Source organism: Pseudomonas oplopanacis, from assembly GCF_057128725.1.
The window spans coordinates 1-55911 of the sequence record NZ_JBSKHV010000021.1; the positions used below are offsets into that span (position 1 = coordinate 1).

Below are 55911 nucleotides of genomic sequence, written 5' to 3' on the forward strand. Positions count from 1 at the left end.
ACGAACATCATCAATCAAATCGGCGTTCTTGTTTCTGTGTTTCCCGGGATTCCGTGAAGAACCAAAAAAAAGCCCGCTGGGGAACGGGCCAGGTACTGCTTTCTAACGGATGGTTTGAGCCTACGGACGACGGTGTGAAAAGTTTGTGAAAAATAGCCCGCTACCACCACCGAGCATCTGCAGCCCGGTTTTCAACCGATAATCGGTACTGCAAAAATGAAAAACCCCGCTCAATGGCGGGGCTCGTCCGATTAACGGTTACTTCCTGGAGTGCGCCGCCACTCTCGGCAGAAATTTCGCCTTCGGTCCTCTGGGCACCGTGGATTTCACTTTACTGGTCTGGACCGGGTCTTCCCCGAAGCCCGCCACATACTCTGTCTGGCCGCATTTAACGCAATTGTTGATTGGAAATTCAGCCCCGTCGTCTTCGATATACGGATCAGCCATACCTCTTCCCCTCTCAAAAAGGGTCGACACCGGCAAAGCCCTTTGCCTGAAAAATATCGACCACCAAGGCTTTTGAGACTAGCCGGTCATTACCGGACTTGTAATTCAGATTTTTGCATGCCCGACGAATGGCCCGCATGCCGGCCGATAAAACACCGAGCGATCATGCAGATCGACTCACCTCAATTTGACCGCTGTCCCCGTCACAAACACCACCACCATCCCGCCCTTGCCGGCCGGCATGCTGATCTCGAAATCGAGCCCCACCACCGCGTCCGCCTGAAGCGCTCGTGCCCGCTCCTTGATCTCGTCAGTCGCCTGAATCCGCGCTTCCTTCAACGCCCGCTCCAACGTCTGAGAACGCCCACCGAAAAAATCCCGCATCCCGGCAAACATATCGCGGATAACGTTAACGCCCTGCACGGACTCGGCACTGACAATGTCCAGGTAGGCTGTGATCTGGCGGCCTTCGATGGCGTTGGTTGTGGTGGTGATCATGGATATTCCTTCCTGATAAAGTTTTGCCCCCTTCTCAATCGTCAGGGAGGATAAAAAAATCAACCCAGTTTGGCGGGGTCGCTGGCTTCGGCGTCGGGGACTGTTGTTGCGGTGACGAACTGTGACATGGCGCACGCCAACACCGCAGTGATGGAAATGACAGGGCGGCGGTAAACAGCGCGAAGGCTGGGCATGGTATCGATTCCTTTCGAGTGGTTCGGGCAGTCTAACAGGTGGGCGGCGAGGCGGTAGACCGGGCTTTTCGAGGGACTGAATGAGAAAAACCAGGCATTAAAGAAGCTTGATCAACACTGCAGTGATGGTCGAGACCGCACCAATCATCCCAATGGCTATCGCCACCGGATACCAAAAAATTTCACGGGTTATCTTGCCCGCCTCGGCACTCAGCTTGCTCGCTTCAGCATTCAGCTTGAGTTGTTCAGCAAGCAATTGGGTGATCTCTACGTGGACCTTTTCGAGTTCAGCTTGCTTCCTGGTCATTTCCTGCATAAACGCGTGAGTCCATTCCGACTCGTCCTACATAAACTTCAGAAATGACAGCGCCCCCTTCATGGCTCTAATGCGACGACACATAGAGCGATGGCGTAGACGGCGCAGGCAATGCATAAGTCGCCTTCATCCACTCAATCTCCGCCTGTGGCGTTCGGCCGAAGAAGCGTTTGAACTCGCGACTGAACTGGGAGGCGCTTTCGTAGCCCACATTGAACGCCGCAGCCGAAGCGGTCATCGCGTTGTGCAGCATCAGCAATCGCGCCTGATGCAAGCGCGTCGACTTCAAGTATTGCATCGGGGACGAGTCCGTCACGCTGCGAAAATGCAGGTGAAAGCTGGGCACGCTCATGCTTGCTTCTTGGGCAAGAGACTCCACATCCAGGTGCTCCTGGTAGCAACTGTGGATCTTGCGAATGGCCCGAGTGACCTTGCCAAAGTGCCCCTGGCGATTGAGCGCAGCGCGCATCGAGCCACCCTGCTCGCCCGTCAGGATGCGGTAGTAGATTTCCCGCATCAGCGACGGGCCGAGTATTGGCGCATCACCCGGTCGACTCATTGCTTCAAGGAAACGCAGCGTCGAGGTACGTAACAAGTCGTCCATGGGCGAAGCGTACATGCCCTTGGGTTGGGCATCATTGGGTCCTAGCGCTTCATCGACTTGCAGCAGCAACTCGCTGGCCATCTGGAAGTTCAGGCGCATGTAGACCGCCAGCATCGGCTCCGCTTCGCTGGCGTCGGTCTCCATGGTGAACGGAACGGGGACGGAGACCACAAGATAATGCTGGGCGTCGTAAAGGTAGACATCATCGCCCAGGTAGCCGCGCTTGCGCCCTTGGCACAGGATCACGATGCCGGGGTCGTACAAAACCGGAGTACGGGTCAGCGGGCGGTTGGAACGCAAAAAGCGCACATCCTCCAGCGCGCTCAAGTTGTAGCCCTCAAGCGGAGCGAGCTTTGCCATCAACTGCACCATGCGCGAGGTGCGTGTGTCGACCTGAGTCATTAATGCCCCCTGTGCTTGCCGATCAGCCGTCGGTTGAACGGGTCAACGCTTCCCATTGATCTATTTCACTGGCAGCGCTGGCAAGCTTGTCACGCACCAGGCTCAATGCATCGCTGCCCAACAACAAGTGTGCCGGCGGCGTCGGGCTGGCAATGACCTGCAACATTGCTTGCGCTGCTTTTCGCGGGTCGCCCAGCTGTTTGCCGCTCTTTTCTTCGCGAGCCTTACGTACCGGGTCGAAGCTGGCGTCATAGTCGGCAATGCTTCGCGGCGTGCGTTGCATCGAACGTCCTGCCCAGTCAGTGCGAAACGAACCGGGCGCCACCGCCGTGACGAAGATGTTGAAAGGGCGCAGCTCTTTGCTGAGTGTGTCCGAGATACCTTCGAGAGCAAACTTGCTGGCGCAATAGTAAGCGATACCCGGCATGGTGATGGTGCCGCCCATGGACGTGATGTTGAGGATGTGACCGGCCCGACGTTTGCGAAAATAAGGCAGGAACGCCTTGGTCACTGCTACCGCGCCGAAGACATTGACGTCGAACTGATGACGCATCTCATCCAGGGGCGACTCCTCGAGAATGCCCTCATGTCCGTAACCGGCATTGTTGACCAACACATCGACCGGGCCGTGGGTTGCTTCAACCTCCGCAATGACGCTGTCGATACGGTCAAAGTCCGTTACATCGAGGATGACCCCATGAACATTGTCCGGCGAGAGAGCCTCAAACGCTTGCAAGGCGCTTTCACTGCGAACGGTGCCAATGACGCGATGACCCGCTGCAAGCGCTTCTTGCGCCAGAGCGCTGCCGAAGCCGCTGCTGACCCCAGTGATGAATAGGGTTTTTCTGCTGATCATGGCGATCTCCGACAAGTAGATGTGGTGCCATGGTAGCTATCGCAACCCAGGCCACCTATGCCGATTTGTCTTCGAGCATTGCCTATTCGTATCAGGGTCAGGAGTCAGGTGGGCGCGGTTAGCCACTCAGAAGTTGTTTGTCGTGCACTTTCGATTGGTCGCCAGGTAGATCGAATTTAACGGTGAGGGAGAGATTCGATCTCTCGATATAACTTAGCCCAAAATAGATCTGTCCGTTTTATGCAAAGGGCACTAATCGTCACAGACATTATTTAACAGGACTCAGCAACGCGCGTTGCTCTTCAGTCAAAGAATCGATACTGATCACCGCAAGAGGTTTGGTGCCCGCCTTGGCGATTGGTTTACCCATATCAGCTGAGATTGACTCTGGAAGTTTGTACATTGCCCCGGTTGCCGGGTCGACGATAAGCATTCCAATCAAGCCCCCGATCAAGATATTTCCCCAATACCAGCCGCTAATATCCGAATCCAAGGTCGCCATCTTGTCGGAATACCCATCCTTCTTGAATAGCAAAGTATAGGTCTGCCCGGAAAAATACCCTTTGCTTGACTTCAGCGTTACTGTGCTGGGCGCGGTCCCCGAATGGACAATCTGGCCAGACTTGTTTTTGATCTCAAAAGAAGCGCCCTCTGGCGCACTTGAGACTGCCACCGGATACTCAGTCTCGCCGACGATGCTAGCGCAGCCCTGCAGACTCAATATCGCTATGTACACAGCCACTATTTTTACAATTCGCGTTTTCATTGCTCGACCTCGTATATTCTAACGTCATTACGGCGGCCTCTATTGGCCTATGCAAACTGTATAGAACGCGTCAAAACGTGTCCGAACCGCCCGGATGTTTTCATGGGTTTTCAGGCGTTTTCAGGGGGGTTCATCTTTTTTCAGGGTTATGTGTTCTGCGCAGACTCAAGAGTCAAAAAAGGCCAAGTCGGATACTGCAATGTGTCCGCTGATAGTTCGCACTACGGGGAATCTTAAGTACCGAAAATCAATACATCAAACCGAAAAACTCGAACGTCCTGGATTTTTTGTCAGAGCCTCAACAACCTGGATACTGAGTCACGCCTTCCAATAGAAGGAAAGTCTTTTCATTAATTACAATGGAAACAATTACGAATGCGACCCTGCTGAGTCGGTAACGATTCAAAGCTATAACATCTGGTTTAAGAAAGTAGACCAGTTTGTGCGTCGCTTATACCGTCTTTTGAAAAGCACGCCTTGTAATGGTCAGGCAGGCACCGTTCATACACCATCATGCCCCCAACCCCATGGACAATCCCGAAACAGGTCCCGCTGGCCAAAACCAGACCCCAGAAACCACAAAACCCCTGATTTCTCTCGAAATCAGGGGTTCTGGTTACATCGAATTTGGCGGTGAAGGAGAGATTCGAACTCTCGATACAATTTCTTGTATACACACTTTCCAGGCGTGCTCCTTAAGCCACTCGGACACTTCACCGTATCTCGTCAAACAAGTTCTGTCTGTCGAGGCGCGCTAATGTAGTCGAAACCTTTTCCGATGGCAAACTTTTTTTGCAGAATTTTCATGCGCTTAGCGTTTTAGTCGTTCCGCCGGATTTGGGGTCATGGCAAACCTGCCAATCTCCGGCTTCGCGCCCGCTTCTATATAGAAGGGAATGCGCCGCGGATGTGGCGGGCTACGCTTGCCCGGCGGGGAAAGGGTGACTGACGGGTCAGTCACGGCGCTTTACCTGGCCTGCTGCGGTGGGTAACGTCTGCCCCAACTTTCATACAAGGAATAGCGTCATGAGTGAGTTGATTTCCTACCATCTCGAAGACGGTATCGCGACCCTGACCTTGAGCAATGGCAAGGTCAATGCCATCTCGCCCGACGTGATTGCCGCGTTTAACGCTGCGCTGGATCAGGCAGTGACTGATCGTGCGGTGGTGATCATTACCGGTACGCCGGGAATTCTGTCGGGTGGTTATGACTTGAAGGTGATGACGTCCGGGCCGAAAGAAGCCGTGGCGTTGGTCACTGCCGGTTCGACGCTGGCCCGTCGCCTGCTGTCGCACCCGTTCCCGGTGATCGTCGCGTGCCCTGGGCATGCCGTGGCCAAGGGTGCGTTCCTGCTGTTGTCGGCCGATTACCGCATCGGGGTTGATGGTCCGTTCAGCATTGGCTTGAACGAAGTGCAGATCGGTATGACCATGCACCACGCCGGTATCGAAATCGCCCGTGATCGCCTGAGCAAGGCTGCACTGCATCGCTCGGTGATCAATGGCGAGATGTTTAACCCGCAGAGCGCTGTGGACGCAGGTTTCCTCGACGTGGTGGTCTCGGCCGAAGAGCTGGCAGGTGCCGCGCTGGCAGCAGCTCGTCAGCTGAAGAAGATCAACATGACCGCGCACAAGAACACCAAGTTGAAAGTACGCAAGGCGCTGCTGGAGACGCTGGACAACGCAATCATCCTCGATCAGCAACACTTGGGTTAAGCCCAGACGCGTTGCACCGAAAAGCCCGACCGTCGTGTCGGGCTTTTTCTTACCTGTGATGTTGAAAAGTCTGTAACCGCTCTAGAACGCGTCTGACCCACAAGTCGGAAACATGCGCACAAACATCGCCTATCTCCCTCCTCTATAGCGGCAATTGCCGAAAACAGTGCACATCCGTACACTGCGCCACCTTTTGTCCCGGTGGGGCCTGTAAATGCTGTTTGTGTTTCGTATGTTCTTGATGGGCCTGCACTTTATTCTGGCCGGTGTGCTGGGGGTGATTCTGGGCCTGTGTCGCCCGTTCAACCCGGACAACAGCCGTTTGTGCGCACGTCTGTATGCGTGGCCGGCAATGTGTATTTTGCGTTTACGGGTGAAGGCCGATGTCGGTCCGTTGATGGACAAACCTGACAGCTGCGTGATCATCGCCAATCACCAATCCAACTACGACCTGTTTGTATTCGGCAACGTGGTGCCCCGCCGTACCGTGTGCATCGGCAAAAAGAGCCTGAAGTGGGTGCCGCTGTTTGGGCAGTTGTTCTGGCTGGCGGGCAACGTCTTGATCGACCGCGGCAATGCGCACAAGGCGCGCCAGTCGATGCTGACCACTACGCACACCTTGCAGCATGAAGACACGTCGATCTGGGTCTTCCCGGAAGGCACGCGCAACCTGGGTGAAGAGTTGCTGCCGTTCAAGAAAGGCGCGTTCCAGATGGCGATCGCTGCCGGCGTGCCGATCGTGCCGGTGTGTGTCAGCAGTTACGTCAAACACATGCGTTTGAACCGCTGGCGCAGTGGGAAAATTCTGATTCGTTCGTTGCCGGCGATTCCTACAGCGGGTTTGAGCCTGGACGACATGCCCCTGCTGATGGCCCAGTGCCGCGAACAGATGCGCGAATGCATCGCTTCGATGGATCGGCAACTGCAAGCCGCGTAAAAAGAAACCCGCCTGGTGCGGGTTTTCTTTTGCCTTCGAACTTTTGCCTTCGAACTCTGCAGAGTTCGCTCACTCTGAAGCATCAGACAAGGCTAAGCTGAAGAATGCCTGCCACTGCCACCTGCTAATAAGAAGTGAACCTGAATCATGGGTAGAGTTGTTGCTGCTGCGGTTTACAGCGCCGGTAAGAAAGTCACCAATATCACCCTCGACGAAGGCGCAGCCTGGGCCGCAAAACCCGACCACTTTGTGTGGATCGGCCTCGAAGAGCCGGACGCCCAAGAACTGGCCAACCTGCAACGCCAGTTCAACCTGCACGAACTGGCCATCGAAGATGCCCTGGAAAAGCACAGCCGGCCGAAGCTCGAAACCTTTGGCGACGCATTGTTTATCGTCACGTACTCACCGATTCGTAACGAGGGCAAACTCGAGTTCATCGAGACACATATCTTTGCCGGCAACGGCTACATCATCACTGCACGCAATGGCCATTCAGCTTCCTACGCCTATGTACGGCAACGCTGTGAGGCACGCCCGTTGTTGCTTGAACACGGAGAGGACTTCGTTCTCTATGCCATCCTCGACTTCGTGATCGAAAACTACCAGCCCGTGGGTGAAGCAATCCACGCCGAAATCGATGAGCTGGAGCGCAACGTGTTGTGCAGTGCGCTGAACGAACATGACATCCAGAAACTGCACGGCCTGCGCCGGGACGTATTGCGCTTGCGTCGTTATGCGGCGCCGATGGTCGAGATCGGTGAGGAACTGCAGAAGCTGAGCTTCCCGTTCATCGACAAGAACATGCGCCCGTACTTCCGGGATGTGCAGATCCACGTGACGCGGCAGATGGAAGACCTGACGACCCTGGCCGACATTGCCAGCCAGACGATTGAGGTGGGGGTGTTGTTGGAGGCTTCACGTCAGAGCGTGGTGCAGCGCAAGTTTGCGGCGTGGGCGGCGATTTTGGCGTTTCCGACGGCGGTGGCCGGGATTTACGGGATGAACTTCCAGAACATGCCGGAGCTGGCGTGGCACTACGGGTACTTCGGGGTGTTGGGGTTTATTGCGCTGGGATGCACGGGGTTGTGGGCGAGTTTCAAGAAATCCGGATGGTTGTAACGGCTTGCTTACCTGTAGCGAGGGAGCTTGTGTGGCGAGGGGGCTTGCCCCCGTTGGGGTGCGAAGCGCCCCCAGCACTTATTCAGACAAACCGCGTTGCCTGAATGGCGACTGCTGCGCAGCCGAGCGGGAGCAAGCTCCCTCGCCACAGAAAGCTCCTCACCGCAGAAATTGTGAACCTCAGACCGTTTCTGGCTTGTGCGCCACAAACCGCATCATCCACTCCGCAACCGTAGCGCCATGATGCTCATGCTCAAGGCTGGCCACGCCTTTCGAGTAGATCTGCTCACCCAGCGCTTCCTGACGAATTTCCAGCAGCGCCCGCGAATAGTCGTGAATGAATTCCGGATGCCCCTGGAAGCACAGCACCTGGTCGTTGATGTGGTAAGCGGCGAACGGGCAGAAATCGCTGGAGGCGATGACCGTGGCGTTTTCCGGTAGCGAGGTCACCTGATCCTGGTGGCTGATCAACAACGTCAACTCTTCCCTGACCGGGCTCATCCACGGCGCCTTGGCCGCGAGTTTGTAACTGTGGGTGCCGACGCCCCAGCCTTGGGTGGCGCGTTCGCTTTTGCCGCCCAGCAACAACGCCAGCAACTGATGGCCGAAACACACGCCCAAGAGTTTGTCGCCGCGTTCGTAGCGGGTCAGCAGGTATTTCCTGAGGGTTTCGATCCACGGGTCGGTGCCGAAGGAATCGGCCTTGCTGCCGGTGACCAGATAAGCGTCGAAGGTCAGGTCATCGCTTGGGTATTCGCCCTGCATCACGTTATAGACCGTGAACTCGGCAGCGATGGGTTGCTGCGAAAACAGACGCTGGAACATCTGCCCGTAACCCTGATATTGATCGACCAGTTCCGGACGCAGGATGTCGGTTTCCAGAATGCAGATGCGTAACGACATAAAAAATACCTGACACGTGATGGGAATAATGCACACCCCAGAGCCTGCCTCGAAACACCGTTCCAAGGCAAGCCCTGCGAGGCGTCACCGGTCCCTTAAAACGTCTCCCCTTTGGCGGCTTTTTCCAGCAACAACGCTGGCGGATTGAAGCGTTCGCCATACTGCGCGGCCAGGTATTGGGCGCGGGCAACGAAGTCTTGTACGCCGTACTGATTGATGAATTGCAGCGCACCGCCGGTCCAGGCCGCGAAACCGATGCCGAAGATCGAACCGACGTTGGCGTCCGCCGTCGACATCAGCACGCCCTCCTCCACACAGCGCACGGTTTCGATGGCTTGCACGAACAGCAGGCGATCACGCACATCCTTTGGCGAAATCTGCCCGTCAGGCTTCTCGAAACGACTTTTCAGCTCCGGCCACAGATGTTTCTGGCCTGCGGCCGGGTAGTCGTAGAAACCGCCGCCTGCCGCTTTACCGGGCCGTTTGTATTCGTTGAGCAGCAAGTCGATCACGGCAAATGCCGGATGCTCTGTCAGCGGTTTCCCTTCGGCTTGCAGGTCTTTGGCCGTTTGCTGACGGATATGGCTCATGAGGCTGAGGGAAACTTCGTCAGAAATCGCCAGCGGCCCGATGGGCATGCCAGCCTTGCGCGCTTCGGTTTCGATCATCGGCGCGCTGACGCCTTCGCCGAGCATGGCGATGCCTTCGTTGGTGAAGGTGCCAAACACCCGCGAGGTAAAGAAGCCGCGACTGTCGTTGACCACGATCGGGGTTTTCTTGATTTGCAGGACGAAATCAAAGCCTCGAGCCAGGGTTTCGTCGCTGGTATTGGCGCCTTTGATGATTTCCACCAATGGCATTTTTTCCACGGGACTGAAGAAGTGCAGGCCGATGAATTTGCTCTGATCCGGCACCGCAGTTGCGAGGCCGCTGATCGGCAGAGTCGAGGTGTTGGAAGCGATCACCGCGTCCGGCCCGACGACTGTTTGCGCGGCCGACGAGACCTTGGCTTTGAGCTCACGGTCTTCGAATACCGCCTCGATAATCAGATCGCAACCGGCCAGGTCCGCATCGCTTTCGGTGGTACGGATCCGCGCCAGAATCGCCTCACGTTGCTGCGCAATCATCTGGCCGCGCGCAACTTTCTTGTCCAGCAATGCTGCCGAATGGGCCTTGCCCTTCTCCGCTGCCGCCAGAGTAATGTCCTTGAGCACCACCTCGATGCCAGCCGATGCGCTGACAAACGCGATGCCCGCGCCCATCATCCCGGCGCCGAGCACCCCGACTTTTTGCGTCACGTAAGGCGCAAAACCTTGCGGCCGCGAACCGCCGGCATTGATCTCGTTGAGTTGGAACCAGAACGTACCAATCAGGTTTTTCGAGACCTGGCCGGTGGTCAATTCAGTGAAGTAGCGGGTTTCGATCAGGTGCGCAGTGTCGAAATCCACTTGGGCGCCTTCAACCGCCGCGCAGAGGATTTTCTCCGGCGCGGGCATGCAGCCCTGGGTTTTGCTGCGCAGGATCGACGGCGCGATGGCGAGCATCTGCGCGACTTTCGGGCTGGACGGGGTGCCGCCGGGGATCTGATATCCCTTCACGTCCCAGCGCTGAACGGCGACAGGATTGGCGATGATCCAGGCACGTGCCTTGGCCAGCAGCTCATCGCCGTTGCCCGCCACTTCGTCAATCAACCCGGCCTGCAACGCCTGTTGTGGCCGAACTTTTTTGCCCTCCAGCAGGTAGGGCAAGGCTTTCTCGATGCCCAGCATCCGCACCATGCGCACCACCCCGCCGCCGCCCGGCAGCAAGCCAAGCGTGACTTCCGGCAGGCCGAGTTGCACCGACGGATTGTCCAGCGCCACGCGGTGATGGCACGCCAGGCAGATTTCCCAACCGCCGCCCAATGCGGCACCGTTGATCGCGGCCACCACCGGTCTGCCGAGGGTTTCCAGCGTGCGTAATTGACCCTTGAGGGTCAGCACCATGTCGTAGAACGCTTTGGCTTCGGGCTTGCCGACCTTGATCAGTTCATTGAGGTCGCCGCCGGCGAAGAACGTCTTCTTCGCCGAGGTGATGATGACCCCGGCAATGCTGTCTTTTTCAGCGACCAATCGGGCGACGCAGGCGGCCATGGCTTCGCGGTAGACCGCGTTCATGGTGTTGGCGCTCTGGCCTGGCATGTCGATGGTCAGGACGACGATCTGGTCCTGACCCTTTTCGTAACGAATGGCTTCAGTCATGAACATGTTTCCTTGGAAGTCGGGGGCTCAGAGGCGTTCGATGATGGTGGCAATGCCCATGCCGCCGCCGACACACAGCGTCGCGAGGCCATAGCGCAGGCGCCGGGTTTCCAGCTCATCGAGCAGCGTGCCGAGAATCGCGCAGCCGGTGGCGCCCAGCGGATGGCCCATGGCAATGGAGCCGCCGTTGACGTTGACCTTGTCCGGATCGATGGCCATGTCCTTGATGAATTTGAGCACCACCGAGGCGAACGCTTCGTTGACTTCGAACAGGTCAATGTCTTCCACCCGCAGGCCGGCCTTTGCCAGCGCTTTACGGGTGGCCGGCGCCGGGCCGGTGAGCATGATGGTCGGATCGGTGCTGGTGACCGCCGTGGCGACGATCCGCGCCCGAGGCTGCAAGCCCAGCGCCCGGCCCTTGGCTTCGGAACCGATCAGCATCAGCGCCGCACCATCGACGATCCCGGAGCTGTTGCCCGGCGTGTGCACGTGATTGATCCGCTCGACATGGCTGTAGACGCGCAACGCCGTGGCGTCGAAGCCCATTTGCCCCATCATCTCGAAACTCGGCTTGAGCTTGCCCAGGCCTTCGAGGGTGGAGTCGGCGCGAATGAACTCATCGTGATCGAGCAGGATGATGCCGTTCTGATCCTGCACTGGCACCAGCGACTTGTTGAACGAACCGTTCGCCCGTGCCCGCGCCGCTTTCTGTTGCGAGTGCAGCGCGTAGGCATCGACGTCCTGGCGACTGAACCCTTCGAGGGTGGCAATCAGGTCTGCGCCCACGCCTTGCGGCGTGAAATGGCTGTGCAGATTGGTTTCCGGGTCCAGCGCCCAGGCCCCGCCGTCGCTGCCCATCGGCACGCGGGACATCGACTCGACCCCGCCGACCACCACCAAATCCTCGAAACCAGAGCGCACCTTCATCGCGCCGAGGTTCACCGCCTCAAGGCCCGACGCGCAGAAGCGGTTGATCTGCACGCCCGAGACGCTGACGTCCCAATCCGCCACCTGAGTTGCGGTTTTGGCGATATCGGAGCCTTGATCACCAATCGGCGTCACGCAGCCGAGTACCACGTCATCGACCTGGCTGGTATCGAGCGACGTGCGCTGTTGCAGCGCCGTGAGCAAGCCGGCCACCAGATTGACCGGTTTGACGCTGTGCAAGGCGCCATCGGCCTTGCCTTTGCCACGGGGCGTGCGTAACGCGTCGAAAATCAAAGCTTGGGTCATGACGTCCTCGAACCTGGGCGGTGAGTAAATACTGAGTGCTCACTCTTATGCCGGGCCGCCGCGGATTCAATGACCGCAGTGCTCACTGACATTGACGGACACGCTCAGACGGACGGTAGTGAGCTACCGGATTAACCGTTTCAGGAGCCGGAAGTGTCTAGCAATAGGGCGCCCAAGAAGCTGGCAATAGGCCTCATGCCGTTTTAATAGTTTTTTTAGGTAGTTCCATACGAAATGGATCTAAACCGCGAGTGACGCGGGCTCTAAGGTGAAGTGTACGAAGTTGTCGTCGGGTTTTGCCGAGGCGCTCGTCCTACAGGAAGTGCAACGCTCTGCCGTCATGGAGATATGCAGGCAGGCATCAGGAAATAACAAAAAAGGCGGTCAAGCCATGTTCAAACATTCGAAAGTACGTCAAGCCGGGCTCATTCTTTTCGCCACCACGCTGTTGTTGATTTTGCCGAATCTGACCAAGGTGATTGGCTAGTCGGCAGAAAATACGGCGTCAGGTATTTATATCGTCATTCCAAAAATGTGACTGGCCCGCTACCCGGGCCAGCGAGGGTGTGCCAACCTTTACGGCACTTCCACGACATGGACGGCGATCTATTGAAAACGCTCATTCTGTTCGGGGCCTTGCTGCTCAGCACGCCTCTGTTTGCCGCACAGCTGAACCTCGAGCTAGGCGCGACCACTCGCACCTGGCAGACCGAAGAACTGCTCAAGCACCCGCAAGTCCAGACCCTTCATGTTGCCGACGACGTTTCCTACAAACAGGACATGAGCTATCAAGCGGTGCCGCTGGCGGCGCTGTTGACCGGTATCAAGCCCGACGACCATTTGCAAGCCGTGGCGCTGGACGGATTTGCCGCCGAGTTGGCCGCGGCTCCGTTGCTCAACACCCAAGGTGCGCGGGCGTGGCTGGCGATTGAGGACCCGGCGAAACCGTGGCCGGCGTTGTCGGAAGGCAAGCCGAGTGCCGGGCCGTTTTATCTGGTCTGGACGGATCCGCAAGCTGGCAATATCAGCCCGGAGCAGTGGCCGTTTCAGGTGTCCAGCATCAAGCGCCTGGCACCGGTGGCAGCGCGCTTCCCTGCCCTGCTGCCTGATCCGGCGTTGAAGGCGAACGATCCGGTGAATCAGGGATTTGCGTTGTTCCAGAAGAACTGCCTGGCGTGCCATCGATTGAATGGTGCCGGGGACGCGCAGTTCGGGCCGGATTTGAATATTCCGTATAGCCCGACCGAGTATTTCGGGGCGGAGTTCTTGAAGCGCTATATCCGTGATCCGCAGAGTTTGAGGCAGTGGCCGCAGGCGAAGATGCCGGGGTTTACGGCGCAGGTGTTGCCGGATGGTGATCTGGAAATGCTGGTGGGGTATTTGAAGCACATGGCCGGACGCAAACTGTCTCCAGCCAAGTAAGCGCACACCTGTGGCGAGGGAGCTTGCTCCCGCTGGGCTGCGCAGCAGCCCTAAAACCCGGAAACTCGATCAGATTGGCATACCGCGCTGCCTTGGTTGAGGGCCGCTACGCGCCCCAGCGGGAGCAAGCTCCCTCGCCACAAAAGCGTGCTTCCACAGGGGATTTGTGAAATCCCGGATTACTGTTGTTGAACGGAGATAACCGGCATCGGTGTCGGTGACACAAACACCTTCGCATGCATCTGCTCACACCCGCCGCCCCGGCGCATTCCGCGTACCGGGCAGGCATCCAGGTAATCCAGGCCCACCGCCAGTTTCAAATGCCGCTCGGGCCGGGCCAATTCGTTGGTCACGTCAAAGCTGTACCACGCATCATCCAGCCACGCTTCCGCCCAGGCGTGACTGGCCAGGTGTTCGCTGTTCTCGCTGTACAGATAACCGGACACATACCGGGACGGAATGCCCAGGCTTCGCGCGCAGGCGAGAAACGCATGGGTGTGGTCCTGACAGACGCCGGAACGTCCGGCAAAGGCCTGGGCCGCGCTGGTGTCGACTTCGGTCGAGCCCGGCGTGTAGGTCATGTGCTGGTTCAGGCCATGCATCAAGTCGATCAGCGCGGTGCGATCCCGACGGGTCTTGCATTCCTTTTGCGCGAACGCTCGCAAGGCTTCGTCGGCTTCGGTCAGCCGGGTGAAACGCAGGAACGGCAGCGCCGACTGGCTCTCATGCTCGGCTTCGCGCAGTTCATCGATATCCACCTGACCACGGGCGCCGATGATGATCGCCTCGTGCGGCTCGTCCATGGTCAGCACATGCAGGATGTTGCCGAACGGGTCGAGTTGCGCGCGCACCGGGCGCGGCAGGTCGAGCTGCCAGCTGAGCACGTGCTGGCGCTCGCTGTCATGGGGTGTCAGTCGCAGGTACTGGATGCTCGCCCGCACCTGATCTTCATAGTGATAGGTGGTTTCGTGGCTTATGGAAAGTCTCATGCAGCCTCCAGGTATGAACTGTGAATGGCGTTGCCCAACTGGCGCACCAGCGGGATGAATTCGGTCAGCCAGGCGTGCAGGCCTTCGTCGAGAATTTCGTTGATGCCGGTGTAGCGCAGGCGTGCGTCGATCTCGGCGGCCAGGCGTTGCGCGGGACGGCCGTTTGCTCCCGGCAGGCTGGCGAGGATCTGGTCGATTTCTTCGGTGCAGGCACGCAGCGAACGCGGTACATCGGCCCGCAGCAACAGCAACTCCGCCACATGCCGGGCACCGGGTGCGTCGCGATAGATCTCGGTGTACGCCTCGAACGACGACAGCGCTCGCAGCAAGGCGCTCCACTGGTAATAGGCGTGCGCCGTGCCGTCACTGACCGCTTCGGCTTGATCACCGGCCATTTCGTAGCGCGCATCGAGCAGGCGCAGCGTGTTGTCCGCCCTTTCGATAAACGTCCCCAGACGAATGAAGCGGAACGCATCGTTTCGCATGATGGTGCCGTAGGACGCGCCCCGGAACAGGTGGGAACGTTCCTTGATCCACTCGCAAAAACGGCTCATGCCGTAGCGACTCAAGCCCTGTTCGGCGATCCCGCGAATTTCCAGCCAGGTGGCGTTGATGTTTTCCCACATGTCGGCGGTGATTCGCCCACGCACCGCATGGGCACTGGCTCGCGCCGAACCGAGGCAGCTGTAGATGCTCGCCGGGTTGGCCGCATCGAGGGCGAAGAAATGCAGCAGCCGTTCGGCATGCAACTCGCCGTGGCGCTCCAGGTAATCGTCCAGGGTGCCGGTGATCAGCAGCGGCATGGCGAGTTCGTGCAGCCCGTCGCCGCGACCATCCTGCGGCATCAGCGACAGCGAATAACTGATGTCGAGCATCCGTGCGAGGTTTTCCGCCCGCTCCAGGTAACGCGACATCCAATACAAATCCGAGGCAGTTCTACTTAACATGGCAGGCTTCCTTCAATCCTCGACCACCCAGGTGTCCTTGGTTCCGCCACCCTGGGAGGAATTCACCACCAGAGAGCCTTCACGCAAAGCAACACGGGTCAATCCGCCGGGCACGACCCGGGTTTCGCGGCCAGACAATACAAACGGACGCAGGTCGATGTGGCGTGGCGCGATGCCGTTTTCGACAAAAGTCGGACAGGTCGACAGAGACAACGTCGGTTGCGCGATATACGCGTGCGGCTTGGCTTTGATCCGTGCACGGAACGACTCGATTTCCGCCGCCGTCGCCGCCGGTCCCACCAGCATTCCGTAACCGCCGGAGCCCTGGGTTTCCTTGACCACCAGATCCGGAAGATTGGCCAATACGTGGGACAGTTCGGAGGGATTGCGGCACTGGAACGTCGGCACGTTCTTCAGGATCGGTTCTTCGTCGAGGTAGAAACGGATCATGTCGGTGACAAACGGGTACACCGACTTGTCGTCCGCCACACCGGTGCCGATGGCATTCGCCAACACGACGTTGCCGGAACGGTACGACGACAACAGCCCCGGAACGCCCAGCATCGAGTCCGGATTGAATGCCAGCGGGTCGAGGAACGCGTCGTCCAGGCGACGGTAGATCACGTCGACGGCTTTCGGCCCGTCCGTGGTGCGCATGAACACCTTGTCATCGCGCACGAACAGATCCGCCCCCTCCACCAGTTCAACGCCCATCTCCCGAGCCAGAAAGGCATGCTCGAAAAACGCGCTGTTGAAACGACCCGGCGTCAGCACCACCACGCTCGGGTTATCGATCGGGCTGGAGCTTTTCAGGGTATCCAGAAGCAGATTCGGATAGTGATCGATTGGCGCAATGCGTTGCGCCGCGAACAGTTCGGGGAACAGGCGCATCATCATCTTGCGGTCTTCGAGCATGTAGCTCACGCCGCTCGGTGTACGCAGGTTGTCTTCGAGCACGTAGTACGTGCCGTCACCGTCGCGCACCAGATCGACGCCAGAGATGTGCGAATAGATGTCCCGGTGCAGATCCAGCCCTTGCATCGCCAACTGGTATTGCTCGTTGGCCAGCACTTGCTCGGCCGGGATGATGCCGGCCTTGATGATGCGCTGCTCGTGATAGAGGTCGGCAAGGAACATGTTCAGTGCCTTGACCCGCTGAATGCAGCCGCGCTCGACGACCCGCCATTCGCTGGCAGGAATACTTCGCGGAATGGTGTCGAAGGGAATCAGGCGCTCTGTCCCCTGCTCGTCCCCGTAGAGCGTGAAGGTTATCCCGGCGCGATGAAATAACAGATCGGCCTCGCGTCGCCGTTGTGCCAAAAGCTCGTCAGGCGTTTCGGCCAGCCAACGGGCAAACTCCCGATAATGCGGACGGACCTGGCCGCCGGCATCGTACATTTCATCAAAATAGGTGCGGATCATGCCGTACTCCTTGTCACCCGGACACCTAGGCTTCGCAAGGCCCGTGCCAGCGGCAGAAACGCTTTGATATCAATCGGTTGGATAATCGCCCCGTTTACATCGCACCATTCCTGTGCAGCAAACGCCCCAACCTGACAGCCCCCGCTTCATTGCAAGGCGACGTTGTCGCCTATCACCAGCATAGTCAGAGTTGATTTCACTGCCCGGCCGCCGGTGCGGATAATCCGCGCATTCGCTGGAAAAACAGCCCGAACTTCCCTTTAGCCGCCTGCTCAGGCGGTTTTTTTTGCCCCGGATTCTTGTTTCAGGGTTTTGCCGGACGTGTTTTACGTCCCCCGCAAACTAAAACGGCCAACCCGAAGGCCAGCCGTTAGTGCGTGTCACTGTTCATAGGATTATGCGAGTAGCCCTCGTACCTCCTGCTTGACGCCCCATCCTTCGATGATGCCGCCCAGAGGCTCGACCACCGCCTCGAAGCCTTGCTCGAAATCGCCGATGTCATCGTAGGTGGCGTACATGACTTTGCTCAGTTCGAGCGCCCATGCACCGTCGTCGCGCACACTGATTTGCGCATTCAGGGATTCACCACGGTAATGACCTGCTGCTCTGCGGGCCCGCTCCTCGTCGGGAAAAATGGCGTAGAACTCGATGGGGTGGAATCTTGAAAAGTCGAAACCGCCTTCTTTCATGCGGCGCAGCACCGAGCTGCTGATGTCTTCTTGATAGGCTGTGCTCATGAAACGTCCCCCTCATAGTGATGGATAGACTTTCCGTATTCCCGGGCACGCGCAGCCGAGTGGTGCGCGCGATGCGGCAACCTCGTTGCCGGTGGGAAGCAAGCATGTAGCTGACAAGACCAGACCTTAGCGATCCATTCGCTGATCTCGATTGCAGAGTAGCCTCAAGAGAGAGCCGCTGCCAAGGCCTGGATGAGAATCAGACAGGAGAGGTTCAGATTGGCGTGATGCCGAGGATTTGTATGCTGTTCTGCGTCTTGAGACTTTTGACGCTCGCATCGGGGGTTCGCCCTTCCAGATCGTTCAGATCCAGTTCGGCGGCGACAGGCAGGAGTCGGGCCTTGATGAGTTTGGCGGCGTGCTCGTTGTCCGGGCACTCGTCGCACTCAAAGACTTCATCGATTGTTTCACCGTGATCATCCACGAAAGTGATTTTCCACTTTTGCATCAGTGCCTCCTCGATAAAGCCCATGGATGGGCTTACATGCATCTGGACTTTTGCGCTGACTGATCGTTCAAACGAATAACGCGTACTGACAGGAAAAACATGACCCCATGTGGGAGCGGGCTTGCTCGCTCCCACATGGGGGTATGGGTACATCCTTTAGTCGTTGCTTGGCTTGTTCACCGCTTGCAGCACGTATTGCGGCAAGGCGAAGGCGCCGATGTGAATTTCTGGATTGTAGTAGCGGGTGATGATGCCGCTGCCGGCGAAACGCTGTTGCAGGGTTTCACGGGACAATTTGCGATAAGCGGTATTGGTCGCGCCCCAGGCAAACGTCATCGAGCCGCCGATGTAGGTCGGCACGGCCGCCTGATAGAAGTGCCAGTCCGGGAACAGGCTGCGCAGACGCCCGGCGGTGGTTTTGACTTCTTCGATCTGCATGAACGGGGTGCCGTTCTGCGTTACCAGGATGCCGCCTTCGTTCAGGCAGCGACGGCAGGCCTGGTAGAAGTTTTCCGAGAACAGCACTTCACCCGGACCGATCGGGTCGGTGGAGTCGGAAATGATCACGTCGAACTTTTCAGTGGTGGTGGCGACGAAACGCATGCCGTCGTCGATCACCAGGTTCAGGCGAGGGTCCTCGAATGCACCTTTGGAGTGGTTCGGCAGGAACTCCTTGCACATGTCGACCACGGTGCCGTCGATCTCGACCATGGTGATGTGTTCGATGCTGCGGTGCTTGGACACTTCACGCAGCATGCCGCCGTCGCCGCCACCGATGATCAGCACGCGCTTGGCGCTGCCGTGCGCCAGGATCGGCACGTGGGTGAGCATTTCGTGGTAGATGAATTCGTCGGCTTCGGTGGTCTGGATCACGCCGTCCAGCGCCATCACCCGGCCCATGCGCGGGTTTTCGAAAATCACCAGGTGCTGGTGTTCGGTGCGCACTTCGTGCAGCAGTTTTTCCATGCGAAAACGCTGGCCGTAACCTTCGTAGAGGGTTTCCAGGTATTCGCTGGTAGGGGTATTGCTCATGGGAAGTGCTCCGATGAATGCGGGTGGCAACGGACGGTTACCCGCCCATGATGGCCAATCGAGCAGCTCGATTAACCAAGAAAGGCGCGCATTCTACGTCGCGGAAGATGACAGGTCGAACCTCACTTGATGAGTCGACACATTCACCTGTGGGAGCGAGCCTGCTCGCGAAAGCGGAACTACATCCAACATCCATGCGACAGGCAAACCGCTTTCGCGAGCAGGCTCGCTCCCACAGGCGGAAATGGGGTCGGCTTTGAGAGTGTGCTCAGGCCCGGACGTTACCCCGTGGCCCGGCGATGGCCCAGATGATCAGGCCCAACACTGGCAGGAACGCGATCAACAGCACCCAGAGGATTTTCATCCCGGTGGTGGCGCCACTTTTAAACACGTTGATGATGGCCCAGATATCCAGCACGAAAATGATCAAGGCGACCAGGCTGTTGAACGTAGAACCCATGGTGACGCTCCCTAAGAGTGATATGCACCCTTAGGATAGCCGGGCCTCGCGAGGGTTCCGCTTTTTAAACGTGAATTGCAACCTTCAGCGCTTCCAGCGACGGCGCAGCAGTGATGCCGACTTCGGCGCACAGCTCCAGCACGCGCGGCACATCGTTGCCGTAGACCAGCACCACTTGCAGCTCGTCATCGAGCAACTGGCTGAAGTTCATCAACGTGTAACCACCGTTTTCCTTGTTCATGCTGCCCATTTGCACCTGAATGCGATTGAGTGCGGTCAGGGCTTCGGTCTTGGCCAGTTGCTTGGGTTTGATGTTGAAATCAACGCCTGGGCCGAACGAGGCGACGATCTGGGCGAACAGGTCCATGTAGGTGTCGGCCTGGAACAGCACCGTCTCCGGCAAACTGCCAACCACCACCCATTCACCCAACGGGATCGGGAACGTGTCGTCGTAGTTGATATCCGGGTTGGCCGCCAGGAAAGCCTGAGGATCGGCGTAAGCCTGAGCCGCTTCGTCAGCAACCTTGAGGATTTCGTCATCGCTCATGCACCCGGAGCTGATTTTGCTGATGAGTTCGACGAGTGCGGCTTTCATGAGGTGGATCCTGTAGCGAATGAATTTTGAGGGCGCGAAGGATAGCGCATTGATTGCGTTTGGCCCATTCGCGAGCAGGCTCGCTCCCACTTTGGAATGCATCCTCCTGTGGGAGCGAGCCTGCTCGCGAAGACATACTGTCAGCCAATCAGTTTCTCAAGCTGGGCGATGGTGTCGGTGGCGCCGAGAGTTTTCGCGGCATCGAGGGCCGACACGCCGTTGGCGTCCTTGGCTTTCGGATCGGCACCTTTGCTGATCAGGTAGTCGACGATTTCGACGCGGTTGAACATCGCCGCCATCATCAGCGCGGTACGGCCATCAAACGACGAGCCCTCCACTTGCGCCCCGCCCTCGACCAAGGACTTGACCACCGCCAGGTCGCCCTTGAATGCGGCACCGGCAATCGGGCTTTGGCCGTTGTCGTTGCGGATTTCCGGATCGGCCTTGTGTTCGAGCAGGACTTTCACAGTGTCCACGTGGCCGTGGTAGGCGGCCAGCATCAGCAAGGTGTCGCCCTTGTGGTTACGCAGGTTGGGCGGCAGGCCTTTGGTCAGCAACGCAGCCATCATGGCCGCATCGCCCTCGCGCGCCTTGTTGAATACCTGTTCGGCAAATTCAGCGGCTTCTTCGGGGGTCATCTGGCGGCTTTGGTCTGACATCGGGGGCTCCCTGTTCGGTTATTCGCAAAGCCGACAGTTTCCCGAGCAGCCCCTGCGCTGTCACTTGTTTTTTCTCAAGGGCGGCCATAGGCACATTCAATAGCGGTATTTGCCGCCATGAATATCCGCCAGCACCTGCTCGGTAACCTGCACGTAAGTCTGGGTGCCGGGCAGCCAGGCGTAGATCGGGTCATCGCCGGTTTTGCCGGGGTCGAAGGCTTCGTCCTTGAGCCGGGTCTTCTGGTATTTGAAGGTCCCGGTGGTCTCCATTTTTACTTTCACCCGCAGGAACAGCGGCACCGCATAGGCCGGCATTTGCTGGCGAGCGAAATCCAGCAGTTCGCTGAAGTCCAGGGTGGCCAGGGACTCGGCCGGGGTAATCGCCGCCATGCCGGCACGCCCGTTGGTGTTGTGGACTTCCACGCCATACGCCACGGCTTCCGCGATGTGTGGGTGTTGCAGAAGAATATTTTCGACTTCCGTGGTCGAGACATTCTCGCCCTTCCAGCGGTAGGTGTCGCCCAAGCGGTCGACGAATTGCGCATGGCCGAAACCGATGTTGCGCAGCAGGTCGCCGGTATTGAAGTACCGATCGCCCTTCTTGAACACGTCATGCAGCACGACTTTTTCGGTCTTTTGCGGATCGGTGTAGCCGTCCAGCGGCGCCTTGTCGTCGATTCTCGCCAGTAACAAACCCTGTGCGCCCTTGGCCACTTTGTTCATGAAACCCTTGGCGTTGCGAATCGGCTGGCCACTGTCGTGGTCGTAGGCCACCAATTCCCAGGCCATCAGCGAGAAGCCGATGGTGTGGTCAAAATTGAGAATGTTGGTGAAGCCGATGTTGCCGTCGCTGGCCGCATACAGTTCACAGATATGCTCGACACCGAAGCGGGACTTGAAGGCATCCCACGCGCCGGGCCGTAAACCGTTGCCGATCATCTTCGTCACGCCGTGCTGGTTGTCCTCGGCGCTAGTGGGTTGATCCACCAGATAGCGGCACAACTCGCCGACGTAACCGAGGGTGGTCGCGTGGTATTTGCGCACGTCATTCCAGAACTGGCTGGCGCTGAACTTGCGGCGGATGGCAAAGCCCGAAGCACCGTTGATGGCCGAGCCCCAACACACGCAGAGCCCGGTGGCGTGGTACAGCGGCAAGGTGCAATAGACGATGTCGTGCGGCTGCATGTCCAGGGCGATCAGGCCGAAACTGGCGGAGCTGCGCATCCAGCGCCCGTGCTTGAAGACGCCGGCCTTGGGCAATCCGGTGGTGCCCGAGGTGTAGATATAGAAACAAGGATCGTCGAAGAAAACCTGCTGGCTGCTGGCTGGATTGTCGTCGACCGCGTCGACACTGGCCGTCATCAGGTTGACGAAGCCCTCGGGCGCAATACCGGGATGGTTGTAGGTGTCTTGATCGGCGACGAACCAGGTTCGCGCCGGCGCGATCGACACCCGTTCGCGGACCTGGGAAAACGCCGGGACCAACTCACCGCCGACAATGATCGCCACCGGCGCCACCAGGTTCAGGCTGTGCGCGAGGGTATCGCGGGTCTGCGAGGTGTTGAGCAACGCGCTGATGGCGCCGACCTTGGCCACTGCCAGAATCGTCACCAGCAGTTCCGGGCGGTTCTCGATGAAGACCGCGACCACGTCACCTTTGCCGATGCCTTGGCTAATCAGATGATGGGCAATGCGATTCGCCCACTGGTTGACCTGCATGTAGGTCAGCGTCACGTCGCCCTGCAATAACGCGGGGCCATCGGGATTACGCAACGTCGCCTGTTCGAAACACCAGCCCAGGCCACACGGTTGGGTCGGATCCTTGACATTGGCGACTTTCAGGCCCTTCACCACACGGGGAATGGCTCTGGCGATCGTCGGCAGTTTGCGGAGCATCATGCCCCAGGTAATCGTGTCGTTCGGCCTGCGTTTCATCTGTGCTCCCGCTGATTTTTTTATTGTCGGGCGGCGTTCCATGAGCTCGAAAATACGTCAGCGGTTCTTGGGCTGTACACGCGGATTTTGCAATGTTTTGTATCCGCAGCCCCTACAAACGAACGGTGAACCTCGTCGTGCGGATTGGTTCCGTCGAGGCAACAACAATCTTTCAAAATGCAGGATGCACGATGGCCATTCATGCAGATTGCACGAAAGCAAAAATCCGGTTAAAAATTAACTTACTGATTTATAAGGATTTTCTTAATTTCAAATACTGGCACAATCGCTGCAACTACCTCTCCATGCTTGCCAATCACGTGCAAACGGAGCTGATAGACATGAGCCTGATCCAAGAAAAATTTACCTCCCTGTTCTCCAACTTCGAAGTCACCACCCAGGCGCGTCCTGATGGCGGGATTCTGCTGACCCTGCGTAGCACTGAAGGCCGAGTGTTTAAACGTTCGCTCTCCTACCAACAATTGCACGCTGGTGACCAACTGACCTGGGCCATCAGTGCGATTCGCCGTGACCTTGCCGAACAAGCGAGTGAACTGCCGCAGATCTCCATGCTGCAAAGCCAGCAACGGTTTGCCTTGCCGACTTATCACACCGCGTAGATCAATCTGACGGCAACACAAAACACTGTGGGAGCGAGCCTGCTCGCGAAGAGGGCGTATCAGTCGAGATTGATATTGACTGATACGCCGCTTTCGCGAGCAGGCTCGCTCCCACAGGTTATGTGTGTGTTTCTTAAAAGGTGGAGGGGTTGATTCGCTCGAAGCTGTCGACGGTCAGATGGCTTGCCAGCTCCCCGCCCTCTCGCGCCAACCCGCAGGTCGCCATGCCGGCCGTGCGCGCAGCGTCCAGTTCTTCAACGATGTCGGATAGAAACAGAATCTGTGCAGGCTCAAGCCCGATGGCCTGAGTGATGCGTTGGTAAGACTGCGCTTCCCGCTTGGGCCCCGACGTGGTGTCGAAATAGCCGCTGAACAGTGGCGACAAATCCCCCGCATCCGAACAGCCGAAGATCAGTTTTTGCGCCTGGATCGAGCCCGAGGAATACACAAACAGTTGATAGCCCTCCTGATGCCAGCGCTTGAGCGCTTCAACCGCATCCGGGTAAACATGGCCCTTCAACTGCCCCGCCTGATAACCCTGCTCCCAGACCATGCCTTGCAACGCCTTGAGCGGCGTGGCTTTGCGGTCTTCGGCGATCCAGTCCAGGAGAATCGCAATCACCCGCTCAACGTCGGCATCCAGCTCGGCGCTGTCGCGGCGCACGGCGGCCAGTTGCTCCGCCACATCGGCGCGCGCGGCGTGCTGACGGACAAACTCGGGCAGGTGTTTTGCGGCGTAGGGAAACAGCACGTCGAACACAAAACTCACCGCGCTGGTGGTGCCTTCGATGTCGGTGAGAATCGCTTTGATCGGCATCGGTTCAGTCCTCAAGACGCGGGAAGCGGCTGGCGATGTCTTCGCCGGTGAAGTTGGCTACCCAGCCTTCAGGGTTGTTGAACAGGCGGATCGCGACGAAATGCGGATGCTCGCCCATGTCAAACCAGTGCGGCGTGCCGGCCGGCACCGAGATCAGGTCGTTCTTTTCGCACAGCACCGCGTAGACGTAATCGTCGATGTGCAGGGTAAACAGGCCACGACCCGCCACGAAAAAACGCACTTCGTCTTCGCCATGACGGTGTTCATCGAGGAACTTGGCGCGCAGTTCGGCTTTTTGCGGGTGATCGCTGTTCAGGCTGATGACGTCGACGGTGATGTAACCGCGCTCGGTCATCAGTTTGTCGATCTGCTCCTGATACGCGGCGATCACTTCTTCCTGACTGGCGCCCGGCTGGATCTTCGCGGCCGCTTGCCAGCGGTCGAAACGCACGCCCTGCTCGGCCAGGGTCGAGGCGATGTCTTCGAAATGGGTCAGCACCTTGTTCGGCAGGTCAGGACTTGAGACGTGGTAAACGGACAGGCTGCTCATCAGGGCAACTCCTTAACGGTTCATGCTTTAACGTTCGAGAGCGAGCGCATCTTCAACTCGCACTCGAACAAAAATTCAAAGGCCTCGATCTGCCGCAGCGCATCGCTCATGCGCGCGCCCCAGGTGTAGAGGCCATGGCCGCGAATCAGGTAGCCGACGCAATCGGGATGGGCGTCCAGCCAAGGCTGCACCTTGGCGGCGAGGCGCGCAATATCCTGATCGTTGTCGAAAATCGGCACGCGCACCCGGGACTCGTGGGTCGACACGCCGCTGAAGGCTTTTTGCAGTTCGTAGTCTTCGAACTCGATGAAAGCTTCCGGGGTCAGGCGCGACAGCACCGTGGCGTTCACCGAATGGGTGTGCAGCACCGCGCCGATGTCCGCGCGCCAGCTATAGAGCTGAGTGTGCAGCAGGGTTTCGGCGGACGGCTTTTTGCCCGGCTCCAAGCTGTTGCCCGACAAATCGGTGGCGAGCACATCGTCGAGCCCCAACTGACCTTTGTGCTTGCCGGACACCGTTAGCAGCGCTTCGCTCGGCGACAGGCGCGTCGAATAGTTGCTGCTGGTGGCCGGTGACCAGCCGCGGCCATACAGAAAACGCCCGGCGTCGATGATTTCCTGGGCGAGGTGTTCACGGGTAAGGCTCATGGCCTGTCCTCTTGCAGTCGTGTGGCAATGATAACGGCAGCCGCCAGGGCTGCGAGGCTTGCGATACTAAAGGTCAACGGCGCGCCGAGGGCATTCCAGCTGTAGCCGGAATACAACGCGCCCAATGCGCCGCCGGTGCCGGCCAGCGCGGCATACAGCGCCTGGCCCTGCCCTTGCTGGCGTGCGCCGAAACTACGTTGCACGAACTGGATGGCAGCCGCGTGAAAGCTGCCGAACGTCGCCGCGTGCAGCACCTGGGCGAACAGCAACACCCAGAGAAATTCGGCAAACGAACCGAGCAGCACCCAGCGCAACGCGGCCAGCAGGAAACTGGCCAGCAGCACCCGGCGCACCGAGAAGCGCGCGAGGATTTTGCTCATGGCCAAAAACATCAGCACTTCAGCAACCACGCCGACCGCCCAGAGCATACCGATCACGCCACGGCTGTAGCCCAACCGCTCAAGGTGCAAGGTCAAAAACGTGTAATACGGGCCATGGCTCATTTGCATCAGCGCAACACAGCCATAAAACGCCAATACGCCCGGGCTGCGCAATTGCTTGAGAAACCCGTCCGCCGCTTCACGGAGGCCCTGAACCGGTTGCGCGTTTGGCACCCACAGGCTGCTGACGACGATCCCGGCCATGATCAACACCAACGCCACCGGATAGATGTCGAGGCTGAGCCATTCGAACAATCGGCCCAGCAACACCACGGTGATGATGAAACCGATGGAGCCCCAGAGACGAATCTGGCTGTAGCGCGAGGTCTGGCCTTTCAGATGCGCCAGGGTAATGACTTCGAACTGCGGCAATACCGCGTGCCAGAAGAACGCATGCAACGCCATGACCATCGCCAGCCAGGCGTAGGTCTTGCTGACGAAAATCAGCGAGAACGTCAGCAGCGTACACACCGCGCCGAAACGCACGATGGCCAGGCGCCGGCCGGTGTAATCACCCAGCCAGCCCCAGATGTTCGGCGCGACGCAGCGCATCAGCATGGGAATTGCCACCAGCTCGCCGATGCGCGCACTGGAAAATCCCAAGTGATCGAAGTACAGCGCCAGAAACGGCGCTGTCGAACCGAGCAAGGCGAAATAGAACAGATAGAAACTGGAGAGCCGCCAGTACGGGAGCGCCGCCACGCTCGTCAGACCGCAGCGGCGTTAAGGTCAGCCATTAAAGCTGACCCAGCACCGGGGTGCTGACGCGCACATCGGCGTTCTGCCCACGGTGACGCAACAGGTGATCCATCAACACGATGGCCATCATCGCTTCAGCGATGGGCGTCGCGCGGATGCCGACGCACGGATCGTGACGGCCCTTGGTGACGACTTCCACCGGGTTGCCATGAATGTCGATGGAACGGCCCGGCGTGGTGATGCTGGACGTTGGCTTCAACGCCAGGTGCGCGACGATCGGCTGACCGGACGAAATGCCGCCGAGAATGCCGCCGGCATTGTTGCTGAGGAAACCTTCCGGGGTCATTTCATCGCGGTGTTCGGTGCCGCGCTGGGCAACGCTGGCGAAACCGGCGCCGATTTCCACGCCTTTCACCGCGTTGATGCTCATCAGCGCATGGGCCAGTTCGGCATCGAGGCGGTCGAAAATCGGCTCGCCGAGGCCAGGCATCACGCCTTCAGCCACCACGGTGATTTTCGCGCCGACCGAATCCTGGTCGCGACGCAACTGGTCCATATAGGCTTCCAGCTCCGGGACCTTGTCCGGGTCAGGGCTGAAGAAGGCGTTCTCTTCCACCGAATCCCAGGTCTTGAACGGGATTTCGATCGGGCCGAGCTGGCTCATGTAGCCGCGAATGACAATGCCTTGGGTTGCCAGGTATTTCTTGGCAATCGCGCCGGCCGCAACGCGCATCGCGGTTTCCCGCGCCGAGCTGCGACCGCCACCACGGTAATCGCGCTCACCGTATTTATGGTGGTAGGTGTAGTCAGCGTGGGCCGGGCGGAACAGATCCTTGATCGCCGAGTAGTCCTTGGACTTCTGGTCGGTGTTGCGGATCAGCAGGCCAATGGAGCAGCCGGTGGTGCGACCTTCGAATACGCCGGAGAGGATTTCGACTTCGTCGGCTTCCTGGCGTTGCGTGGTGTGACGGCTGGTGCCGGGCTTGCGGCGGTCCAGGTCACGCTGCAAATCCTCCAGAGAAATCTCCAGCCCCGGCGGGCAGCCGTCGACAATGGCGACCAACGCCGGACCATGGCTTTCGCCCGCGGTGGTGACAGTGAACAGCTTGCCGTAGGTATTGCCGGACATGCAGGACGCTCCGTGAAATAGAACCTGAATACGTAATGCGCGCCAGTATACGCAGGCTACCCAAGTAGTTCATCCTCGAACCTTATGGGTGCCTGCGAGTCCAACCGGCACCTTTGTGAATGATGGCGTGATGATGCTGCGAGTTTTAGCCTTGAGCCTGACCTTGTTTACCGGCTACGTGCAGGCCACCGTCCTGCAACGACCTATTACGCTGGATACCGGCACCGGGGAGCTTTTCGGCTCGCTGTTGCTGCCCAAATCCGACAATCCTGTACCGGTCGTCCTGATCATTTCCGGCTCCGGCCCGACGGATCGCGACGGCAATAACACCGACGGCGGACGCAACGACAGCCTCAAACGGCTGGCCTGGGTGCTGGCCAAACACAACATCGCCAGTGTGCGTTACGACAAACGCGGTGTGGCCGCGAGCCTTGCCGCCACGCCAGACGAACGCAACCTGTCGGTAGAGGCCTATGTGGCCGATGCCGAAGCCTGGGGCAAAAAGCTGAAAAGTGATCCGCGTTTCGGCCCGCTGATTCTGCTCGGCCACAGCGAAGGCGCCTTGATCGCCACCCTGGCGGCGCCGAGTGTGGACGCCGCAGCGGTCATCTCGCTGTCCGGCAGCGCTCGCCCGGTCGATCAGGTGTTGCGTCAACAATTGAGCAATCAACTGCCACCCGCGCTGATGCTGCGCAGCAATGAGCTGCTCGACAGCCTCAAGGCCGGTCACACCGACGATAACGTACCGCCTCAGCTTCAGACGATTTTCCGCCCGAGTGTGCAGCCGTACCTGATTTCCTTGTTCCGTCAGGACCCGGCGGCAGCGTTCGCCAAGTTGAAGATGCCGGCGCTGATCATTCAGGGCAGCAATGACATTCAGGTCGGTGTCGGTGATGCCAGACTGCTGAAGGCCGCCAAACCGGACGCCGAGCTGGCGCTGATCGAAGGCATGAACCACGTCATGCGCATTGTGCCCAACGACGTCAAACGGCAATTGGCCTCTTATAAAGACCCGCAATTGCCACTGGCGGCCGAGCTTGGCACACGCATCCTCGGGTTTATTGACGGACTTCGCCCCAGTTAAGCGCTGTTGACCCTCCAGTCCTGTCAAAAACGGCCGATAAGCCTTTGTCGCCAGCGCAATGGCTGGCGGCAGGGCTTGGACAGGATCTCGCCGTTATGACTGATACCCAGACTTCACCCGACACCACCGCTGAAAAAGACGCACCGCCAGCGGTTGAGCTGCCGTGGGCGGACGTCCACGTCGAGCACCACAAGATGCTCCGTCTGGCGCCGCTGAAAACCGACCGCAACACCGGCGGGCGCCCGCTGCGTTTTGTCGAATTCGGTTATGCCGAACGCAACAGCAAGGAGCAGAGCCTGATGCGCATGAGCATCACCCTGCCCGGCCAGCGCGTGCGCAAAGAACAGAATCACCTCGACGTGTGGGTCGATCACACCACCAAGCGTGTGCATTTCGGCCCTGACAGCGGCCTGCAGATTGAACCGATGAACCGTGGCATCGGCCGCTTCATGGCTGCTCAAGGGATTACCTGGGCGAAGAAGCGCTGGTCCGGCTACACCGTCGACGGCACGGATCTGAACAATAAAGACGCGCTGAACGAAGACACCCGCCTGCGCCGCGATCACTTCCTCAAGGCCCATGGTTTTGAGGTGGTGTATGCCGATGCCCAGCATTTGAAGGGCAGCGTCAAAGACGTGCAGGTCGGTGACCTGTCGGGCGAGTGGAACACTGAAAAGCTGCAACTGGTGGAAATTCTCGAAGCCGCGCAGATGCTTCAGCAGGCCGAACAGAACCTGGCCGAGCAGGAAGTGAAGCTGAAGAAGCACGAGGAAAAAGTCAGCAAGTACAAGCGTGAAGACGCCGGGTTGCGCTTTACGATTACGTGCCTGGTGGCATTTGCGGTGTTTCAGGCGGGGTTATTGATCTGGATTGCTACGCACCGCTGATGGCTTTTTGTGGCGAGGGGGCAAGCCCCCTCGCCACAAAAGCGGATTCAGTCAGACGCGAGAAGCGAACAGTGCCTGATGATCACGGCACTGCTGCGCCGTCAACATGAACACCCCATGCCCGCCACGCTCGAAATCGAGCCAGGCAAAATCGACTTCCGGGTACAGCGCGTCGACGTGAACCTGGCTGTTGCCCACCTCGACAATCAGCAAGCCCTTCTCGGTCAGATGATCCGCGGCTTCAGCCAGCATGCGGCGCACCAGGTTCAAACCGTCATCGCCACAGGCCAGGCCCAGCTCCGGCTCGTGCTGATACTCGTCCGGCATGTCGGCGAAATCTTCCGCATCGACGTAGGGCGGGTTCGACACGATCAGGTCGAAACGTTGACCCGGCAAACCATCAAAGCCATCGCCCTGAACGGTGTACACGCGCTCATCGACACCGTGACGTTCGATGTTCTGATTGGCCACTTCCAGCGCTTCGAACGACAGATCCGCCAACACCACTTCGGCGTTCTGGAACTCGTAGGCGCAGGCGATACCGATGCAACCGGAACCGGTGCACAGGTCCAGAATGCGCGCCGGCTCGCTACCCAGCCATGGCGTGAAGCGGTTTTCGATCAGCTCGCCAATCGGTGAACGCGGGATCAGCACGCGCTCGTCGACGATGAAGGACATGCCGCAAAACCACGCTTCGCCCAACAGGTAAGCGGTCGGAATGCGTTCTTCGATGCGGCGCTTGAGCAAGCGCTGCAGATTGACCAGCTCATCATCTTCCAGCGCGCAGTCGAGGTAGCTGTCGGCGATTTCCCACGGCAAGTGCAAGGCACCCAACACCAATTGACGGGCTTCGTCCCAGGCGTTGTCGGTTCCATGGCCGAAAAACAGATCCTCCCCATGGAAGCGGCTGACGGCCCAACGGATGTGGTCACGCAGGGTACGAAGGCGGGAAGTGATCACGGCGGCAAACTCCAGAAAAAACGACTGGCGATTCTAACAGCCAAAACGCGCCACGACGACGCAGGAAAAACACCGGACCGAATGTAGGATCGATCCCTTTTTGCCGTTGGCTATTGAACAAAACCCGCAACTTGACAAGGCTGCGAGCCAGTAATGACGGCGCCTACGATAGTAGCGATTCACAGAACCGCTCAGCCAGAGGACAATGTCGCAAAAGCCCCACTCCAAGGAGCCCCAGAATGTCCGTTCCAAAAACGATGTTTCAACTCAGCGGCCGCGGTTACGCAGCAGCCAATCTGAGCCACGCGACCCTTGTCATCATCGATGCCCAGAAGGAATACCTCAGCGGTCCGCTGGCCCTGAGCGGCATGGACGCTGCCGTCGCGAACATCAAGCAATTGCTGGCGGCTGCCCGCGCGGCCGGCCGCCCCATCGTGCATGTACGCCACCTCGGTACGGTCGGCGGGTTGTTCGACCCACAAGGCGAGCGCGGTGAGTTCATCCCCGGCCTTGAGCCGCAGGCCGACGAAACCATCCTCGGCAAGTTGCTGCCGAGCGCGTTCCACGGCACCGAACTGGCAAAACGCCTGGAAGACCTCGGCGCCCTTGACCTGATCGTCTGCGGTTTCATGAGCCACTCCAGCGTCAGCACCACGGTGCGTGCCGCCAAGAACCTGGGTTTCCGTTGCACGCTGGTGGAAGACGCCTGCGCCACGCGCGACTTGCCTTACAAGGGCGGCGTACTGAGTGCCGAGCACGTTCAGCAGACCGAAATGGCGATCATGGCGGACAATTTCGCCACCCTCGCGCTCACTCACGATCTGATTTGATCGGCCCGTGATGAGCGGCCAATAGCGCCGCTCATCTGCAAAAGCCTCTCGTTTGCCGCAATTGTCTTAGCCTCAGGAACATCCCGGTCAACTCCCGGTCGAAGGGCCGATACCCATTGAGGAAGGTCGGAATGAAGTTATCCGATGGTTTTGACGCTCGCCGCTTGCGGCCCAAAGGCCAACGCAACTGGCGTTTTCGTATTGGCGCGGCGTTTGCCGCGTTGCTGGCAACGTGCGGTGTATTGCTCGCCATGGCCGCTGCCGCCAGCCTGCTTGGCCACGCACCCGCGCTGGGCGAACTGAACACCAGCCGTACCGGTGCGGCAGTGGTCCTGGCGGTTGGCCTGTTCGTGCTGTACCTCGGTGTGTGGCTGTGGCGTCGCTGCCGGCGCCGTTCGCGTCAGTCGCGGGAGCTGAACATGTCCCCGCACCTGATGAAAAAACACGATTGAACCGAGGCCTGGCATTTGCCGGGCCTCAATTGTTATGGATAGCGCCTCGACTTGGGTAAACTGGCCGACCTTCGCGGAGGCTGACATGCAAGACGACGATTTTTCCCTGTTCAAAAGTGCGATCCAAGGCGTCAAGCCGATCAAGCACGATCGCGCCGAAACCGGCAAACCCAAGGCCGACCGCGCGCAAATCGCCAAGCTGCGTCAAGCCGCAACCATTCGTACCGATGCCACCACCGTGGATGGGCTGTCCGATCAGTTTGTCATCGACGTCGGCCCGGAAGACGAGTTGATGTGGGCCCGTGACGGTGTCCAGGAAAGCCAGATGCGCAAGCTCAAGATTGGGCAGATTCCGTTCGAGGGCAGCCTCGACCTGCACGGCATGAGCGTGGAAAAGGCCCGGGAAACCCTTTGGGCTTTTCTGGCCGAAGCGACCAAATTCGAAATTCGCTGCGTGCGCGTCACCCACGGTAAAGCCGTGCGTCTGGACGGCAAGCGGCCGATGATCAAGAGTCACGTCAACACGTGGTTGCGCCAGCATTCACAGGTGCTCGGCTTCACCTCGTGCCAGGCCAGACATGGCGGCGCCGGAGCGGTTTATGTGATGCTCAAACGCACCATGATGGAAGGTCGCGACGAGTAAAGCTGTCGCGTCATGCTTGCAGCGCCGTGTTTGCCACCGTACCCTTGCCCTTTGCGAAAATCCCCACAGGTAGTTTCATGTCCCTGGAACAGAATTACACCGCGATTCTCGGCCAACTGGGCGAGGACGTCTCCCGCGAGGGCCTGCTCGACACGCCAAAACGTGCCGCCAAAGCCATGCAGTACCTCTGCCGCGGTTATGAACAGACGCTCGAAGAGGTCACCAACGGTGCCTTGTTCAGCTCCGACAACAGCGAAATGGTGCTGGTCAAGGACATCGAGCTGTACTCGTTGTGCGAACACCACCTGCTGCCGTTCATCGGCAAGGCACACGTCGCTTACATCCCGAGCGGCAAAGTGTTGGGCCTGTCGAAAGTGGCGCGCATCGTCGACATGTACGCTCGCCGCCTGCAGATCCAGGAAAACCTCAGCCGCCAGATCGCCGATGCGGTCCAGCAAGTCACCGGCGCCCTGGGCGTTGCAGTGGTGATCGAGGCCAAGCACATGTGCATGATGATGCGCGGTGTGGAGAAACAGAATTCGTCGATGATCACGTCGGTGATGCTCGGTGAGTTCCGCGAAAACGCGGCCACCCGCAGCGAGTTTCTCAGCTTGATCAAGTAACGTGCGGCACGAAGAAAACCGGCATTCATCGCCGGTTTTTTTTCGTCTGCAAAAAATCAGGTAAGCTGCGCGCCCTTCTTCATTCGCACCGTGAGGCTTTCAACGTGTTCGTAAAAGCGCTTCGTGTCGGCCTTGGCCAACTGATCATCTTCATCGACTTCATCACCCGTCCGGGCAAGAAGCAGCGCCCTGCCGAGGCTCAGGCCAAGGTCAACTCCGCTGCCAAGGACCTGACCCTGTATCAATTCCACGCCTGCCCGTTCTGCGTGAAAACCCGCCGCTCCCTGCGCCGCCTGAACGTGCCAGTGGCCCTGCGCGATGCGAAGAACAACGAACAGGATCGCCAGACCCTGCTGGAGCAAGGCGGCAAGATCAAAGTGCCGTGCCTGCGCATTGAAGAGAACGGTCAGACCACCTGGATGTATGAGTCCAAGGTGATTATTGATTATCTGGATAAGCGGTTTGCTGCTGCTTGATGGTTTTGTAGTGAGCTTGCTCGCGATGAGGCCACCACAAACCCCCAGTCCAAATAAACCGGCCCTTGCGCCGGTTTATTTGTTTCTGCCCTCCCTAAAGGCATCTTCAGCCGCCCACTTTTAGTGGCTGGTCTGGCCCCTTCGCGAGCAGGCTCGCTCCCACAGGTGACCGGGTTCTTTCAGGGGAATGCGCTCGAATGTGGGAGCGAGCCTGCTCGCGAAGGCGTCCGGACAGGCGATATATCCCTATCGCCAAACTTTTCGTAAACAAAATCAAAAACATTATTTGCTTTCTTTGTATACAAAAGCATAATCCACTTCGTGCGAGTTCCTGACCAGACGGTCAACAAATTCGCAAGTGCCTCAAAGGATCGCTGCCACCCTCATGGGTCCGGTCCTGGAAATAACAATAAAACTCTTGAGGAGTACTCGCTGTGGAAAGCCGCAAATCCGAAGCATCGACGCTGGAACTCTCGCCGCCGTTACGCAATGGCCTGCTTGAGCGCATCTTTAAACTCACCTTGCATGGCACCACGGTGAAGACCGAGCTGATTGCCGGTCTGACTACCTTCATCACCATGGCTTACATCATCTTCGTCAACCCCAACATCATGGCCGACGCCGGGATCGATCACGGCGCCGCGTTTGTGGCGACCTGCATCGCGGCGGCGCTGGGTTGCCTGTTGATGGGCCTGTACGCCAACTGGCCGGTCGGCCTGGCGCCGGGCATGGGCCTGAACGCTTTCTTCACCTACACCGTGGTCGGCACCATGGGCTACAACTGGGAAACCGCCCTCGGCGCGGTGTTTGTTTCCGGTGTGTTGTTCATGATCCTGACCTTTTCGCGGATTCGCGAATGGCTGCTCAACAGCATTCCAGTCAGCCTGCGCTTCGCCATGGGCGCTGGCGTCGGTTTGTTCCTGGGATTGATCGGTCTGAAAACCGCGGGCATCGTCGTCGATAGCCCGGCGACCCTGATCAAGCTCGGCTCCCTGCGCGAACCCGGCCCGCTGCTCGCCGCCATCTGCTTCCTGATGATCGCCATCCTCAGCTACCACAAAGTGTTTGGCGCGATCCTTATCAGCATCATCACCGTGACCCTGGCCGGTTGGGGTCTGGGCCTGGTGCACTACGAGGGCATCATGTCGGCCCCGCCGAGCCTGGCCCCGACCTGGATGGCGATGAACCTGGCCGGCGTGTTCAACGTCAGCATGATCAGCGTGGTCCTGGCATTCCTCTTCGTGCACATGTTCGATACCGCCGGCACCCTGATGGGCGTGGCTCAGCGCGCCAACCTGGTCGGCGCGGACGGGCGTATCGAAAACCTCTCCCGCGCCATGAAAGCCGACAGTGCTTCCAGCGTCTTTGGTGCGATCGTGGGTGTTCCGCCGGTCACCAGTTACGTTGAAAGTGCTGCGGGTGTTGCCGCGGGTGGTCGGACAGGTCTTACCGCCGTGACCGTCGGTGTGCTATTTATTGCGGCGATGTTCTTCGCACCACTGGCCGGGATGATCCCCGCCTATGCCACCGCCGGCGCGCTGATTTATGTGGCGATGTTGATGATGGGCGGCATGAAGCACATCGAATGGGACGAAGCGACCGACAGCATTCCGGCCATCGTTACCGCGATCATGATGCCGCTGACCTTCTCGGTCGCCGACGGCATTGCGCTGGGCTTCATCACCTACGTGGCGTTGAAGGCCGGTACCGGTAAGTACAAGGAAATCTCCGTCAGCTTGTGGGTGCTCTGCGCGATCTTCATCGCCAAGTTCATTTTCCTGTAAGCCGCCGACGTTTCAAAAACAGTGTTTCAAAACAGCCTCACCCCGCCGGGTGGGGCTTTTGCACATTAGGAGGAAAGTGATGAGTCTGGAAACCTGGCTGCTGTTCAGCGGCGCTGCGCTGGTGGTGATCTTGATCCCGGGGCCTCTGTCATTGCTGATGATCAGCAACAGTCTGAATTACGGTTTGCGCCGCTCTTACCCGGCGTTTCTCGGTGGGGTGATTGCTTCGATCTGCTTGCTCAGCGCTTCCGCACTGGGTCTTGGCGCCTTGCTGCTGGCGTCGGAACAGCTGTTCAGCGCGCTGAAAATCGTAGGGGCGCTGTACCTGTTTTACCTCGCCTGGCAGAGCTGGCAACAATCGCGTCAGCCATCGGTGGGCGCCGAAGTACCTCAAGCGGCGCCGGTGCCACGCTTTCGTGCGCTGTTCGGCCGCGCGTTCGTGCTGGGTGCGAGCAATCCGAAAGACATTCTGTTTTTCGCCGCTTTCCTGCCGCAGTTTTTGAGCGCGGAACAACCGTTCCTGCCGCAGTTGCTGGTGATGATTGCAACCTGGACCGTGCTCGACCTGCTGTGCAAGTTGGCTTATGGGCTGGGTGCGCATGGTGCGGCGCGGTATCTGCGCAGTGGCAAGGGACAGAGCTGGTTTAACCGGGTCAGTGCGGGGTTGTTTGGGGGTGCAGGCGCTGCATCCCTTCTAAGCCGATAAAAGCAAAAGCTTCGCGAGCAGGCTCGCTCCCACATTAGTTTTGTGTTGATCACACATCCCCTGTGGGAGCGAGCTTGCTCGCGATGGCATCAGCCCAGACAACCCATTTCTCAAGGACGAAAAAAAGCCCGCAGTGTGAGCGGGCGAAAGACCAAAGAAGCTATATGCGCAGTCGCTTCCAGGTTGAGGCAGCTGCTTGGGGGATCAGCTGCCGCGGTACGTGGAATAGCTGTAGGGCGAAATCAGCAGCGGCACATGGTAGTGATCCTGTTCCGCAGAGATGCCGAATCGCAGCACCACTACATCGAGAAACGCCGGCTCCGGCAGCTGAACGCCACGGGCGCGGTAGTAATCGCCCGCATGAAACTGAACCTGATAGACCCCGGTGCGGTAGTCATCGCCTTGCAGCAGCGGAGCATCGACACGCCCATCGCTGTTGGTTGTCGCGCTGGCGACCAATTCCAGCTGAGAACCTTCAACACGGTATAGCTCGACCTTGATCGAGCTGCCCGGGCAACCGTGTGCAGCGTCCAAAACGTGTGTAGTCAAACGTCCCATTGATTCTGCGCGCCTGCCTGCGTAGAGCAGTCAGACCTCGCGCCTCCCGAAGTCAGTTGAAAAGGAGACCGCACCGATTCGGAGCACGAATCACTGCGGCGAGCGATTGATTAAGACACTTTTCAAAAAAATTGTACACAATAAAAACGACATTTTTCCCGCCATGCCCGCCAGTCGGGAATTTGCAGCGAATTTATAACCACGCCATACGATCAGCGGACCTTCTATCCTAGAGCTGACCAGTCAGGCAGGTTTCTTGCAATACCAGCTATTCATGACAGTTCGCGAAAAATGCAGAAATTCAGGCTTACAAATTGAATATAAAGTTGTATACAATCAGCCCATCGCTGTGACGCCAGCCTGACTTTCATCGCCAAGGCGCCACACAACCTGTCAACACGAATAAGAAGGAAGACTGCAGTGAGCGCTGACTACCCACGCGACCTGATCGGTTACGGCAGTAACCCTCCTCACCCACACTGGCCGGGCAATGCCCGCATCGCCCTGTCTTTCGTACTCAATTACGAAGAAGGCGGCGAGCGCAACATCCTGCACGGCGATAAAGAATCTGAAGCCTTCCTTTCCGAGATGGTGTCGGCGCAGCCGCTGCAAGGCGCGCGCAACATGAGCATGGAATCCCTTTACGAGTATGGCAGCCGTGCCGGCGTCTGGCGGATTCTGAAACTGTTCAAGGAATTCGACATTCCTCTGACCATCTTCGCCGTTGCCATGGCCGCTCAGCGCCACCCGGACGTGATCCGCGCGATGGTCGATGCCGGCCACGAGATCTGCAGCCACGGTTACCGCTGGATCGACTATCAATACATGGACGAAGCGCAGGAACGCGAGCACATGCTCGAAGCGATCCGCGTGCTCACCGAAATCACCGGCGAACGCCCACTCGGCTGGTACACCGGCCGCACTGGCCCGAACACCCGTCGCCTGGTGATGGAAGAAGGCGGTTTCCTCTACGACTGCGACACCTACGACGACGACCTGCCCTACTGGGAACCGAACAACCCGACCGGTAAGCCGCACTTGGTGATCCCGTACACCCTGGACACCAACGACATGCGCTTCACCCAGGTCCAGGGTTTCAACAAGGGCGACGACTTTTTTGAATACCTCAAGGACGCCTTCGACGTTCTGTACGCTGAAGGCGCCGATGCACCGAAGATGCTGTCGATCGGCCTGCACTGCCGCCTGATCGGCCGTCCGGCGCGTCTGGCTTCGCTCAAGCGCTTTATCGAATACGCTAAAAGTCATGAACAGGTGTGGTTCAGCCGTCGTGTCGACATCGCTCGCCACTGGCACGAAACCCACCCGTACCAAGGGGCTGCCCAATGAGCACCTTTCAAACGCTGAAGCCATCGAGCCTGAGCCGCGACGCATTCGTCGCCGCATTCGCCGACATCTACGAACATTCGCCATGGGTGGCCGAAAAGGCCTTCGACCTGGGCCAGGACGCTTCGATCGACGAGATCGAAACCCTGCACCAGCGCATGAGCGACATCCTGTTGAGCGCTGATCACGCAAGCCAGTTGGCTTTGATCAACGCTCACCCGGACCTGGCCGGCAAAGCCGCCGTCCAGGGCCAGCTTACCGCAGCCAGCACTGAAGAACAGTCTGGCGCGGGTATTCACCAATGCACGGCCGAAGAGTTCCAGCGCTTCACCGAGCTGAACGACGCCTACAAAGCCAAGTTCAAGTTTCCCTTCATCATGGCGGTAAAAGGCAGCAACCGGCATCAGATCCTCGCGGCGTTCGAAACGCGTATTCACAACTCGGTCGACACCGAATTCAAATGCGCGCTGGCAGAGATCAACAAGATTGCGTTGTTCCGTTTACTGACCCTATAGCGAGCTTTGCCCGAGCGACATTGAACGCATACATACATCGCCCAGGGCACTGCAAGCATCCCAAGCCAACTTATTAAAGGCAGACAAGAAGAATGAAAGCTTACGCCGTACCTTTCGAGAAGTTCGTCAACCTGGCCGATGCCCGCTTGGGCACCAAAATCATCTCGGTCACCGATGACTGGTTCGCTGATGCCAACCGCCTGTTCCAGCCGACCCCGGCTGTGTGGAAAGAAGGCGTGTTCGATGACAACGGCAAGTGGATGGACGGCTGGGAGTCGCGCCGCAAGCGCTTCGAAGGCTACGACAGCGCGGTGATCCGCCTCGGTGTACCGGGCTCGATCAAAGGCGTCGACATCGACACTTCATTCTTCACCGGCAACTTCCCGCCGTCGGCCTCCCTGGAAGCCTGTTTCCTGGCTGAAGGCGAGCCGACTGAAAACACCCAGTGGGTTGAAGTGCTGTCGGCCGTCGAGCTGCAAGGCAACAGCCACCACTTCCACGAAATCAACAACGATCAGGCGTTCAGTCACCTGCGCTTCAACATCTACCCGGATGGCGGCGTGGCCCGTCTGCGTGTGTACGGCGTGCCGCACCGCGACTGGTCCGCTGTGGGCGACAACGAGCAAATCGACCTGGCCGCAGCCCTCAACGGTGGCCGCGCCCTCGCCTGCTCCGACGAACACTTCGGTCGCATGAGCAACATCCTCAACCCGGGCCGTGGCATCAACATGGGCGACGGCTGGGAAACTGCACGTCGTCGTACCCCGGGCAATGACTGGGTGATCGTCGCGTTGGGCCATGCCGGTGAAGTCGAGAAAGTCATCGTCGACACCCTGCACTTCAAGGGCAACTACCCGGACACCTGCTCGATCCAGGGCGCATTCGTGAAAGGTGGCACCGACAGCCAGATCGAAACCCAATCGTTGTTCTGGCGCGAATTGCTGCCGGCGCAGAAACTGGAAATGCACGCCGAACACACCTTCGCCGAGCAGATCAAGGCACTGGGCCCGATCACCCACATCCGCCTGAACGTGTTCCCGGACGGTGGTGTGAGCCGCCTGCGCGTTCTCGGCAAGGTCGCTAAATAAGCGGTGAGGCCATTCGCGAGCAGGCTCGCTCCCACAGGGGACTGCATTCCAAATGTGGGAGCGAGCCTGCTCGCGAAAGCAATAGAACCAACAACACAGAATTCGGATAAGAACAGCATGCGCACACTGACGATTGAACCGCTGACCAAAGAAGCCTTCGCCCCTTTCGGTGACGTGATCGAAACCGACGGCAGCGATCACTTCATGATCAACAACGGTTCGACCATGCGCTTTCATAAACTGGCGACGGTGGAAACCGCCAAGCCAGAAGACAACGCGATCATCAGCATCTTCCGCGCCGACGCGCAGGACATGCCGCTGACCGTCAGCATGCTGGAGCGTCACCCGCTGGGCAGCCAGGCGTTTATTCCGCTGCTCGGCAACCCTTTTCTGATCGTGGTCGCGCCACTTGGCGATGAACCTGTATCAGGCTTGGTCCGCGCCTTCGTCACCAACGGCAGGCAGGGCATTAATTACCATCGCGGCGTTTGGCACCATCCGGTGCTGACGATCGAAAAGCGGGATGACTTCCTGGTGGTTGATCGCAGTGGCACAGGCAATAACTGCGATGAGCATTTTTTCAAAGAGGATGAGCGTTTGATCCTCGCCCCCCACCAATAAGAGAAGGTCTGATCACTCGACAACAGAGTGACAGGCGAGAGGTAAAGACTGTGGAAGCACATCTGTTCGAATGGCTGAACCTGAGCGTACGCTGGGTTCACATGATTACTGGCGTGGCCTGGATCGGTGCGTCGTTCTATTTCGTCTGGCTGGAAAACAACCTCAATCGGGTCAACCCGAAAAGTGGTCTGGCGGGCGATCTGTGGGCGATCCACGGCGGCGGTATCTATCACCTGGAAAAATACAAACTGGCTCCACCGACCATGCCGGACAACCTGCACTGGTTCAAATGGGAAGCCTACTTCACCTGGATGTCGGGGATCGCGCTGCTGTGCGTGGTGTTCTACTCCAACCCGACGCTCTACCTTCTGGCACCGGGCAGCAGCCTGAGCGGCCCTGAAGGTGTCATGTTGGGCATCGGCTCGCTGTTCGTCGGCTGGTTCGTCTACTCCTTCCTCTGCGACTCGGCCCTGGGCAAACGTCCTGCCCTGCTCGGTTTCATCCTGTTCGTGCTGATCATTGGCGCCGCTTACGGCTTCAGCAAAGTGTTCAGCGGTCGTGGTGCGTACCTGCACGTCGGCGCGATCATCGGCACCATCATGGTCGGCAACGTGTTCCGCATCATCATGCCGGCGCAACGCGCACTGGTTGCGGCGATCGCCGAGAACCGCACGCCGGACCCGGCATTGCCAGCCAAAGGCTTGCTGCGTTCGCGTCACAACAACTACTTCACCTTGCCGGTGCTGTTCATCATGATCAGCAACCACTTCCCAAGCACTTACGGCAGCCAATACAACTGGCTGATCCTGGCCGGGATCGCGGTGCTGGCGGTGTTGGTGCGTCACTACTTCAACACCCGTCATGACAGCCACAAGTTCGCCTGGACGCTGCCAGTGGCCGCCGTCGGCATGATCAGCCTGGCTTACGTCACCGGCCCTGCGCCGATGACCAGCCCGGACGTGGCCAAGGCGCCGGCGAAGATCGAATACCAACCGCTGCCGGAAACGGCTGTGGGCGGTGGTTTGAAACCCGCTGAAGCCAAACCCGCTGAAGCACCCGCCGCCGCACCTGCCCAGGCGTCTAACGCCGGCCCAGGTTTCGACAAGGTCCACAGCGTGATTCAGGAGCGTTGCGCGGTTTGCCACTCGGCCAAACCGACCAGCCCGCTGTTCAGTGCTGCGCCTGCCGGTGTGATGTTCGACACCCCCGAGCAGATCCGCCAGAACGCGCCGCGCATCCAGGCTCAGGCCGTCACCAGCCAGATCATGCCACTGGGCAACATCACGCAGATGACCCAGCAGGAACGTGACCTGATCGGTGCGTGGATTGTGCAGGGAGCCCAGACCAATTAATCGTTGAAAAGCTTCGCGAGCAGGCTCGCTCCCACATGGGTGGTGCAATACCTGTGGGAGCGAGCCTGCTCGCGAATAGCCGCAACGCGGTTTCCCTGATGCAAAAAACAGCTGTGAGCAACCCGACAGCTGTTCAATCACAAGAATAAAAAAGATCCGAGGTGTTGCATGTCCGAGCTATCCGAAGCGCGCATCCCCGACGCACCCGCCATTCAGCGCTTGCCCCTTTTGCAACTGATCCTGGTCGGTCTGCAACATGTCTTGCTGATGTACGGCGGCGCCATCGCGGTGCCGCTGATCATCGGACAGGCCGCTGGCCTGAGTCGTGAAGAAATCGCCTTTCTGATTAACGCCGACCTGCTGGTTGCCGGCATCGCCACCATCGTCCAGTCGCTGGGCATCGGCCCCATGGGCATCCGCATGCCGGTGATGATGGGCGCCAGTTTCGCCGCCGTCGGCAGCATGGTTGCAATGGCCGGCATGCCCGGGATCGGTCTGCAAGGGATCTTCGGCGCGACCATCGCCGCCGGGTTCTTCGGCCTGCTCATCGCGCCGTTCATGTCCAAAGTCGTACGCTTCTTCCCGCCTCTGGTGACCGGCACGGTCATCACCTCGATCGGTTTGTCGCTATTCCCCGTGGCCGTGAACTGGGCCGGCGGCGGTGCCAGCGCCACGCAATTCGGTTCGCCTATTTACCTGACCATCGCCGCGCTGGTGCTGGGCACTATTTTGCTGGTGCACCGTTTCATGCGCGGATTCTGGGTCAACATTTCCGTACTGATCGGCATGTGCCTGGGCTACGTGCTCTGCGGCCTGATCGGCATGGTCGACCTCAGCGGCATGGCACAAGCGCCGTGGCTGCAATTCGTCACCCCGCTGCATTTCGGCATGCCCAAGTTTGAACTCGCACCGATTCTGTCGATGTGCCTGGTGGTGGTGATTATCTTCGTCGAGTCCACCGGGATGTTCCTCGCCCTGGGCAAGATCACCGGCCAGGAAGTCTGCCCACGGATGCTGCGTCGCGGCTTGCTGTGTGACGCCGGCGCCTCGTTCTTCGCCGGGTTCTTCAACACCTTCACCCACTCCTCATTCGCGCAGAACATCGGCCTGGTGCAGATGACCGGCGTGCGCTGCCGTTCGGTGACCATCGTCGCTGGCGGTTTGTTGATCGTCTTGAGCCTGCTGCCCAAAGCCGCCTTCCTGGTGGCGTCGATTCCGCCAGCGGTCCTCGGCGGTGCAGCGATTGCGATGTTCGGCATGGTCGCCGCGACCGGGATCAAGATTCTTCAGGAAGCCGACATCGGTGACCGCCGAAATCAACTGTTGGTGGCCGTCAGCATCGGCATGGGGTTGATCCCGGTGGTGCGTCCCGAGTTCTTTGCTCACCTGCCGGTCTGGATGAGCCCGATTACCCACAGCGGTATCGCCATGGCCACGCTCAGCGCCCTGACGCTGAACCTGCTGTTCAACATTCTTGGCGGCGCCGAACGCGCGGCCATTAACGACTGCACCGCTCACACGCACTGATCAAAACCCATGAACAGGGCTGCCTTCCGGCAGCCCATGGCTGCCTGCGCCTCAACAATAAAAACAAGAGGAAGCAACAGATGGTTTTTACCGACTCAAGCCGCTCGTTTTGCAACGAGCGACCAACCTCTCCCAACTGTGCCCCACACCTGTCGTCGGTGCGCTGTTGCGGGGCACTTGAGACCTGGCCGAGTAGTCAGTATTCTCCGCGGCCGCCTGAATCCGCTTTAAAAAAAAGCCCGGATTTAATTCCTGACCAGAAAGCCAGCTTATCCCGGCTCTGGACGGTACCAAGGCACTCCATACCCCCTCTCAATCGACTGTTTTCAAGCAGCCGAGCGGGAGTTTTTTTGCTTTTTGAAAGCCTTGGCGCAGCTCTTGCTAACAGCATTAAAGCTGACCGATTGGATGAGTTTTTACCGCTACAGAAACAGGCGCCACACCAGAGCGCCGAGCTTAAAAAAATAACGTGGAACCACCTACTTTTTGGGAGCAACCGAATGAAACGTACGTGCACCAGCCTGATGCTCGCGGGATCTTTACTGGCCGGCGGCCAGGCCATGGCCGGCGACCTGCTGCAATGGCAGACCAACAGCCTGACTTACCTGTACGGTAAGGATTTCCAGGTCAACCCGCGCATCCAGCAGACGGTGACCTTCGAACACGCCGATGGCTGGAAATACGGCGACAACTTCTTCTTCATCGACAAGATCTTCTACAACGGCAAGGAAGACGCTTTCGCGGGCAAGAACACTCACTACGGCGAGTTCAGCCCGCGCTTGTCGTTCAACAAGATCTTCGACCAGAAATTCGAATTCGGCCCGATCAAAGATGTACTGCTGGCCATGACTTACGAGTTTGGCGAGGACGATACCGAGTCCTACCTGATCGGCCCTGGTTTCGACCTGGCGATTCCGGGTTTCGACTACTTCCAGCTGAACTTCTACAACCGTCACACCGAAGGCGACCGTCCGGGCGACAACATCTGGCAGGTCACACCGGTCTGGTCCTACACCATCCCGGTGGGCGAATCGGACGTGGTGGTCGACGGCTTCATGGACTGGGTCGTCGACAACGACGTCAACGGCAGAGGCGAATACCACGCCAACCTGCACTTCAATCCGCAGGTCAAATATGACTTGGGCAAGGCGCTGAATCTCGGCGCGAAGCAGTTGTACGTCGGTGTTGAATACGACTACTGGAAAAACAAGTACGGCATCGAAGACAGCCAGGGCTTCAAGACTGACCAGAGCGTGACCAGCTTCCTGGTCAAGGTTCACTTCTGATCTGGCAGCACCTGTAAGGAAGTCTTTGCGAGCAGGCTCGCTCCCACATTGGAATGCATTTCAACTGTGGGAGCGAGCCTGCTCGCGAATGGCCGCAACACAAAAAATCTCAAGCCGTAGCCACAGACTCCGCCAACCCAAGAAACCGGCAAAGCTCCTCACGCTTGGCCAGCGCATCCCGCCGCCCCAGCTCAATCAATTCGCTGCAATACCCCGCCTCGAACAGCAGATAACTCAACACCCCCGCCCCGCTCGTCTTCGTGGCCCCCGGCCCACGCAGAAACAGGCGCAACGCTGCCGGTAATTCTTGCCGATGCCGCGCCGCAATTTCATCGATCGGCTGACTCGGCGAAATCACCAACACCTCCACCGGTGCCACGCCCAGCGCACGGGTTGGCGTACCCGCGGGCATCAAGTGACTGAACTGGTTCAGACGCTGCAACAACTCGATGTCGCTTTCCAGGCTGTCAATGAACGTACTGTTGAGCATGTGCCCGCCGATCTGCGCCAGCGTTGGCTGTTGTCCGGTGTAGGCGCGTTGCAGCGGCTGCTGCGGGTCGACACCACGCGGGTTGCCGCTAACCCCCACCACCAGCACGCGACTGGCGCCCAGGTGCAAGGCCGGGCTGATCGGCGCGGATTGGCGCACCGCACCGTCGCCAAAGTATTCCTCGCCGATTTTCACCGGCGCGAACAGCAATGGAATGGCCGAACTGGCCAGCAAATGCTCGACACTCAATTGAGTCGGAATGCCAATGCGCCGATGGCGCAGCCACGAATCGATGGTGCCACCGCCCTGATAGAAGGTGACCGCCTGACCGGACTCGTAGCCAAACGCCGTCACCGCGACTGCCTGCAACTGCTTCTGGGCAATCGATTCGGCGATGCCGGCCATGTTCAGTTTGTCGTTGAGCAAGCCACGCAGCGGCGAACTGTTGAGCAACGCCACCGGTACATGCGCGCCCAACCCCAGCAAACTGTGACTGACAAAGCGGCTGGCCTGATGGATGACGCCCGGCCAGTCGCTGCGCAGCACCAGATGGCTGCGAAAGCCCTGCCAGAACGCGGTCAAACGCTCGATGGCGCCGCGAAAATCCATCGCGCCACTGGCGAGACTGACCGCGTTGATCGCCCCGGCCGAGGTGCCGACGATCACCGGAAACGGATTCGCCGCGCCCAGCGGCAGCAACTCGGCAATCGCCGCCAGCACGCCAACCTGATACGCCGCCCGAGCCCCGCCGCCGGAAAGAATCAACCCTGTAACCGGTTCAGCAGGACTCATCGCAACACTCCATGGCGCTTAAAGGGGTCAACCGCGTTTTTTGTACAGCTTGGGTTCGCCGGGTGGGCGGCTCTTGAAACGACGATGGGCCCAGAGGTATTGCTCCGGGCATTCACGCAAGGCGCCTTCGACCCACTGATTGATGCGGATGCAATCGGCTTCTTCGGTCTCGCCGGGGAAACCTTCGAGCGGCGCATGGATCACCAGGCGATAGCCGCTGCCGTCCGCCAGACGCTCCTGAGTGAACGGCACCACCAACGCCTTGCCCAGCCGCGCAAACTTGCTGGTGGCCGTCACGGTGGCTGCCTGAATGCCGAACAGCAGCACGAAAATACTTTGCTTGGCGCCGTAGTCCTGATCCGGTGCGTACCAGATCGCGCGGCCGGCGCGCAGCAGCTTGAGCATGCCGCGCACATCGTCGCGCTCGACCGCCAGCGAATCGAGGTTGTGCCGTTCGCGACCCCGGCGCTGGACGTAGTCGAACAGCGCGTTCTTGTGCTCGCGGTACATGCCGTCGATGGTGTGCTGCTGCCCCAACAGCGCCGCGCCGATTTCCAGCGTGGTGAAATGCAACGCCATCAGGATCACGCCCTTGCCGTCGCGCTGGGCCTTTTTCAGGTGCTCCAGGCCTTCGACATGGGCCAGTTTGGCCAGGCGCTGACGCGACCACCACCAGCTCATGGCCATTTCGAAGAAGGCGATGCCGGTGGAGGCAAAGTTTTCCTTGAGCAGGCGCTTGCGCTCAGCCGCCGACTTTTCAGGGAAACACAGCTCAAGGTTGCGTTTGGCGATGCGCCGTCGGTCGCCGGCCACCCGATACATCAAGGCACCGAGCAGGCGACCGACAAACAGCAACGCCGGATACGGCAACTGAACAATCAGCCACAACAGCCCCAAGCCACACCACAGCGGCCAGAAACGCGGCATAAGAAATGTTTTTCGAAAACGCGGGCGATCCATTAAAGGTTCCGGAAAGACAATGGCCGCGCATTCTACATCGTTCGACCCGGCTTGCGGCTTGCGGGCGTTCTCGTTATAAGTCTCGGCACTTTTAGTGACAAGCCGTTGTATGCCGACCATGAGCCAAACCGAACCGCAAGACCAGGATCCCGTGTTCCAGTTGAAGGGCAGCATGCTCGCCATTACCGTGCTGGAACTGGCCCGCAACGACCTCGAGAGCCTTGATCGGCAATTGGCCGCCAAGGTCGCTCAGGCGCCTAATTTTTTCAGCAATGCCCCGCTGGTGCTGGCCCTGGACAAGCTCCCGGCCAGCGAAGGCGCAGTGGATTTGCCGGGGCTGATGCGCGTCTGTCGCCAGCATGGCTTGCGCACCCTGGCCATCCGCGCCAGCCGCATCGAAGACATTGCGGCCGCCATTGCGGTCGATCTGCCGGTGCTGCCGCCGTCCGGTGCCCGTGAGCGGGCGCTGGATCCCCTCGAAGGTCAGGTAAAGAAAAAACCGGAAAAACCGCCGGAACCGACCATCAAGCCGACGAAAATCATTACGTCGCCAGTACGGGGTGGCCAGCAGATTTATGCCCAGGGTTGCGATTTGGTGGTGATCTCCTCGGTCAGCCCAGGCGCGGAACTTCTCGCCGATGGGAACATCCATGTATACGGCCCGATGCGCGGTCGAGTGTTGGCCGGCGTCAAGGGCGACACGAAAGCCAGGATTTTCTGTCAGCAAATGAGCGCTGAACTGGTGTCCATCGCAGGCCACTACAAGGTCTCCGAGGATCTGCGTCGCGACCCTTTGTGGGGCGCGGGTGTGCAAGTCAGCCTGTCCGGCGACGTGTTGAACATCATTCGGCTTTAACGGATACTGCCGCATTTTCCAAGCATCTCTAAAACGTAGCGAAAACGGCTCAAACGAAGTAGGAAAACGGCCAAAAGCAGTGTTTACCGGAGGTAAACCCCGCTCAGGACCGGATTCCAGCCAAGGCTGTCCGACTGCAGTAGTTTTTCAAGAGATGTTTTTCAGGGGCTAAAAGTCCTTTTTCCTTAGGGGTGAAACACCTTGGCCAAGATTCTCGTGGTTACATCCGGCAAGGGTGGTGTGGGTAAGACCACCACCAGCGCCGCTATCGGTACCGGCCTCGCTCTGCGTGGTCACAAAACAGTCATCGTCGACTTCGACGTCGGCCTGCGTAACCTCGACCTGATCATGGGTTGCGAGCGCCGCGTGGTGTATGACTTCGTCAACGTGGTCAACGGCGAAGCCAACCTGCAACAAGCCTTGATCAAAGACAAGCGTCTGGAAAACCTCTACGTCCTGGCCGCCAGTCAGACCCGCGACAAAGACGCGCTGACGGTGGAAGGCGTGGAAAAAGTCCTGATGGCGTTGAAAGAAGACTTCGAATTCGTGGTCTGCGACTCTCCGGCCGGCATCGAGAAAGGCGCCCACCTGGCCATGTACTTCGCTGATGAAGCGATTGTCGTGACCAACCCGGAAGTGTCCTCGGTACGTGACTCGGACCGCATGCTGGGCCTGTTGGCCAGCAAATCCCGTCGCGCCGAACGTGGCGAAGAGCAGATCAAGGAACACCTGCTGATTACCCGTTACCACCCGGAGCGTGTCGAGAAAGGCGAGATGCTCAGCGTCGAAGACGTCAAGGAAATCCTCTCGATCAAATTGCTCGGCGTGATCCCGGAATCCCAGGCGGTCCTCAAGGCCTCCAACCAGGGTGTGCCAGTGATTCTCGACGACCAGAGCGACGCGGGCCAGGCTTATAGCGATACGGTTGATCGCCTCCTGGGCAAAGAAAAGGAACATCGTTTTCTCGATGTCACGAAGAAGGGATTCTTCGAGCGCCTGTTTGGAGGTAGGTAATGAACATTTTTGACTTCTTTCGTGCCAACAAGAAGCCAAGTACCGCATCGGTAGCGAAAGAGCGTCTACAGATCATCGTGGCGCATGAACGCGGCCAACGCAGTACCCCGGACTACTTGCCAGCCTTGCAGAAGGAACTGGTGGAAGTGATCCGCAAGTACGTCAATATCGGGTCCGATGACGTGCACGTCGCTCTGGAAAACCAGGGCAGCTGCTCGATTCTGGAACTCAATATCACCCTGCCGGATCGTTAATCGATCCAGCGGTAGCCACGGCGGCTCAGGACCCTTCTATCACTGGACGGGACTTGAGCCGCCGTTGGCGTTTGTTACGAGGCTGTTTTAATGCCGTTGTCCAATGTCCACATTCTTCATCAGGACGCCGCCGTACTGGTGGTGAACAAACCGACCCTGTTGCTCTCCGTCCCTGGCCGGGCCGATGACAACAAGGACTGCCTGATTACCCGCCTGCAAGAAAACGGCTACCCGGAAGCGCGAATCGTCCATCGCCTGGACTGGGAAACCTCCGGCATCATCCTGCTGGCCCGAGACCCTGACACTCATCGCGAGTTGTCCCGGCAATTTCACGACCGCGAAACCGAAAAGGCCTACACAGCGCTGTGCTGGGGTCAGCCGGAACTGGACAGCGGCAGCATCGACCTGCCCTTGCGCTATGACCCGCCGACCAAGCCACGCCATGTGGTCGACCACGAATTCGGCAAGCACGCCCTGACGTTCTGGCGGGTGCTGGAACGCTGTGGCGACTGGTGCCGCGTCGAACTGACGCCGATCACCGGCCGCTCGCATCAACTGCGTGTGCACATGCTTTCCATCGGTCACCCGCTGTTGGGTGACGGGCTCTACGCCCACGAGCAAGCCCTGGCCGCCTGGCCGCGCCTGTGCCTGCACGCCAGCATGCTCAGCTTCACTCACCCGCAAACCGGTGAGCGCCTGCGTTTCGAGTGCCCTGCACCGTTCTGACAGTCAATGTTTAACCTGTTGGAGTGAGCCTGCTCACTCCAACAAGTGATTTTCCACACCCGCAGCCCACCGCCAATTCTCTGACCAATACGTTAAACTGGCGCCACTGCTGTCTGGAGCTTCTTATGCGCGAAGAGTTGAACCAAGGCCTGATCGACTTCCTCAAGGCCTCCCCTACCCCGTTCCATGCCACTGCCAGCCTCGTCCAGCGTCTGGAAGCGGCCGGTTTCGTGCGACTCGATGAGCGCGAGCCCTGGACCACCGAAGCCAATGGCCGTTACTACGTCACCCGTAACGACTCCTCTATCGTCGCGATCAAGATGGGCCGTCATTCGCCGCTGCATGGTGGTATTCGCCTGGTAGGCGCGCACACCGACAGCCCGTGCCTGCGGGTCAAGCCCCAGCCGGAACTGCAGCGTCAGGGTTTCTGGCAACTGGGCGTTGAAGTCTACGGCGGTGCGTTGCTCGCGCCGTGGTTCGACCGCGACCTGTCCCTCGCCGGCCGCGTGACCTTCCGCCGTGATGGCAAGGTCGAGAGCCAGCTGATCGACTTCAAGGCGCCCATCGCGACCATTCCGAACCTGGCGATTCACCTCAACCGTGAAGCCAACATGGGTTGGGCGATCAACGCACAGACCGAACTGCCGCCGATCCTCGCGCAATTCGCCGGTGACGAGCGCGTGGATTTCCGCGCCGTGCTCACCAACCAGTTGGCGCTGGAACATGGTTTGAACGCCGACGTCGTGCTGGATTACGAGCTTAGTTTCTATGACACCCAAAGCGCTGCGATCATCGGCCTGCACGGTGACTTCATCGCCGGCGCGCGCCTGGATAACCTGCTGTCGTGCTACGCCGGCCTGCAAGCGTTGCTGACCGCCGAAACCGACGAAACCTGCGTGCTGGTCTGCAACGACCATGAAGAAGTCGGTTCCTGTTCAGCCTGCGGCGCTGATGGCCCGATGCTCGAGCAGACGCTGCGGCGCCTGCTGCCTGAAGGTGACGAGTTCGTGCGCACCATCCAGAAATCCCTGTTGGTGTCAGCCGACAACGCCCACGGCGTGCACCCCAACTACGCGGAAAAGCATGACGCCAACCACGGCCCGAAACTCAACGCCGGCCCGGTGATCAAGGTCAACAGCAACCAGCGCTACGCCACCAACAGCGAAACCGCCGGTTTCTTCCGCCATCTGTGCATGGCCGAAGAAGTGCCGGTGCAGAGCTTTGTGGTACGCAGCGACATGGGTTGTGGCTCGACCATCGGCCCGATCACCGCCAGCCACCTGGGCGTGCGCACCGTGGACATCGGCCTGCCGACGTTTGCCATGCACTCGATCCGCGAACTGTGCGGCAGCCACGACCTGGCGCATCTGGTCAAAGTGCTGAGCGCGTTCTACGCCTGCCAGGAATTGCCGTAGCTCCTGAAAAGCTTCGCGAGCAGGCTCGCTCCCACAGGTGAAATGCATTCCAATGTGGGAGCGAGCCTGCTCGCGAAGACGGCAGCACGGCCACTGCAGCACTTTGCTTGATGCACATCACTCTCGGTCACCCAAAGCCACCTAAACTTTAATTATTCCTTTAGACAAGGCAGTCTCCATGATCTCGATGTCTTCGTTTCACGCCATGCTGGTCCCGATTCTCGTCGGGATGATCATGCTGGCCATCGGCTTCAACTTTCGCGACAAAAACGCCGGCGTACTCGCCATGTGGATCGGCATGCTGATCATTTTCGGCACCGTGATTTTCAAGATCCTCGCCAAACTCAACGAATAAATCCGCCCCCCGACTCGCATTGATTTAGACGGGCTCGTACACTCGGTCGATCCGTTCATCCCGAGGTTGACCGCCTAGTGCTTGCCCGTCTATTCGCCCTGCCGTGTTTCTTTCTTGTCTGCCTCATGACGCTGCTGCCGATGGCACCTGCCCAGGCGGCTGGTTTGCCGAGCCTGCTCAGCGGCTCGACGAAAGCCCAGCCAGAGGCGCAAGAACCGCTCGGCCAATCGCTGGACGAAGTCATCAAGTCGCTGGAAAACGACCAGCAACGCAGCAAACTGCTGGCCGACCTGAAGAAACTGCGCGACGCCACCAAAAAGGCTCAACCCGCCGCCGAAGAAGGCGTGCTGGGTTTGATCGGCGGCACGCTCGCCACGTTCGAAAAACAATTCTCAGGGGCCGACAGCCCGCTCAATCGCTGGTCTGAAGAGTTTGGGCTGGCGAGAGACGAACTGTCAGCCTTGATGATGCCGGCCAGTGAATGGCTGCCGATCATCTTCGCGTTCGCCATGATCCTGATGGTCTGGAGCCTGCTGGCGGCGGCGCTGATCTGGGTCAGTCATCGGGTGCGCATGCGCTTCGGCCTGACCGAAGAACTGCCGCAACATCCCAAGGCTGTGGACATGTTGCGCTTCGCCTTGCGCAAGCTCGGGCCGTGGCTGATCGCCCTGGTGATCACCGTCTACATGAGCTACGCCCTGCCCTCATCGCTGGGTAAAAGCCTGGCCATGGTGCTGGCCTACGCGCTGGTGGTCGGCACCTGTTTCTCGGCGATCTGCGTGATCGCGTTCTCCCTGCTCGATGGCCCGCATCGCCATCGCGCCCTGTATATCCTGCGACACCAGGCGTTTCGGCCGTTGTGGCTGATCGGCAGTTTCGCCGCGTTTGGTGAAGCGCTGAGCGATCCGCGACTGGTCGCCGGGCTTGGCAGTCACCTGGCGCATACGGCGGCAACGGCAGCCAATGTGCTGGCGGCGATTTCTACCGGGTTATTCATCCTGCGGTTCCGCCGGCCGATCGCGCACTTGATCCGCAATCAGCCGCTGTCCCGGCGCCTGACCCGTCGCGCCCTCAGCGACACCATCGAAATTCTCGGCACTTACTGGTACGTCCCGGCGCTGGTGCTGGTGGGCGTCTCGCTGTTCGCCACGTTCGTTTCGGCCGGCGACACCAGCACCGCCTTGCGGCAGTCGCTGATCTGCACCGTGTTGCTGGTGCTGTGCATGGTCATCAACGGACTGGTCCGCCGTCATGCGCTTAAACCGCAACGCGGCGTGAAGCGCCATGCGCTGTATTCCGAGCGTCTGAAAAATTTCTTCTACACCCTCGCTCACCTGCTGGTGTGGCTGGCATTCATCGAGCTCGGCCTGCGGGTCTGGGGCATGTCGCTGATCACCTTCACCGAAGGTGAAGGCCATGAGGTCAGCGTCAAACTGTTCAGCCTCGCCGGCACACTGATTTTCGCCTGGCTGATCTGGATCCTCAGCGATACCGCCGTGCACCACGCGCTCACCCGCTCGCGCAAAGGCCTGGCCAATGCGCGTGCGCAGACGATGATGCCGTTGATCCGCAACGTGTTGTTCGTGGCGATTTTCATTGTTGCGCTGATCGTCGCGCTGGCGAACATGGGCATGAACGTCACGCCACTGCTCGCCGGTGCCGGTGTGATCGGTCTGGCCATCGGTTTCGGTGCACAGTCACTGGTCGCGGATTTGATCACTGGATTGTTCATCATCATCGAAGACTCCCTGGCCATCGACGACTACGTGGACGTCGGCGGCCACCTGGGCACCGTCGAAGGGTTGACCATCCGCACCGTGCGCCTGCGGGACATCGACGGCATCGTCCACACCATTCCGTTCAGCGAAATCAAAAGCATCAAGAACTACTCCCGGGAATTCGGGTACGCGATCTTCCGTGTGGCGGTGCCGTCCGACATGGACATTGATAGCGCAATCAAACTGATGCGCGAAGTCGGTCAGAAAATGCGCACCGACCCGCTGCAACGGCGCAACATCTGGTCGCCGCTGGAGATCCAGGGGGTCGAGAGTTTCGAGTCCGGAAACGCGATCCTGCGCGCGCGGTTCAAGACGGCGCCGATCAAACAGTGGGAAGTTTCGCGGGCGTTCAACTTGTCGCTGAAACGGCATCTGGATGAGGCGGGGCTGGATCTGGCGATGCCGCGAATGAGTGTTCAGGTGGCTACAGCTACCGGTGGGCAGCAGACGGAATAGCATCGGCTGTCAGGCCGCCTTCGCGAGCAGGCTCGCTCCCACAGGGTTTATGTGAACGACACAGATCCAGTGTGGGAGCGAGCCTGCTCGCGAAGGGCTCGCTGCGGATTCAGCAGGCTAAACCACATCCACCCCGACATGAATCGCATCATGCCGCCAAAACTCCAGGTCACAATCGATCAGCCGCTCATGCTGATCATAATTGACCCGGGCAATGCGTAACCCCGGGCTACCCACCGACACCCGCAGCGCCGCTGCCGCATCCACCGACAACGACGTCGGCACAATTTCGAACCGTACCCGCCCGTAATGCAAATCGTAATGCCGTGCGTACAACTCGGTAATCGACTGATTCAAATCAAACTCGAGAATCCCCGGAAAATACTGCGGATTCAAATAGTGCTCCACGTACAACACCAGCCGTTCATCAATGCGCCGCGCACGGCAGATCTGGATCACGCTCGACAGCGCCGGCAACTGCAACCACGCACACACCGCCGCCGAGGCAGGTTGCAACCGTGCTGAAATCACCTCGGTGGACGGCACTCGCCCCTGCGCACTGACCATCGCGTGAAAGTGACTGCGCTGCATCAGGTTGTAGGCCAGGCGCGGTGGCGAAACGAACCATCCACGGCGCTCTTCGCGATAAATCTGGCCCTGCGCTTCCAGCTGCAACAACGCCTCGCGCACGGTAATTCGCGTGGTCCCGAACAACTCACTGAGCTTGCGCTCGGCCGGTAGCTTGCTGCCGGGCGCCAACAGACCGTGGTCGAGCTGTTCCTGCAGGACCTGACCGATAGCTGTCACCGCTTTCGTTGCCTCATCACGCATCAACGTTACCTATCTGGACTAGACCAGCACTGTTTCGGGGCAGAACCGTGCTGAAAACCGGCTCATTTTTCATCCTGCAAGCGTAGGCAGTGCAGATGACTGATAGATGACAAAGCTACCCAACGGTCATCCGATCGCTCACCTCAAACCCTGCAATACATCGGCCAAGTCCCTTGCGTGCCGGGCCTTTGCCCATGGTCTACGCTTACCGGGCACCTGCCAATACCGGGCAAATAATTGTGCTGCCGGGCGACGACCGACATGAAAGTGTCATCGAGCCCGCCTAAATTGGCTCAGGTATTGCTGACCTAGACCAACACAACCGCAATCGCAGCGTTGAAAACGCCCAAAGGAGCTTCGGATGAAAAAGCTTTTCCTGGCATCACTGTTAGGCTCGACCATTGCCATGTGCACCGCCGCCATGGCGGCTGATGATTTGAAAACCCTCGAAGCCGCTGCGAAAGCGGAAGGCGCAGTCAACAGCGTCGGCATGCCCGATGACTGGGCCAACTGGAAAGGCACCTGGGAAGACCTGGCCAAGACCTACGGCCTCAAGCACATCGACACCGACATGAGCTCGGCACAGGAAATCGCCAAGTTCGCCGCTGAAAAAGACAACGCCAGCGCTGACATCGGCGACGTGGGCGCAGCCTTCGGCCCGATCGCGGTCAAGCAAGGCGTGGTGCAACCGTACAAGCCTACGACCTGGGCGCAGGTACCAGACTGGGCAAAAGACAAGGACGGCAACTGGGCACTGGCCTACACCGGCACCATCGCGTTTATCGTCAACAAGAAGCTGCTGCACGGTTCGGAAGCACCGACCAAGTGGGCTGACCTCAAGACCGGTAAATACAAGGTGTCCATCGGCGACGTGAGCACCGCGGCCCAGGCGGCCAACGGCGTTCTGGCAGCAGCCCTGGCCAACGGCGGCGACGAGAAAAACCTGCAACCGGCCCTGCTGCTGTTCGCAGACATTGCCAAACAGGGTCGCCTGTCCATGGCCAACCCGACGATTGCCACCATGGAAAAGGGTGAAATCGAAGTCGGCGTGGTCTGGGACTTCAACGGTCTGAGCTACAAGGCCAAGATGGCCAACCCGGATGACTACGTCGTGCTGATTCCATCCGATGGTTCGGTGATCTCCGGCTACACCACCATCATCAACAAGTACGCGAAAAACCCGAACGCCGCCAAGCTGACCCGCGAATACATCTTCAGCGACGCCGGCCAGATCAACCTGGCAAAAGGCAACGCGCGTCCGATCCGTGCCGAACACTTGACCCTGCCAGCCGACATCCAGGCCAAGCTGCTGCCTAACGAGCAGTATAAAAAGGTCACGCCGATCAAAGATGCCGACGCATGGGAAAAGACCTCCAAGGCCCTTCCTCAGAAGTGGAACGAAGAAGTCATCGTCAATATGCAGTGATGGCGTAACCCCCTGTGGGAGCGAGCCTGCTCGCGAAGGCGGA

The 55911-nt window shown here is 59.0% G+C and carries 59 protein-coding genes and 1 tRNA gene; 29 read left to right on the top strand and 31 right to left on the bottom strand.

What is annotated here, in order from left to right; all coding sequences use genetic code 11:
• Nucleotides 1-258: 258 nt before the first annotated feature.
• The 8 genes from ACWKV5_RS27430 to ACWKV5_RS27465 form a co-directional block, all read right to left on the bottom strand.
• Nucleotides 259-447 (bottom strand): hypothetical protein, encoded by a 189-nt coding sequence (locus ACWKV5_RS27430; RefSeq protein ID WP_483843806.1) that lies wholly within the window; start codon nucleotides 445-447, stop codon nucleotides 259-261.
• A 177-nt stretch (nucleotides 448-624) separates the two neighbouring features.
• Nucleotides 625-945: a YbjQ family protein gene (locus ACWKV5_RS27435; protein ID WP_483843807.1), complete on the bottom strand. Its 321-nt coding sequence runs from the start codon at nucleotides 943-945 to the stop codon at nucleotides 625-627.
• Between the two features lie 59 nt (nucleotides 946-1004).
• The gene (locus ACWKV5_RS27440) at nucleotides 1005-1139 is read right to left on the bottom strand and encodes a hypothetical protein (RefSeq protein WP_483843808.1); all 135 of its coding nucleotides are present in this window, start codon (nucleotides 1137-1139) and stop codon (nucleotides 1005-1007) included.
• Between the two features lie 97 nt (nucleotides 1140-1236).
• Nucleotides 1237-1455: a hypothetical protein gene (locus ACWKV5_RS27445; RefSeq protein WP_483843809.1), complete on the bottom strand. Its 219-nt coding sequence runs from the start codon at nucleotides 1453-1455 to the stop codon at nucleotides 1237-1239.
• A 67-nt stretch (nucleotides 1456-1522) separates the two neighbouring features.
• Nucleotides 1523-2461, bottom strand: a complete 939-nt coding sequence (locus ACWKV5_RS27450) for an AraC family transcriptional regulator (RefSeq protein WP_483843810.1) — start codon at nucleotides 2459-2461, stop codon at nucleotides 1523-1525.
• Between the two features lie 22 nt (nucleotides 2462-2483).
• Nucleotides 2484-3317, bottom strand: a complete 834-nt coding sequence (locus ACWKV5_RS27455; protein WP_483843811.1) for an oxidoreductase — start codon at nucleotides 3315-3317, stop codon at nucleotides 2484-2486.
• A 268-nt stretch (nucleotides 3318-3585) separates the two neighbouring features.
• A complete protein-coding gene (locus ACWKV5_RS27460) occupies nucleotides 3586-4083 on the bottom strand; it encodes a hypothetical protein (protein ID WP_483843812.1) in 498 nt (165 codons plus the stop codon).
• 628 nt (nucleotides 4084-4711) lie between these two features.
• Nucleotides 4712-4801, bottom strand: a tRNA-Ser gene (locus ACWKV5_RS27465).
• Nucleotides 4802-5109: 308 nt separating this feature from the next.
• Here ACWKV5_RS27465 and ACWKV5_RS27470 point away from each other — a divergent pair.
• The 3 genes from ACWKV5_RS27470 to ACWKV5_RS27480 all read left to right on the top strand — a co-directional run bounded on the left by ACWKV5_RS27470 (nucleotide 5110) and on the right by ACWKV5_RS27480 (nucleotide 7855).
• Nucleotides 5110-5799 carry a crotonase/enoyl-CoA hydratase family protein gene (locus tag ACWKV5_RS27470; protein ID WP_483843813.1) on the top strand — a complete coding sequence of 230 codons (690 nt, stop codon included), beginning with the start codon at nucleotides 5110-5112 and terminating at the stop codon, nucleotides 5797-5799.
• Nucleotides 5800-6013: 214 nt separating this feature from the next.
• Nucleotides 6014-6736, top strand: a complete 723-nt coding sequence (locus ACWKV5_RS27475) for a 1-acylglycerol-3-phosphate O-acyltransferase (protein WP_123434181.1) — start codon at nucleotides 6014-6016, stop codon at nucleotides 6734-6736.
• 147 nt (nucleotides 6737-6883) lie between these two features.
• Complete coding sequence (locus ACWKV5_RS27480; protein ID WP_483843814.1) at nucleotides 6884-7855, top strand: magnesium and cobalt transport protein CorA; 972 nt, start codon at nucleotides 6884-6886, stop codon at nucleotides 7853-7855.
• Nucleotides 7856-8035: 180 nt separating this feature from the next.
• Here ACWKV5_RS27480 and ACWKV5_RS27485 read toward each other — a convergent pair whose 3' ends face one another.
• The 3 genes from ACWKV5_RS27485 to ACWKV5_RS27495 form a co-directional block, all read right to left on the bottom strand.
• Complete coding sequence (locus ACWKV5_RS27485; RefSeq protein WP_483843815.1) at nucleotides 8036-8758, bottom strand: amidotransferase; 723 nt, start codon at nucleotides 8756-8758, stop codon at nucleotides 8036-8038.
• Between the two features lie 95 nt (nucleotides 8759-8853).
• The gene (locus ACWKV5_RS27490; protein WP_483843816.1) at nucleotides 8854-10998 is read right to left on the bottom strand and encodes a 3-hydroxyacyl-CoA dehydrogenase NAD-binding domain-containing protein; all 2145 of its coding nucleotides are present in this window, start codon (nucleotides 10996-10998) and stop codon (nucleotides 8854-8856) included.
• A gap of 27 nt (nucleotides 10999-11025) precedes the next feature.
• On the bottom strand, nucleotides 11026-12231 hold the full coding sequence (locus tag ACWKV5_RS27495; protein WP_027922518.1) for an acetyl-CoA C-acetyltransferase: 1206 nt from the start codon (nucleotides 12229-12231) through the stop codon (nucleotides 11026-11028).
• A 594-nt stretch (nucleotides 12232-12825) separates the two neighbouring features.
• Between ACWKV5_RS27495 and ACWKV5_RS27500 the strand changes: the two genes are divergently transcribed.
• A complete protein-coding gene (locus ACWKV5_RS27500) occupies nucleotides 12826-13653 on the top strand; it encodes a c-type cytochrome (RefSeq protein WP_483843817.1) in 828 nt (275 codons plus the stop codon).
• Nucleotides 13654-13832: 179 nt separating this feature from the next.
• On the opposite strand, the gene ACWKV5_RS27505 is transcribed toward ACWKV5_RS27500, so the two are convergent.
• From ACWKV5_RS27505 to ACWKV5_RS27550, 10 genes are all read right to left on the bottom strand, one after another.
• Nucleotides 13833-14642, bottom strand: coding sequence for a transglutaminase family protein (locus ACWKV5_RS27505; protein ID WP_027922516.1), 810 nt, complete (start codon nucleotides 14640-14642; stop codon nucleotides 13833-13835).
• Nucleotides 14639-15589: an alpha-E domain-containing protein gene (locus ACWKV5_RS27510; RefSeq protein ID WP_483843818.1), complete on the bottom strand. Its 951-nt coding sequence runs from the start codon at nucleotides 15587-15589 to the stop codon at nucleotides 14639-14641. The genes ACWKV5_RS27505 and ACWKV5_RS27510 overlap by 4 nt, the downstream gene beginning before the upstream one ends.
• A 12-nt stretch (nucleotides 15590-15601) precedes the next feature.
• A complete protein-coding gene (locus ACWKV5_RS27515; protein WP_027922514.1) occupies nucleotides 15602-17011 on the bottom strand; it encodes a circularly permuted type 2 ATP-grasp protein in 1410 nt (469 codons plus the stop codon).
• A gap of 395 nt (nucleotides 17012-17406) precedes the next feature.
• Nucleotides 17407-17748: a ribonuclease E inhibitor RraB gene (locus ACWKV5_RS27520; protein WP_027922513.1), complete on the bottom strand. Its 342-nt coding sequence runs from the start codon at nucleotides 17746-17748 to the stop codon at nucleotides 17407-17409.
• 214 nt (nucleotides 17749-17962) lie between these two features.
• Complete coding sequence (locus ACWKV5_RS27525; RefSeq protein ID WP_483843819.1) at nucleotides 17963-18196, bottom strand: hypothetical protein; 234 nt, start codon at nucleotides 18194-18196, stop codon at nucleotides 17963-17965.
• A gap of 156 nt (nucleotides 18197-18352) precedes the next feature.
• A complete protein-coding gene (gene speE, locus ACWKV5_RS27530; protein ID WP_483843820.1) occupies nucleotides 18353-19228 on the bottom strand; it encodes a polyamine aminopropyltransferase in 876 nt (291 codons plus the stop codon).
• Between the two features lie 268 nt (nucleotides 19229-19496).
• Entirely contained in the window at nucleotides 19497-19688 is a 192-nt protein-coding gene (locus ACWKV5_RS27535; RefSeq protein WP_483843821.1) for a PLDc N-terminal domain-containing protein, read from the bottom strand.
• A gap of 64 nt (nucleotides 19689-19752) precedes the next feature.
• Entirely contained in the window at nucleotides 19753-20283 is a 531-nt protein-coding gene (locus tag ACWKV5_RS27540) for a hypothetical protein (protein ID WP_483843822.1), read from the bottom strand.
• Between the two features lie 140 nt (nucleotides 20284-20423).
• Entirely contained in the window at nucleotides 20424-20942 is a 519-nt protein-coding gene (locus ACWKV5_RS27545; RefSeq protein WP_483843823.1) for an ankyrin repeat domain-containing protein, read from the bottom strand.
• A gap of 96 nt (nucleotides 20943-21038) precedes the next feature.
• A complete protein-coding gene (locus ACWKV5_RS27550; protein WP_483843824.1) occupies nucleotides 21039-22877 on the bottom strand; it encodes a long-chain-acyl-CoA synthetase in 1839 nt (612 codons plus the stop codon).
• 341 nt (nucleotides 22878-23218) lie between these two features.
• Here ACWKV5_RS27550 and ACWKV5_RS27555 point away from each other — a divergent pair, with 341 nt between their 5' ends.
• Entirely contained in the window at nucleotides 23219-23497 is a 279-nt protein-coding gene (locus tag ACWKV5_RS27555; RefSeq protein ID WP_483843854.1) for a DUF3509 domain-containing protein, read from the top strand.
• Nucleotides 23498-23630: 133 nt separating this feature from the next.
• On the opposite strand, the gene mtnC is transcribed toward ACWKV5_RS27555, so the two are convergent.
• The 5 genes from mtnC to aroC are packed head-to-tail and all read right to left on the bottom strand — an operon-like array spanning nucleotide 23631 to nucleotide 27779.
• Nucleotides 23631-24314, bottom strand: a complete 684-nt coding sequence (gene mtnC / locus ACWKV5_RS27560; protein WP_483843825.1) for an acireductone synthase — start codon at nucleotides 24312-24314, stop codon at nucleotides 23631-23633.
• A 4-nt stretch (nucleotides 24315-24318) separates the two neighbouring features.
• Nucleotides 24319-24864, bottom strand: coding sequence for a 1,2-dihydroxy-3-keto-5-methylthiopentene dioxygenase (locus ACWKV5_RS27565; RefSeq protein ID WP_123434165.1), 546 nt, complete (start codon nucleotides 24862-24864; stop codon nucleotides 24319-24321).
• Between the two features lie 20 nt (nucleotides 24865-24884).
• Complete coding sequence (locus tag ACWKV5_RS27570; protein WP_483843826.1) at nucleotides 24885-25511, bottom strand: methylthioribulose 1-phosphate dehydratase; 627 nt, start codon at nucleotides 25509-25511, stop codon at nucleotides 24885-24887.
• Entirely contained in the window at nucleotides 25508-26653 is a 1146-nt protein-coding gene (locus tag ACWKV5_RS27575) for an MFS transporter (protein WP_483843827.1), read from the bottom strand. Before ACWKV5_RS27575 ends, ACWKV5_RS27570 begins: the two co-directional genes overlap by 4 nt.
• A 34-nt stretch (nucleotides 26654-26687) precedes the next feature.
• The gene (aroC, locus tag ACWKV5_RS27580; protein ID WP_131062445.1) at nucleotides 26688-27779 is read right to left on the bottom strand and encodes a chorismate synthase; all 1092 of its coding nucleotides are present in this window, start codon (nucleotides 27777-27779) and stop codon (nucleotides 26688-26690) included.
• A gap of 130 nt (nucleotides 27780-27909) precedes the next feature.
• Between aroC and ACWKV5_RS27585 the strand changes: the two genes are divergently transcribed.
• Both ACWKV5_RS27585 and ACWKV5_RS27590 read left to right on the top strand, forming a co-directional pair.
• Nucleotides 27910-28863, top strand: coding sequence for an alpha/beta hydrolase (locus tag ACWKV5_RS27585; protein WP_483843828.1), 954 nt, complete (start codon nucleotides 27910-27912; stop codon nucleotides 28861-28863).
• Between the two features lie 95 nt (nucleotides 28864-28958).
• The gene (locus ACWKV5_RS27590; protein WP_483843829.1) at nucleotides 28959-29750 is read left to right on the top strand and encodes a hypothetical protein; all 792 of its coding nucleotides are present in this window, start codon (nucleotides 28959-28961) and stop codon (nucleotides 29748-29750) included.
• A gap of 51 nt (nucleotides 29751-29801) precedes the next feature.
• Here the strand turns inward: ACWKV5_RS27590 and prmB are convergent, their stop codons facing one another.
• The gene (prmB, locus tag ACWKV5_RS27595; RefSeq protein WP_483843830.1) at nucleotides 29802-30710 is read right to left on the bottom strand and encodes a 50S ribosomal protein L3 N(5)-glutamine methyltransferase; all 909 of its coding nucleotides are present in this window, start codon (nucleotides 30708-30710) and stop codon (nucleotides 29802-29804) included.
• A 239-nt stretch (nucleotides 30711-30949) separates the two neighbouring features.
• On the opposite strand from prmB, the gene ACWKV5_RS27600 reads away from it, so the two are divergent.
• The 7 genes from ACWKV5_RS27600 to ACWKV5_RS27630 all read left to right on the top strand — a co-directional run bounded on the left by ACWKV5_RS27600 (nucleotide 30950) and on the right by ACWKV5_RS27630 (nucleotide 36224).
• Nucleotides 30950-31540, top strand: a complete 591-nt coding sequence (locus tag ACWKV5_RS27600; protein ID WP_027922498.1) for a cysteine hydrolase family protein — start codon at nucleotides 30950-30952, stop codon at nucleotides 31538-31540.
• 131 nt (nucleotides 31541-31671) lie between these two features.
• On the top strand, nucleotides 31672-31992 hold the full coding sequence (locus ACWKV5_RS27605; RefSeq protein ID WP_027922497.1) for a hypothetical protein: 321 nt from the start codon (nucleotides 31672-31674) through the stop codon (nucleotides 31990-31992).
• Between the two features lie 85 nt (nucleotides 31993-32077).
• Nucleotides 32078-32635, top strand: a complete 558-nt coding sequence (locus ACWKV5_RS27610) for a Smr/MutS family protein (protein ID WP_140667195.1) — start codon at nucleotides 32078-32080, stop codon at nucleotides 32633-32635.
• Between the two features lie 77 nt (nucleotides 32636-32712).
• The gene (folE, locus tag ACWKV5_RS27615) at nucleotides 32713-33258 is read left to right on the top strand and encodes a GTP cyclohydrolase I FolE (RefSeq protein WP_003204506.1); all 546 of its coding nucleotides are present in this window, start codon (nucleotides 32713-32715) and stop codon (nucleotides 33256-33258) included.
• 104 nt (nucleotides 33259-33362) lie between these two features.
• The gene (locus tag ACWKV5_RS27620) at nucleotides 33363-33734 is read left to right on the top strand and encodes a glutathione S-transferase N-terminal domain-containing protein (protein WP_310260799.1); all 372 of its coding nucleotides are present in this window, start codon (nucleotides 33363-33365) and stop codon (nucleotides 33732-33734) included.
• A gap of 434 nt (nucleotides 33735-34168) precedes the next feature.
• Nucleotides 34169-35518, top strand: a complete 1350-nt coding sequence (locus ACWKV5_RS27625) for an NCS2 family permease (protein WP_027922494.1) — start codon at nucleotides 34169-34171, stop codon at nucleotides 35516-35518.
• A gap of 79 nt (nucleotides 35519-35597) precedes the next feature.
• Complete coding sequence (locus tag ACWKV5_RS27630; RefSeq protein WP_077430609.1) at nucleotides 35598-36224, top strand: LysE family translocator; 627 nt, start codon at nucleotides 35598-35600, stop codon at nucleotides 36222-36224.
• Between the two features lie 204 nt (nucleotides 36225-36428).
• Here the strand turns inward: ACWKV5_RS27630 and uraH are convergent, their stop codons facing one another.
• On the bottom strand, nucleotides 36429-36782 hold the full coding sequence (gene uraH, locus ACWKV5_RS27635) for a hydroxyisourate hydrolase (protein ID WP_042558430.1): 354 nt from the start codon (nucleotides 36780-36782) through the stop codon (nucleotides 36429-36431).
• 420 nt (nucleotides 36783-37202) lie between these two features.
• On the opposite strand from uraH, the gene puuE reads away from it, so the two are divergent.
• From puuE to ACWKV5_RS27670, 7 genes are all read left to right on the top strand, one after another.
• Complete coding sequence (gene puuE / locus ACWKV5_RS27640; protein ID WP_483843831.1) at nucleotides 37203-38129, top strand: allantoinase PuuE; 927 nt, start codon at nucleotides 37203-37205, stop codon at nucleotides 38127-38129.
• A complete protein-coding gene (gene uraD / locus ACWKV5_RS27645; protein ID WP_483843832.1) occupies nucleotides 38126-38641 on the top strand; it encodes a 2-oxo-4-hydroxy-4-carboxy-5-ureidoimidazoline decarboxylase in 516 nt (171 codons plus the stop codon). The genes puuE and uraD overlap by 4 nt, the downstream gene beginning before the upstream one ends.
• A gap of 92 nt (nucleotides 38642-38733) precedes the next feature.
• Nucleotides 38734-39729, top strand: coding sequence for an allantoicase (gene alc / locus ACWKV5_RS27650; RefSeq protein WP_121733428.1), 996 nt, complete (start codon nucleotides 38734-38736; stop codon nucleotides 39727-39729).
• 117 nt (nucleotides 39730-39846) lie between these two features.
• On the top strand, nucleotides 39847-40350 hold the full coding sequence (locus ACWKV5_RS27655) for an ureidoglycolate lyase (protein ID WP_008146154.1): 504 nt from the start codon (nucleotides 39847-39849) through the stop codon (nucleotides 40348-40350).
• A gap of 50 nt (nucleotides 40351-40400) precedes the next feature.
• A complete protein-coding gene (locus tag ACWKV5_RS27660; RefSeq protein WP_223513944.1) occupies nucleotides 40401-41702 on the top strand; it encodes a urate hydroxylase PuuD in 1302 nt (433 codons plus the stop codon).
• Between the two features lie 168 nt (nucleotides 41703-41870).
• The gene (locus ACWKV5_RS27665) at nucleotides 41871-43229 is read left to right on the top strand and encodes a nucleobase:cation symporter-2 family protein (protein WP_483843833.1); all 1359 of its coding nucleotides are present in this window, start codon (nucleotides 41871-41873) and stop codon (nucleotides 43227-43229) included.
• 500 nt (nucleotides 43230-43729) lie between these two features.
• On the top strand, nucleotides 43730-44515 hold the full coding sequence (locus ACWKV5_RS27670) for an outer membrane protein OmpK (RefSeq protein WP_483843834.1): 786 nt from the start codon (nucleotides 43730-43732) through the stop codon (nucleotides 44513-44515).
• A 109-nt stretch (nucleotides 44516-44624) separates the two neighbouring features.
• On the opposite strand, the gene ACWKV5_RS27675 is transcribed toward ACWKV5_RS27670, so the two are convergent.
• A complete protein-coding gene (locus tag ACWKV5_RS27675) occupies nucleotides 44625-45797 on the bottom strand; it encodes a patatin-like phospholipase family protein (protein ID WP_483843835.1) in 1173 nt (390 codons plus the stop codon).
• A gap of 27 nt (nucleotides 45798-45824) precedes the next feature.
• Nucleotides 45825-46757, bottom strand: coding sequence for a lipid A biosynthesis lauroyl acyltransferase (locus ACWKV5_RS27680; protein WP_483843836.1), 933 nt, complete (start codon nucleotides 46755-46757; stop codon nucleotides 45825-45827).
• Between the two features lie 118 nt (nucleotides 46758-46875).
• Between ACWKV5_RS27680 and minC the strand changes: the two genes are divergently transcribed.
• The 7 genes from minC (at nucleotide 46876) to ACWKV5_RS27715 (ending at nucleotide 53611) form a co-directional block, all read left to right on the top strand.
• On the top strand, nucleotides 46876-47613 hold the full coding sequence (gene minC, locus ACWKV5_RS27685; protein ID WP_483843837.1) for a septum site-determining protein MinC: 738 nt from the start codon (nucleotides 46876-46878) through the stop codon (nucleotides 47611-47613).
• A gap of 201 nt (nucleotides 47614-47814) precedes the next feature.
• Nucleotides 47815-48627 (top strand): septum site-determining protein MinD, encoded by an 813-nt coding sequence (minD, locus tag ACWKV5_RS27690; RefSeq protein WP_414876892.1) that lies wholly within the window; start codon nucleotides 47815-47817, stop codon nucleotides 48625-48627.
• Nucleotides 48627-48881: a cell division topological specificity factor MinE gene (minE, locus tag ACWKV5_RS27695; protein ID WP_007944431.1), complete on the top strand. Its 255-nt coding sequence runs from the start codon at nucleotides 48627-48629 to the stop codon at nucleotides 48879-48881. The genes minD and minE overlap by 1 nt, the downstream gene beginning before the upstream one ends.
• A 90-nt stretch (nucleotides 48882-48971) precedes the next feature.
• On the top strand, nucleotides 48972-49607 hold the full coding sequence (locus ACWKV5_RS27700) for an RluA family pseudouridine synthase (protein WP_027922481.1): 636 nt from the start codon (nucleotides 48972-48974) through the stop codon (nucleotides 49605-49607).
• A 125-nt stretch (nucleotides 49608-49732) separates the two neighbouring features.
• A complete protein-coding gene (locus ACWKV5_RS27705) occupies nucleotides 49733-51022 on the top strand; it encodes a M18 family aminopeptidase (RefSeq protein WP_027922480.1) in 1290 nt (429 codons plus the stop codon).
• 178 nt (nucleotides 51023-51200) lie between these two features.
• A complete protein-coding gene (locus tag ACWKV5_RS27710) occupies nucleotides 51201-51377 on the top strand; it encodes a hypothetical protein (RefSeq protein WP_483843838.1) in 177 nt (58 codons plus the stop codon).
• Between the two features lie 77 nt (nucleotides 51378-51454).
• On the top strand, nucleotides 51455-53611 hold the full coding sequence (locus ACWKV5_RS27715; protein WP_483843839.1) for a mechanosensitive ion channel family protein: 2157 nt from the start codon (nucleotides 51455-51457) through the stop codon (nucleotides 53609-53611).
• Between the two features lie 117 nt (nucleotides 53612-53728).
• Here ACWKV5_RS27715 and ACWKV5_RS27720 read toward each other — a convergent pair whose 3' ends face one another.
• Nucleotides 53729-54442 (bottom strand): UTRA domain-containing protein, encoded by a 714-nt coding sequence (locus ACWKV5_RS27720; RefSeq protein WP_027922478.1) that lies wholly within the window; start codon nucleotides 54440-54442, stop codon nucleotides 53729-53731.
• A gap of 361 nt (nucleotides 54443-54803) precedes the next feature.
• Here ACWKV5_RS27720 and ACWKV5_RS27725 point away from each other — a divergent pair, with 361 nt between their 5' ends.
• The gene (locus ACWKV5_RS27725; RefSeq protein WP_483843840.1) at nucleotides 54804-55868 is read left to right on the top strand and encodes an ABC transporter substrate-binding protein; all 1065 of its coding nucleotides are present in this window, start codon (nucleotides 54804-54806) and stop codon (nucleotides 55866-55868) included.
• Nucleotides 55869-55911 lie beyond the last annotated feature (43 nt).

Bases quoted from the DNA above. Each gene is read 5' to 3' on its own strand.
- ACWKV5_RS27505 (WP_027922516.1), bottom strand. From the start codon at position 14,642: ATGAGACTTTCCATAAGCCACGAAACCACCTATCACTATGAAGATCAG.
- ACWKV5_RS27605 (WP_027922497.1), top strand. From the start codon at position 31,672: ATGAAGTTATCCGATGGTTTTGACGCTCGCCGCTTGCGGCCCAAAGGC.
- ACWKV5_RS27460 (WP_483843812.1), bottom strand. From the start codon at position 4,083: ATGAAAACGCGAATTGTAAAAATAGTGGCTGTGTACATAGCGATATTG.
- ACWKV5_RS27535 (WP_483843821.1), bottom strand. From the start codon at position 19,688: ATGGGTTCTACGTTCAACAGCCTGGTCGCCTTGATCATTTTCGTGCTG.
- ACWKV5_RS27470 (WP_483843813.1), top strand. From the start codon at position 5,110: ATGAGTGAGTTGATTTCCTACCATCTCGAAGACGGTATCGCGACCCTG.
- ACWKV5_RS27710 (WP_483843838.1), top strand. From the start codon at position 51,201: ATGATCTCGATGTCTTCGTTTCACGCCATGCTGGTCCCGATTCTCGTC.
- uraD (WP_483843832.1), top strand. From the start codon at position 38,126: ATGAGCACCTTTCAAACGCTGAAGCCATCGAGCCTGAGCCGCGACGCA.
- uraH (WP_042558430.1), bottom strand. From the start codon at position 36,782: ATGGGACGTTTGACTACACACGTTTTGGACGCTGCACACGGTTGCCCG.
- ACWKV5_RS27510 (WP_483843818.1), bottom strand. From the start codon at position 15,589: ATGTTAAGTAGAACTGCCTCGGATTTGTATTGGATGTCGCGTTACCTG.
- mtnC (WP_483843825.1), bottom strand. From the start codon at position 24,314: ATGCCGATCAAAGCGATTCTCACCGACATCGAAGGCACCACCAGCGCG.
- ACWKV5_RS27480 (WP_483843814.1), top strand. From the start codon at position 6,884: ATGGGTAGAGTTGTTGCTGCTGCGGTTTACAGCGCCGGTAAGAAAGTC.
- ACWKV5_RS27525 (WP_483843819.1), bottom strand. From the start codon at position 18,196: ATGCAAAAGTGGAAAATCACTTTCGTGGATGATCACGGTGAAACAATC.
- ACWKV5_RS27665 (WP_483843833.1), top strand. From the start codon at position 41,871: ATGTCCGAGCTATCCGAAGCGCGCATCCCCGACGCACCCGCCATTCAG.
- ACWKV5_RS27490 (WP_483843816.1), bottom strand. From the start codon at position 10,998: ATGACTGAAGCCATTCGTTACGAAAAGGGTCAGGACCAGATCGTCGTC.
- ACWKV5_RS27675 (WP_483843835.1), bottom strand. From the start codon at position 45,797: ATGAGTCCTGCTGAACCGGTTACAGGGTTGATTCTTTCCGGCGGCGGG.
- ACWKV5_RS27680 (WP_483843836.1), bottom strand. From the start codon at position 46,757: ATGGATCGCCCGCGTTTTCGAAAAACATTTCTTATGCCGCGTTTCTGG.
- ACWKV5_RS27700 (WP_027922481.1), top strand. From the start codon at position 48,972: ATGCCGTTGTCCAATGTCCACATTCTTCATCAGGACGCCGCCGTACTG.
- ACWKV5_RS27450 (WP_483843810.1), bottom strand. From the start codon at position 2,461: ATGACTCAGGTCGACACACGCACCTCGCGCATGGTGCAGTTGATGGCA.
- ACWKV5_RS27515 (WP_027922514.1), bottom strand. From the start codon at position 17,011: ATGATCCGCACCTATTTTGATGAAATGTACGATGCCGGCGGCCAGGTC.
- ACWKV5_RS27725 (WP_483843840.1), top strand. From the start codon at position 54,804: ATGAAAAAGCTTTTCCTGGCATCACTGTTAGGCTCGACCATTGCCATG.
- ACWKV5_RS27555 (WP_483843854.1), top strand. From the start codon at position 23,219: ATGAGCCTGATCCAAGAAAAATTTACCTCCCTGTTCTCCAACTTCGAA.
- ACWKV5_RS27550 (WP_483843824.1), bottom strand. From the start codon at position 22,877: ATGAAACGCAGGCCGAACGACACGATTACCTGGGGCATGATGCTCCGC.
- ACWKV5_RS27500 (WP_483843817.1), top strand. From the start codon at position 12,826: ATGGACGGCGATCTATTGAAAACGCTCATTCTGTTCGGGGCCTTGCTG.
- aroC (WP_131062445.1), bottom strand. From the start codon at position 27,779: ATGTCCGGCAATACCTACGGCAAGCTGTTCACTGTCACCACCGCGGGC.
- ACWKV5_RS27670 (WP_483843834.1), top strand. From the start codon at position 43,730: ATGAAACGTACGTGCACCAGCCTGATGCTCGCGGGATCTTTACTGGCC.
- ACWKV5_RS27520 (WP_027922513.1), bottom strand. From the start codon at position 17,748: ATGAGCACAGCCTATCAAGAAGACATCAGCAGCTCGGTGCTGCGCCGC.
- ACWKV5_RS27565 (WP_123434165.1), bottom strand. From the start codon at position 24,864: ATGAGCAGCCTGTCCGTTTACCACGTCTCAAGTCCTGACCTGCCGAAC.
- ACWKV5_RS27545 (WP_483843823.1), bottom strand. From the start codon at position 20,942: ATGTCAGACCAAAGCCGCCAGATGACCCCCGAAGAAGCCGCTGAATTT.
- ACWKV5_RS27585 (WP_483843828.1), top strand. From the start codon at position 27,910: ATGATGCTGCGAGTTTTAGCCTTGAGCCTGACCTTGTTTACCGGCTAC.
- minC (WP_483843837.1), top strand. From the start codon at position 46,876: ATGAGCCAAACCGAACCGCAAGACCAGGATCCCGTGTTCCAGTTGAAG.
- ACWKV5_RS27475 (WP_123434181.1), top strand. From the start codon at position 6,014: ATGCTGTTTGTGTTTCGTATGTTCTTGATGGGCCTGCACTTTATTCTG.
- ACWKV5_RS27705 (WP_027922480.1), top strand. From the start codon at position 49,733: ATGCGCGAAGAGTTGAACCAAGGCCTGATCGACTTCCTCAAGGCCTCC.
- ACWKV5_RS27430 (WP_483843806.1), bottom strand. From the start codon at position 447: ATGGCTGATCCGTATATCGAAGACGACGGGGCTGAATTTCCAATCAAC.
- alc (WP_121733428.1), top strand. From the start codon at position 38,734: ATGAAAGCTTACGCCGTACCTTTCGAGAAGTTCGTCAACCTGGCCGAT.
- ACWKV5_RS27630 (WP_077430609.1), top strand. From the start codon at position 35,598: ATGAGTCTGGAAACCTGGCTGCTGTTCAGCGGCGCTGCGCTGGTGGTG.
- folE (WP_003204506.1), top strand. From the start codon at position 32,713: ATGTCCCTGGAACAGAATTACACCGCGATTCTCGGCCAACTGGGCGAG.
- ACWKV5_RS27720 (WP_027922478.1), bottom strand. From the start codon at position 54,442: ATGCGTGATGAGGCAACGAAAGCGGTGACAGCTATCGGTCAGGTCCTG.
- speE (WP_483843820.1), bottom strand. From the start codon at position 19,228: ATGAGCAATACCCCTACCAGCGAATACCTGGAAACCCTCTACGAAGGT.
- ACWKV5_RS27600 (WP_027922498.1), top strand. From the start codon at position 30,950: ATGTCCGTTCCAAAAACGATGTTTCAACTCAGCGGCCGCGGTTACGCA.
- ACWKV5_RS27445 (WP_483843809.1), bottom strand. From the start codon at position 1,455: ATGCAGGAAATGACCAGGAAGCAAGCTGAACTCGAAAAGGTCCACGTA.
- ACWKV5_RS27495 (WP_027922518.1), bottom strand. From the start codon at position 12,231: ATGACCCAAGCTTTGATTTTCGACGCGTTACGCACGCCCCGTGGCAAA.
- ACWKV5_RS27440 (WP_483843808.1), bottom strand. From the start codon at position 1,139: ATGCCCAGCCTTCGCGCTGTTTACCGCCGCCCTGTCATTTCCATCACT.
- ACWKV5_RS27455 (WP_483843811.1), bottom strand. From the start codon at position 3,317: ATGATCAGCAGAAAAACCCTATTCATCACTGGGGTCAGCAGCGGCTTC.
- ACWKV5_RS27610 (WP_140667195.1), top strand. From the start codon at position 32,078: ATGCAAGACGACGATTTTTCCCTGTTCAAAAGTGCGATCCAAGGCGTC.
- ACWKV5_RS27655 (WP_008146154.1), top strand. From the start codon at position 39,847: ATGCGCACACTGACGATTGAACCGCTGACCAAAGAAGCCTTCGCCCCT.
- ACWKV5_RS27485 (WP_483843815.1), bottom strand. From the start codon at position 8,758: ATGTCGTTACGCATCTGCATTCTGGAAACCGACATCCTGCGTCCGGAA.
- ACWKV5_RS27570 (WP_483843826.1), bottom strand. From the start codon at position 25,511: ATGAGCCTTACCCGTGAACACCTCGCCCAGGAAATCATCGACGCCGGG.
- ACWKV5_RS27590 (WP_483843829.1), top strand. From the start codon at position 28,959: ATGACTGATACCCAGACTTCACCCGACACCACCGCTGAAAAAGACGCA.
- ACWKV5_RS27435 (WP_483843807.1), bottom strand. From the start codon at position 945: ATGATCACCACCACAACCAACGCCATCGAAGGCCGCCAGATCACAGCC.
- ACWKV5_RS27540 (WP_483843822.1), bottom strand. From the start codon at position 20,283: ATGAAAGCCGCACTCGTCGAACTCATCAGCAAAATCAGCTCCGGGTGC.
- minE (WP_007944431.1), top strand. From the start codon at position 48,627: ATGAACATTTTTGACTTCTTTCGTGCCAACAAGAAGCCAAGTACCGCA.